Consider the following 57,671-nt stretch of genomic DNA (forward strand, 5'->3'; position numbering starts at 1 on the left):
GGGTAACTGGAAATCTCATCGTCTTCATGGTCTTAATTTCGGGGGGAAGGTCACATCACCATCGATGGTTTGTCCGCCGGCAGTAAACAGGTGCCCCATGGCCACAATGGGAATATCCACTCCGAGTTCCTCACGTTTCTGCTCAGCGAAGGCGGCGACTTCGGCGTAATGAGACCGGATCCCCGCAAGTAGTTTCCGCTCCTTGTCCTCGACACTCTCACCCGCCTCCGCCACCCGGATATCCCTGTCCCGGAGGTAGGGCACGGCGCAAACAATCAGCTCCGGAGCGTTCAGCTCACTGCGGAGCACCAGCACTTCGTCTTCCAGGGACTCAGAGCTATTGCCGACCACGTGGACATTCAGCGCTTTGAGCAGCTCCCTGGGGGCATTGAGGAAGGAAGGCGAATCGTGGTTGCCCGCGATGACGACAACATGCCGGCAGGATGAGGCAGCCACCCGGCACAGGAACCGATAATAGAGCTCCTGGGCACGATTGCTCGGAGCGCTGGTGTCAAAGACATCACCTGCCACGAGCAGTGCATCGATTTCGCTTTTCTGAATCGACTCAGCCAGCCAGGTAAGAAAATTCTCGAACTCCTCATACCGCTTTCTGCCGTAAAGGGTGCGGCCGATGTGCCAGTCGGATGTGTGGAGGATTTTCATTGAGCCTCCACCGCTGTCTGTGGTTCCTCAATAGGCTCTTCAGTCACGCCGATACTTTGAAGTAACGCGGCATACTGATCAGGGTCCTTTTCCTTAATCTTCCGCAAGATGAAATTTGCTGTGGTCTTCATCTCAGGAACATCGATAGGTAAAACACTTCGTTCAAATACACCCGCCAAATGGGAAAACTCATTATTGATACGATCCGTAAGTGATGCGGCCAAGGCATCATCTCCAAAAAACCGCGTTAACTTGTCATCTTTCTCCACGGCATTTGGATATTTGTAGTACAAGAATGCCTCAAGAAACTTACGGGCATTGTTCCCAAAGTTGTAGTAGCAATCATGATTTTCATCACTCTCGATCTGTGCGTGGGCACATTTATAAATTTGATGAAACAAGAAATTGAACTCAGTAACATAGTCCTTAAGGTATCGAGGCATCAACGTGATGTTGCTGGTCTGATTCGTTCGCGTAATGATGAGAAATTGAGATTTATTTTTGTTCATCGCACCAGGAAGCCGCTTAAGATACTTCAGAAAATCCAGGTTGTGAGTCGATATAAATAACTGCTTAAAGCGGTCGCGTTCTTTTTCCTCCTCGCCATCTTCATATTTCTCCGGGGTTACAATCTCTGCATTAATAAGGCTGTAGACAAAAAATATATGGTTTGCATCAAGACTGGATATGGGATCATCAATCCAGATGATAGGCTGATTACCTTTAGTCTCGATATCATCAAGCTTTGCCATGAAGTAACAAAAAGCTATCAGGCTACATTCACCCTCACTTAGGTGGAATGCCTGCTTGCCGTTGCGTGTTACTTCAAACCGGTATCCCGATGAAGTATCTCCGGGATTTTCTTCAATGGCTCTGAGTGAAAGGGACTGGTGGCCGAAGAAGTTATTCAAATAGTCGTTAACCCGGTCAGCACCCTTGCTTTCATCTTTCAGTTGGGCCTTCAGTTCACTGATCTTTGCTCGTTTTGTATCAAGCTTTTCCTTTGCAGAGTTCTTAGCTTCCTCCGCTTTTTCCATTGCCTTATTCAGCACGTCAATGGCTGTGCATTCTTCTTCATATTTTATGTCGTTAACGAATGTATGAACTTCATGAAGGCGGAGTGAAGCGCGCGCTTCCGATTGATCCTCGCTCAGCGAAGCAGTGAGCTCATTTGATTTTTTCCTGAGCTGTTCAAATGAATCTCTAACCGAATTCAAAGAATCCTCAACGGACTCAGGTTCATCAAATGTTAGAGGAGTGAAGATTTCATTTTTCCGTTTTTCGGCCTGTTCTTTAATAGAATCCAAGCTTTCACAATAAGCAGCGGATTTAGCTGACAACTGTTCTGAAAGCGAATCCAAATCCATGGTGAAGTTAGAATAGAAATCCGAATTCTTGATTTTCAGTAGACTGGGAAGTCGTGACCTCTCACGTTCAATCGATCCAAGCAGGTTATCCAGCGCTTGCCGAAGCTCTTCAGACTCCTGATTGAAATGCTTGTCCAGTTTTTCCCATAAATCTTTCGGTAGGTCGCTACCACAAAATGCGCACTTGTCTCTTTTCCCTTGATGATGCTCGCGACCAGTCCTCACCCATGTCGCCAATGCAGCATCGTTTAGTAATTCCTGAATCGGGTCAGATGCCTGAATCTTTTTTTCAATTAAATCTTTAGCCTTTGATACTATCGCGGAATATTGAAGGTTAAAGGATGATGATTCTGGGATTTCCGGCTTGGGTTCTTCTCTGAGAAGGTCATGAAATTGGTCTACCTGTTCATCAGTAAGCGGGGAATAAGTATCTCTGGTAACAGTAGCGATATCTGCTTTAATTTTGGGAACATTGTAGTTGGCATCGCCAAACGATTTGTTGTGCTTAATTCCCGAGCCTGCCTTATTGGCTTTATCCCGTAACTTTGTCTCCAATTCTGTCGATTTATCGCCATGGGATTTTTTGGCTTTTTTGAACTCATCCTCAGCACCAAGGAGGTCACCAAGCAGACCTGATTTATCCTCTTCGCTTCCGAGTTCAGCTTCATGCTTTTCTATCTCTTCCTCAAGCTTGGCATTATCTTCTCCCAATATGGCGAACGAGTTTATGGCCTGCTCGTCATCAACGATGAAATGCAGATTATCTCTGACAAAATCTTCATTAAAAACCCGAACCACTTGGCCATGGCTATTCAATGAGTTTTGCGTGGCATTGGTGCCGCCATTGAAAGATAGCTGAAATTCAGGCGAGCTATATTTTTCGGAGACTGAACCGGTTTCGAGAGCCCTAAAAATCCGTGATAAAGTTGTTTTTCCGGAGTAGTTTCGGCCATATAAAATGTTGATCTTTCTAAATTCAGCAACATTATTGCCTTCATCCCTTACAGATGAAGCCCATCGAAAGTCCTGAAAGACCGCCATGTCTTTGATCGATTCTATTCTCTTTACCTCGCCGCTCATCTCGTCCCCCCTAATTTTTTTGTTCTTGCCTGATAAACGTCACCTCAAAGGCCTTGCTAGACCGAAACTGCTGCAACCGGTTGGCAAACGCGAAGACTTCATTCATCTCGTAGTGCTGAAAGATGTCCAGCCCTCGATCCAGTGAAATCTTCCAGCCGTGATCTGTAACGATATGACGGGCGTGAATGGTGCCGCTTTCATCAAACTCCCAGGTGAAGTCGATGCCCACGGTGCGAGCGGATTCCTGGATCTTTTCAAAACTCTCGTCTTGTAGGTCACCCTTGAACTCGTCCCGGACGGTGACGAGGTGAACCGCCACTTCATCTTCCTCGGCCTTGTTCTTCACGATGGCTTCGAGAAACTCCATGAAATTTCGGACCTGGTAGAAAAGCCGGATGTAGGGGTCTGTGACGGTGATCTTGCTGGCGCCTTTCAGGTATGCGCCAAACAAGCCGTCGAATGAGATGCCTTTTTGGTTCTCCTGGAAGGTCAGGTGTTTTTCCTCCAGCGCAGGCTCAGGGGCGCGGGGCTCTTTGGGCTCGCCACCTTTAACGTCTACTGCTGGCTCGGGCTCTAATCCCCCGTCATCAGGAGTAGACACTGTCTGATGGTAGTAACCCGGATACTCTTCTTCCTCAAGTGTGGTGACCAACGTTTCCTGGCCCTGCTGATCCTGATAGGAAAATCGGACTTCGCCGTAAGTAGTATCAATCCGCTGTAACTGGTCCTTGACCCGCTTGCGCCCCTCGATGGCAAAACGCAGCACTTCTTCAACCTCATCCCTGGTTGCTCCGCCCTGGGGAAACAGGATCTTCATCAAGCCGGAAAAGGTCTTGTTGATACCGTCCCGGTCACGGGTCGAGATATCAGAAGAAAGGGTAAAGTGCTCCCGGTACTGATCGGAATAATCGTAGTTCCGCATCGAGCGCAGGATTTCTGCAAGGTAGTCCACCACGAAGCCATAGCCGTCGGAGAACATCTCGCCCCGGATGATATCGACCTCCCACCCGGGGATGTAGAAGTGGATTCGGTCCAGAAAGGCAGAATCGTAGAACTTGTCCGGCAGTTCATCGAACAGGTCTGAATGCTTCAGCATGTAAGGAACAGTGTGCCGGGTGTTCCCCACGAACACCATGGACGCCTCGGCGCCCAGGGTTTCCACTCCCCGGGAGAAGGACTTGTTGGCCATGTAGTTCTTCATGATGTCGACCAGTGCTTTATCGACGCGTTTCTGCTTGCCGGCGAATTCGTCGAAGGCCACGCAATCCCAGTAGCCCACCAGGCCGATTTTGCCGCTGGAGTTGTTCACAAACAGCTTGGGTACAGTGACCTCACCACCGGATACCAGGATCCCATGGGGCGAGAATTCGGAGTAAACGTGGGATTTACCCGTCCCCTTGGGGCCAAGTTCAATCAGGTTGTAGTTCCGCTCGCAGAACGGAATCAATCGGACCAGTTGCGTCAGCTTGCTGCGCCGTCCGAACATCTCCGGGTTAAAGCCGATACTCTGTATCAGCAGGTCAATCCACTCATCGGTGCTGAACTGCTGCCGCGCGGCAACGTAGGCGTCGTAGTCGAAGTGGGATAGCTGAATCGGTTTGAGGGTGGACAGAATCCAGGGGCTGACGTTCTGGTCTTCAGAAAATACGTATTCGATATCCGCAATGCACCAGACGCCGCTTACCAGCAGTTTGGGGTGGGCCTTCACGGTCCCAGAATCCACCAATACCTTCTTGATTCCCAGGTTGGAAAACTGCGCCTCGTAGGCATCCGTCTTCTCATTCAGGGCCACGCTGATCTTATCGATAACCTTGTAGCGCCCCTTTTCCTTGATATTCGAGCGCACCAGTCCGGCCTCGTTGCGGTGGACATAGTGCTTGGCCAGAATCTCCTTGACCGTCTCGATACCGGTCTGAATCGTAGGCTCGTCGTTAGTGGCGCAGTATTGGCCGAGCAGATACTCGAGCACATATGAGGGCACGATGGCGTTGCCTTTGACCGTTTTCACCAGGTCTTTGCGCACTACCAACCCGGGGAAGTGTTGGTTGATCTTTTGGTCAAGCGTGCTCATTGGCTATAACCCTTAAAAATCAAAATCGCTGGTAAAGGACCGCCGCATCAAATACCTGAGCGACTTGTATTCCTTGTAGTGGGACGTACCGGCATGCTGTTCTTCCAGGCGCAGAAAGACCTCCTCGCCGTTGGCCTCATCCGCCTTGCGGCTCAGCACGAAGCGCACCTGAAGCTCTCGCTCGCGGGGGTTCTCCGAGGTCAGGTCAAACGACAGCTCGTGACTATCCGAGATCAACTCCCCCGCTTGGGTGTAAATCCCGGCCCGCAGGTGGCGAGGTTGAACCTTCTCGGTAACCGGCCCGGACTGATACAAGGTGACCGCCAGTTGGCCGGAAGTGATCACCGAGCTGGCCCCACGCAGGATGTCCACCTCAACGGCGCTGACATCACTCTGTCGCTTCTTGTTAACCTTCAGGACCGGAATCACAACCTCCTGAAGGGATGCGCCGCCATGCACAAAGCGGCTGCCAGAGCCTTTAAGGCGCAGCCGGTTGATGGACTTGGGAATCTGCACTTCCATATCGCCATCCAGCCCAAGCTGCTCAGACGAGAAGTAGTGGAACGCCGGAGAGGCGGACAGCCCCTTACCCAGCACGAACCGACGGTCCCGGTAGCGAATATCATCGCCAGAAACGGCGTCGCCCAGGAAGTCACTCTCATCCAGCTCACGGTTCTGGTAAATAAAGCCATGGTCAGCGGTGATCAGCAGGTTATTGGCGTTGGCCGCCGTGAGCTTCTTGATCAGGCGTATGAGATCCGCCAGGGTCTGTTCCGCCGCTTCAAAGGCCTGCCCCTCTGAATGCATCTTGTCGCCAGTGTGATCGATGCGGTTGTGGTAGATGTACAGCACATCATTACCCTTGAGCAGATCACGGCTGTCGTCCCGGTTGAGCTGCATAAAATCCTCCGCCTTGACGGCCTGGCCCCGCCCATCCAGGGCGGCCTGCAGGATTTTGGTACGGTTGACCGTACCCTGTGAGCTTTGGCCATCCACCAGTACCGTACCGGTGTCGTTGTCGGCGATCGCCAAGGACTTGTTGGGCAGCAGCGCCGCCATACCGAGCTGGGTATAGCTGGGCAGGGTCGAGAGAGCCGGCTCGAGGTCCGCGCTGTAGCGATCTTCCTGCCGGATAAGGCCCAGCAGCTCGTCACCAATCTCGTAGCGCATGGCGTCGGAAATGATCACACAGATCCGTTTGTCCTTACGCAGGTACGGGCGAACCCAGTGCTCGAAAAAGGCCTTTTGCTGAACGACCGGATAGGCCTCCCAGCGCGGCGCGGCGTCCACGTGAACCTGGAAGCCATCGCCCAGCTTGAGCAGGTAGTTGTTGGAATACAGGTTCTCCACCTGCTCACTGAGCTCGCCCATCAACGATGCCTGGCCGGACATGCGCACATGGTAGGTAAACTTGCGGTAGAGCTGATCCAGCTGATACCAGGAGCGGCTGTATCGCTGAACGCCGTCGGAGAGGCTGTCCATGGTGAGACGAGCCTCACCCAGTATTTGGACAAAACGGGCCGCAAACTCAATGGCTTCATACAGGTGGCGGAACTCCCCGTACCAATGGCCCTGGCGCCGCTGCCGCACCCACAGCGCCACATCGCCGCTGGTAACTGTGCGGCTAACCACCGCCCGCACCAGGTCACTGATAATCTTCTGGTCGATTAGCCGGAAGTAGTCCAGCTCAACCAGGTCCCGGAAGTCCCGCTTACCCAGATCCTGCTCAATGCCCAGCACCTCGGCACACTCGGCAGACAGGGTTTCAAACCCCTGCTCGAACTGCCGGCTGTCTTTCCAGCGCTTGAGGAACACCAGCGCGTCGCCGGTCAGTTTGACCTCGCCATCGGTACCCATGGCGTAGCAGGACTTGAACAGCTCAATCACGAAGTCGCGAAGGCTGGGTTCACTGGCCTCGTAGCCGTAAAAACGGGTCAGTTGCTCCCACAGGAAGCTGTCCAGACCGCAACGCTCAATCAGCCGGATGCCATCATCGCGCCCTTCCGCCAGTTGCTGCAGCAGGGTTTCAACCACCGAGTCCATACGGGGCTCACTACCGGCACAGACAGCCAGCATCTTCAGGCGCAGCTGACGATCGGAATCGGGGGAGCTCGGCTCCAGCCATTTCCTCAATGCTTCCCTACGCTTGATAGCCTGAAAGAATTCAACGTGAGCCTCTACTACTTCTGCACGTTGAAAATCCAATTCGAGTTCGGACAGCCAGATAGCCACCTGGTCAGTCCGGAACTCGCCGTGGGCCAGCTGTACGTCCAGCAACCAGTTGTCCAGATCCTCTGGTTGCGGCCCCTCCTTGTACAGCAAGAATTTCTGTTCCGGTGACTCCCGCAGGATGCGATATTTCAGGCCGTACTCGTTGTTCGCGATTTCCAGTTTCTCCACGTCCGGGATGGAAACCGCCTCGAAGTCACCGCGCAGCTCGTGTTTGGTGTCGTACCAAAACACGATTCGGTGCTTATCGAACAGTCGGCTAAGAGCCTGGCTAATACGGTCACTCATTGGCTTAACCCAGTAATCTTCTTTAAAGCTTCGGCGAATTTCGGATAGTTCGCCTTCACCCCGTCATCGAGATCGATTTCCACCTGCTCGGTGGCCAGGGGGTAGAGCACATCCCGCTCGTAGTCATCTAGCTCGGCGAGGATTTTGTTGATCTTCTCGATCTCTTTCAGGGCCTTGGTCTTATCACCCTGGGAGGTCCCGGCGCTGATACTGACGGCCTCCAGATGGTTCTTCCGGGCTTGCAGCTTCTCGTCTTTGAAATCCCGCAGGTACTCCAACACCGTGCCTACGGTGTGAGGCTGGTAGCGGTGCATGTAGATCAACGCGTTGAATGAGCCCTTGGGTGAGGAGAACAACCAGTAGATGGGGCGCTTTTTGTAACGGCGCACGTGGTCGTTGTAGAAGTCCTTCAGGAAGTACTTGCGGATGTCCTGACCCAGTGCCTGCTCGACAAAGTGGAGGTTTTCGTCATAGTGCTCCTCGCCAAAGGCGATGCGCAGGAATTCACGGAAGCGCTCGGTGATGTCATCGGTGAACCAGTCGCCATCGAGCATGGGGATGACATTGTCATCGTCCGCCGGGAAGATCGGCTCAGGAACCCGCTTCAGATAATCCTCGATGGTCTCGCCCTGATTGGCTAGTATCAGCCCCGGTTTGTCCAGCGCGTAACGGCCCAACATGCAGCCCACCGCGTAGGAGACCAGCTCGCGCATGGTGTCGGCCAGAAGCAGCGCCTCCAACTCTTCCTCACTTTTGTTGCTGCCGTAGCGGTAATGGGGGTTGCAGGTCAGAGTGATCTCCTCCAGGGGTACACCTGGTGTCAACTCGTCCTGCAGGCCGTAGGCCTCGATAAAAATGCGGTTGTTATCTTCCTCCAACCGCTGCATTTCCAATGTAATCTCGTGCCAGTGGGCGCGAAGTTTTTGATACGTAGCTTTTAGCGATACATTAAAGTATGCGCGACACAATAACGGTGACTCGGTAAAATCCCAGGAAATTTCGTAAAAATTCCAATCTGAACGAGAAATATCGATCAGCCTCGAAATCGGAAAATTATCTCTGCATTTATCAATCAGCATAGCTTTGGGTATGAAAGGAATTCGACCTAAGCTAGTGATTCGAAAGTCCAAAGTTGGACTTAGGGCTTCCAACAAACGAAACACGACTTTGCTATTTAGAAGGCCAAGTATAACTAAAGCGTCATTTTCATCTGAAAAAATCGAAGGCGCCGTCGAGTCATAAGTCATGCCCTCCTCATAATATCGGAGCGCAAAACGCCCCGAGCTAACACGACTCCAGCTTAAACCTGGTTTAAAAAAGTAAGACTTCCCCCGCACGGGAGCTCCATTATAGTTCAATGGAAGGCCATGGAACTGATGAATGTCTTTTCCGTCATGTTCCCAATTAACGACGTGATCGCGATTTCCAAACCACTTTCTAAATTCTCCTCCCTTTCGATGAGCAAACCATTTGAAGCCTTGCGCGCCCCCTTGTTTCTTGGAGCGACAGAATTTTTGATCAGAAATCTCCTGCCATCTGCGAAGGAAACGTTCGTTATCTCCAGTGTTTATACCCTCCCTTATGTCGCCGTGATCGGATAACGAGTCATGAGTCTCGAAAACGCTGAGCATTGTTGGGGATAGCCAGTATGCAATCGCCCCCCCCGGAATCTTTTTAAAATCGGCCGGTGTAGCCATATAAAGACAACTACCTACACCGTGTTCAGTCTTGATTCCGCCACTATTGCTCATCGTTGTTCTCCAAACCTTGCCCTTGGACTGACGTATCAATTTGCTGCCAGTCGTCCGCAATCTTCTTCCAATCCACCTCGCGCTCGACCGTCTCGCCGTCGCTGTCCTGACCTGACCAAACGGCCCAAAAATCAGGATCATCCGATTTTGGTCGATGATGCTCAGGAAGTTGGTTCATCTGCACCAGTACAGGCAGTTCCGAGGCCCAGACTAACCTTGTGCCGTGCTTGGAGTGGCCGCTATGAAAACTCCAGATCAGGTGTTGGACAATGCTCATTCGTCTCCTCCTGCCGGAAGCACTTTTCGGCTATGCTCGATCGAGAACCCATCCGGCACTGGCTTGAAGGGCTGTGCGGGCGAGCGGTGGCTACTTTGAAATTGGCGCAAAGCTTTCACATCAATTTCACCGATGACGCAATAGTCGGTCACACCGCCCTTGACCCGCAGCAAATCGCGTTTCCAGCTGTTTTTAAAGGGCGCTCGGATTCGGCTATCCCCGTACTGTCGGTCGTTGCATTGGATGATGTAGGCATGGATGTCCAGGGCGGCGGACTCTACAAGCGCATTAAAGGTTTCGGTGTCCTGGTTCCATTCTGGTACAAATAGGGTATCTACTTTGCCCCGCAGGGCCGCGCGATAGCTGATGTTGGTCAATTCGCTGCACACCAGCAGGGCAAAGTGGAAGTCGCCGTGGCGTATAATGGGCGGAATACCCTTGCTCCAGAGTGATCCTGGCTTCATCTCCGCGCCGGCTAGCCGCTTCAGCTCCGCCTCTTCGTGCAAGGCGGGGCGCTGTTTGTCTTGCCGGTAGATCATGATAGAGGGAAAGCCCAGACCATCATGGGACAGAGCTGCCCACACCTGATTGCGCACCCGTGACTTACCTGCATGGAGGTACTCAATACCTGTAATCAGCGAAATGCCTCGACCTTGCAGCTTGCGGGCGATTCGCATAAACCAGTGCGCGGGAAGCGCCAGCTCCGGCAGGATAAGGTAACGACTATGCCGGGGTTGAGCGATTACACTGTCGAGCAAGTGGCATAGCCGGGCATAACGGCCAGCATCGGGGTCCGGCATGCGCGTGACGGCTGCCGCCCAGCTTTCGATCCGCGTCTGCCAGCTGGAGACGGCGATATTGTATTTGCAAGGCTCAGCCCCATCGGGAATCTGTAGCACACCGTTCTTGTCGAAACGGGGTGTTTTGTCGCCGAGACTGAAGCCGCGCAAGGCCAGAACCACGCTGCGCAGGGCGGCTTGCCCTTGTTCGGTGTAGGCGTCTTTGTACAGCACGAAAAGTTCCGCCAAATTGAAGGGGCGGGTGGCAAACAGCAGCCCATATGGAAGTCCCTTCATTTTTATCCACTTTGCCAGTCGCTGGCTGCCTTCCACTGCTGTACCAGGCAACAGCTCTGAGCCTTGAGCACAATTGAGCACGGTTTTCTTGGCGGGAATTCCGCGTTGCGCGATCATCTCCTTGGGTAACCCCATAAAACGGAACGGCATATGTGCCAGGTCAAAGGAGAAAAGCCGTGCATGCTGCGACTGAAAGGCTTTCGCCGACACGGGCCAGGAGAGCATGGTTTCGACATCAAGCGTAGGGTGGCAATCCGCCATCTGCGCCTCCCATGCCTGCCGGCCCGCCCTGGACAAGCGTGGAGGAAAGGCCGCCGTGATACTTTCGCGAATGGTGGAAAATTGCTTTTCCTTCCAGCAGGCGATGATCTCAGCCTCGGATGGCGCGTTGGCAGATGGGCAGGCCTTTATCTCAACATCACAATGTTCACCGACTTGCTGGCAAAGGCGTTCCAGCGCGTCGATGATTCTGCGTAGATCGCCGAAATCCTCACACGCTGTTGCTAATCGAATCACTCGCGGCAAATAAACAGCCAAATCGAAAAACTGAGGCAGCACCAAAACATGTTGAATAAAGGCACGAAAGAAAGCCCGGCGATGCGCTTGCCAGGCATCGGGATGTAAGTCCCGCTCATACGCCTCGAAGTCGCGTAGCTTGATGGCGAAGCTGGCGCGCCTCATGGTCAACGCATCGGCCTTACGTAAGTTGTCGGCGGCCTCCCCATCGCTTTGTGTGGCAGCTAGAAGGTCAGTGCTAACATGGCCGGCAGACCGAGGTAATCGGGGCATCGCCCGCCATTCGCTGGCGCGCTCGTGAATCTGGTGTGCAATGGCATCAACCAGCGTTTTGCCAGGCTCGTCAGCCAGCATGAACACCTTGTTTTTAGCATTGGCGAAATAGATCCTACTTTTGTTTTCGCCCTTTTTCAGGTAATCAGGCTGAAAGCGGATTCGGCTCTGCTCCCGGGTGTCCACCCAGCCCAGCTTTCCGCCGGAGCGTGCAAACAGCCACTCCCAAAGCTCAACCGTGGAGCGAAACCCAGCGCCGTTTTCCATGACCAAAAGAATGTCATCCACATAGCGACCGTAATACAGTGGAGCAACCTGTCGTTCGATGATACGGTCCAGTTCGATCAGTGCCACATTGGCCACTACAGCAGAGGCGGGCAACCCGACCGGCAATCCTTTTCCAAGAGGCGTTGCCTCGGCCCATGCCTGCAACGCACGGATAAACAGGCGGTGGAGCTTCGCTTGTTCTTCATTGAGTTCCAGGTTCAGAACAGTCGCCAGGAACTCTGGATCCAGCATAAAGCCAGGATTTAGCTCGTGATAGAAGGAGCTGACATCGGCCGTAAGTGCAACAATTTGTTTGCCCTCATCCAACGCAGTGCGCATGGTGGAGATGCCTTGATCACGCCAGTCGCGAAACGGTTTCAGATAGGGCGCGAACGAACCCAAAGACAATGGGTTGATGCGTTTTCCGTCCTGTGTGCGCCGCAAGCGGTTGCCATAGGCGCAACCTGTTAGCTTAGCGTCAAACAGATGACCGACCTCCATCATCCACAAAGTGGACAACACGTGGAAATCCATACTGCACTGCGCCATTACACGAAACTCGGCGACAGGTTTCTCCGGTTTCTTTTGGCCCGCCAGCAAAGTACAAGCGTGCTCCCATTCATCGGCGGGAGATGAGAAGATCAAACCGATACCATGTACTTCCCGGTATTTTTGCCAAGGTGACATATCCACTGATTTCGTGGCCAGTGTCCAACTGCCCAGGAACTCCGAAGAAGTAGCCCAGGATTCGTCGTCGCCATTATATTGCGTCTGCAGCGCAGCTAGATTCTCATAGAGGTTTTCCTCGTAGTCTGCGATAACATCAAGGGACGCATGCGAAGAGTAATACAGGTCGACTTTTGCCTTTTTATAGGAAAGTCCGAAGCTTTCTAGGCTAATCATGTCGAACGACCCTGCTCAATAGCCTGAGCCATCATGGCCATCTTCTCAGCTTCCGAATTGCCATCGACCAATCGGAGAAACGCGCCTCTATAGTTCGGCTTATGGGCGTTCTCAAGTACGAAAGCAGTCGTTGAAACTACTTCTCCACCGATGCTGTCAAAGGCTCGCGCACCCAGATGGGCCATCGACAAAATAGTGTGCTGATTGAGAATGCGGCCGCGCAAAGCTTCAAAGGAAGACAGAAACATCCAGCTCTGCATCGTGATCATGGCGACAGCGCCGCCAGTTACCGCCATATCCAGATTACGTTCTATGAACATGGCAAACAGGTCGGACTTGCTCTTTGGGTAGTTCTCCTTGGCCCAGGCGCCAAGCCGCCCATTCATACCCTTGCCGCCCATATAGGGGGGGTTGGCGACGACCACCGCGTAGCGCGGGCTCAAGGCTTCGGCCATACGCAGTACTTCCAGTACTTTGCTGTGCGTGTCGGCCAGGAACAGGTTGCCCCCCAGGTTCTTTGTCTCCAGCTCGGCCAGCACGTCAGCCACGTTGGTAAGCTTGGGCAAGATCAGGGAGCCGAAGTTGTCAGCCTCCTCGAACTGTTGCAAGGTTTCACGTAAGCCCTGGGTGAACAGGTCGCGGCCCACGGTGCTCATGTACTCTTCCAGTTCATCCGGAGTGAAGCTAACTTTTTTCAACATGCAGATGTTGGGCTTGATGCCTTTGTTGAAAAAACGCCGCTGACGCGCCCGGGCTTTCATGGTCAGAGCGAAGGCGGCCAGTTCGCCGGCGCGTTCATCCAGCTCAATACCGTAAAGGTTGTGTGTCAGGATCTTTTCCGGGATTTCGGACGGCTCGTAGCCTTCTTCTTCGTAAATGGCATAGAGGAGATCGAAAGCATAGGTCAGCATATGGCCGGATCCGCAGGCTGGGTCGCAAACCTTGAGCTTTTCCGGGCCTTCGATTTTCAGAAAATCGGCCTCAGCCTCGCCCGGAGGAATGTAATATTCCATCTGATCCACCAAAGCTGAATTCGGTCTGTTAAGCATCCACAAGCGGCCGAGCGAGTTATCCACCAGGTATCGCACAATCCAGTGGGGCGTGAAAAGCTGGGTGGCGGCGGGGATATTGGCCGGTTTGATTTTCTGATTCTTCTTCAGCGCCTCGAATACTTGATCCTTTTTCTCGGATATATAGAACTGGTACAACCAGCCAATTACCTCGACATCCTCACAGGCAACCGGCGTCATGGCCTCGCGAGTGTAGGCCAGAATTGAGTTGCCGGAGAGCAGGTCATCCGGCATTAGCAGCTCGGTGTAGTCGTCGATACGCTCGAACAGGAACGGCATGGCGCTGTACCAATAGTTACAGGCGGCTACGACCAGTAAGCGATAGGCTTCCCCTTGGGGATCCTGGCTGGGCATTTTGCCATCGAGCAGGGCGAAGACCCGTTTTCGGGTATTTTCCACGACCATCTCTTCATCGATATGGCCCATCTTGGCATCCGCCAGGATCTCGGGCTGAAACTGCCCCTCGGCGGGCGAGACCACGCCGATGCGGTTATATCGGTTCACGTCCATAAACCGCAGGGCTACGAGCCGGTTAAACCAGATATAGGCCACCCGCTCGACAACCTGCTCTTTACCCTGCTCGGCTATCGCCTCTTCAAGCTTTTTGATGGCCGATGGGCTTTCCCGCCGGGCGGGGCTTTCTTCGGCCAATACCAGCTTTAGCTTGGCGCCGACCTGTTCAATCAGGCTGCGGCGGGCGAACTGGGCGAATTTTCTGAGTTTTGCGGTTTCCATCGATTCATGCCTTGCTTTTGATCGTGACCGAGCGATATACGCTGACGCATAAATGAGCGTATATATTTACGCCGAGCGCATAAATTAACGCGCGCGCTTGTAAATAGCTCCTTTACGCTCGCCTATTTGCTCGATTTCTCCCCTTTTCTTCAATCTGGCCAACAACTTGTAGGCTTGGTCCGGGCTGATATGGCACAGCTCAACCACGTCAGCACGCTTGATGCTGCCGTGCGTATCAATAAAGCTCATGACCATCTGCTGTTGCTGGATAGGATCAAACCCCGCCTGGCGTACATAAGCGGCTTTTTGCCCCGCCCCCCGGTATACCTTGGCGCTCAGGGTGTAGGTGCGGCCCTTGCCGGTGCCGTGGGCTTCCACCATGCCGGCTTCCACCAGTTTTTCCAGGGTACCCCGGACCACGGTTTCGGGCTTCTGCACGGATTTGGCCAGGTCCGCCGTTCTTAAACGCCGCTCATTGCGCAGCCGGGACAGGATAATCAGGCTGTCGATGGGCATGGCGGCGCCGGTCTGTTCCTCACGCTCGACGATCATGCGCAGGAATTCGGCGTCCGCGTCCGCTGCGCTCATGCGCACGGAGACGGTGTGAGCGGACGACATGGAGTAGTCGGGGGCGGTGCGCCCGTAGCGGAGCATACCCTCGAAGATCCGGTCGATGCCTCGGCCCGTGCGTTCGGCCAGGCCGATGCGCTTGATAATGTCAGCCAGCAAGGGGTTACGGGAGCGAGGGTCAGCCACCAGCAGGTTGTCCAGATTAACGCCCTCCACAAAACCACCGGGATTGCTGATGCTCAGGCCGTCGTCGTCCAGTTTGACGTGTACGGCGCCCAGGGCGCTGTAGTCGCGGTGAACCAGGGCGTTCACAAAGGCTTCCCGGAAGGCCCGGCGGTCGAAGTTGGGGATCGGCACGCGAAACAGCCCGACCTGAATCTCCTCTTCCTCCACCCGGGCCCGGAACAGCACTTCGACCTCTTCAAAGGTTTCCAGCAGCGGTTTGCGGTAGAACTCATTGACTAGGACATCGGTACCGCGCAGCACCTGGAAGGCTACCTCGTGGGAGGGCAGGTGTTGCCGGAGCTGCATTTCGTTCCCCAGCAGCAGCAAACCAGCCACGGTGGGATGGCGCCGACCTCCCACGCTCACGGTCAGTCCCAGGGCGCCGTCCAGCTCATCGTCCGCCAGGGGCATCAGGCTCTGGTCACCGCCGTACTTCTTGATGGCGTTGCGGATGCGGATGCGCTGAATCGGATCCAGGTCCTCTACAGCGAGGTTTTCCACCGGCAAGGCTGAGGGGTCCGTTACTCCCAGGCTGGACTGGCGCTGAACAAACTCATGGGGGTAGAAGGGCACGGCCTCCGGAGTGCCATCCATTCTCAGGCGCCGACGTTGCAGCAGACCATCCGAAGTGGACACCAGCTGCCGGGACTTGGGCACCTGTATTCTGCCAATAGGTTGCCCTTCCAGCTCCAGGGCCTCAACACGCACAGCCAGCGAGGGGATGGTCTTGTTGGCTATCAGGGCGGGCAGGCCGGCGAGGTTGCGGTGATTGGCATGCAGCCCGGTTGGGGTGCCATCATCTTCAACGCCCAGGAACAGGTCGCCGCCCTCGGTGTTGGCCAGGGCCACCACCGCAGCTACCAGATCTCGGTCCGGCAGGCCTTTAACGTCGCTCTTGAATTCAACGGCAAGGCTTTCGCCCCCCTGAATAATTGTCTGGATTTCCTGTTCGGCTTCGTGCATGGCTATCCCCAACATCGACCGATTAGACGGTTCGGCACGCTTAGATCTGGACCTTGCGGCCTTGCTGGACTTCAGCCAGCAGGGCCTCGCGCAGGGCACTCAGATACCGATCCACATCACCCTCGTCGGCCAACCAAGCCTTATCGAACGTGACACGTAGGTTGCGAGTGTGAACGTAGTCGGCTGCCGATTCCTTGACCTGGTGAGACCGGCCCCCATTTTCCCCATCACCCTGCCTGCCCGGAGGCTGCTGGGAATCGTCTGACGGTGCTGACCTCTGATTGGCCAGCGCCACCATTTTGCCCAGCAGCTTCTGGTAACCCTCTTCTTCAAAGTACCGTGTCCGGTCCTTGATCACGGCAATCAGGTGCTCCTGCCCGATGTAATCGAACAAATCCCGGAACGGTTTGTTGAGCTCATCCTGACGCGGCTCCGGCAGGGTCTGATACTCGTCCATACTTTGCATGCGCTTCTGCATGGTCTTTAGCGACGCTTCTGCCTGAGCTCGAGTTTGCTGCACTTTCTCATCGATGCGCTCCTGCAGGCTATCCAGTTGGCCCTTGAGCTGCTGAATGCGATTCCCTTTGTAGCAGTTGGGGTCGTTCAGGATGGTGCGGATCTGATCGATCTCGTCCCCGGACACGTAGATGAAGTTGGGCTCCTGACTCTGCAGGAAGGACCGAGCCTGGTTGTAGATGTCTTTCTGTGAGCCGCCCATAAACCTGCGGATGGGATCGATGACATCCTCTTTCAGGCCCAGCAGCTGGTCTTCCTGCTTGCCCAATTCCGTCAGGTGCCAGGTGTAGGGCTTCCCGGCAACCTCTTTCAGCGTCTCCAGGGCAGGTTTCAAGGCATTGAGGAACGGGTACTGGTCGACCTGTGCTACCCGCCGATCCAGGTCGTGGTACATGTCCTGAAAGGCTTCGCCGGCCTCTTTACCCAGAGCCTTGGCTTCGCTGCTGCGGGGCGGACTGTCGAAGAAGTCTTCGTAGAATGACTTGAGGGCTCGGACCTGAGAGGCGGTGAACTCAATCTGTGGTTCCAGCACCACGTTGCCGTGGCCGTGGGTGTTACGCAGGGCGCGCTCCAGCTCGCTGTCCTCTAGGATATTCGCGTCGAGACGAACTTCCACCTTGCCACGGGCACACAGGTTGGCCAGGGTGCAGAGAATAGCGGCGTAATACCAGCCGTAGGGTTTGCGTTCGAACTTCTCCAGCAGGCTCTTGAGGGTGGTGCGGACACCGCCCCGGTTGTTGCTCTGAATGAACGCCAGCACTTCCTGCTCGGATTCAGCCAGGGTCGTGGCGTCGTTACCGAAAAGACCATCGTCTGTACGGTTGAGGCAATTGCTAACGTCATTTTCCGTGTAGGAGACGCCACGCAACATGCGGAGGTTCGGGTAAGCCCGTGAAATCAGCTCATGGAAGCCCCGAATAATACGGGTCTGGGGGTCCTCATTCGCGACCTCCACATCGGCCCCGCCAATGAGTAACTTGGACTTGCCGATGAGGGTCTGAACCTGCTGCCGGAGCCTGGCTTCACGCTCACGATTCTGGAAGCCCTTGTCATTCAGGATCCGCTTTACGGCTTCCTGCTGGGTAACGGAAATATTCTGCTTGATGTACTTCTCGGTGCGCTTGAACATGAGCAGATCGCGCACCAGGCGCTCGTCCGACGGCATGAGCACAAACAGCTCGTCCGCCTTGTAGGTTGAGGCAGTACGGAGCATTTGCTCGTTGTCGGTGTGCTCATGGAACGGGCTGATGACATTGATGGAAAGCTCGTATTCACGCCCATGCAGTCGATCATCCAGTTTGCGCGAATAGGAGTAGTCCTGCCCCTGGTTTTGGGAGGAACCGGCGTCATAGCGGATCTTGCGCTGCTTGATGACAAAGTCGAAAACGATCTTTTCCAACTCGTCCGCAACGTCCGATGATTCAACCTCTGTGTTCTTGATCTCCTGTTCGACGTCCTTTTCCTCGTCCGTCAGGTACTCGTACTGGTCGCCGTTGCGCTGTATGTAGGTCTGTTGCTCCAGAAGACTCAGGGCTTCCTCGACCTTAGTACGAAGTGCCGGCAGATCCTGATCGAAGGCATCCAGCATCAGCACGCAGAGGTTGCGCACCGTGGGCTTGAATTCCTTGACATATTTGACCAGAAACAGGGCCTTCAGCAGCCGGATGGCGAAGGCATTATCGAGGTGGTTCTCGGCCTGAATAATCGCCCGCTGTATTTGTGATTTCAGTGCGGAGCGGATGCCTTCAAACATCAGGTCAAAGGTGGCCAGCTGGCCCACCTCATGGTTGCCGATGTGGATAGCCACCTGCTGAAAAACCCCCAGCATGGAGCGCTCGCCGACGGAACTGTGTTTACCCTCGAAGGCGTTGTGCTGCGACAGGTTTTGGATCGCTGATTGAAATAGCGCGAACTGGTAGGGGACGAAGGGGTAGCTGTGGATGAAGTGGTCCCTGTCCCGGAAGTTCCGGTAGGTGGCCGATCCATCCGCGAAGTCAAAGAGGGTTTTGAAGTTATTCGCCTGTGCGTGATAAACGTCCGACAGCTGATTGACACCTTCTTCGGTCTTGGTCAGCAGGCGCTTCTGGATAACTTCCGCCACATCAGCGCTGGACAGCTTCATACGGTTATTGAAGCGCGCCTGAATTTTCGAGAAATCATTACCTTTCTTTTTACCCATTTCGCCCACAACGTCTTTCATCTCTTCCTGCGCGGTGACGATAATCCAGGCCCTGCCCCGACACTTGGTAGCGAGGCTCTCGGCAATGGTTTGCAGGTTGGTCATCAGCTTGGTGTTGTCGGCAATGTACTGGCCGACCTCGTCCACAAAGAAGTTCAGGCGGAACTCTTTGTGGCCACCCTCTTTTGCCTGCTTCTCGATATAGGCATTCACATTGTCCGCGAAGTCTTCAATCGAGACTCGGTATTCGCTGCGGTACTTGTCCAGAATGCCCGCTGCCGACTGCGGGTCGCCACCGGTCACAGCGGCGTAGGCTTGGGCAATATTCGGGCCTTCCAGAAGGGCTTGCTCCCGGCCTTTCTGCCAGGGGCGGCCGGCGATGGTCTCGTACTCGGCTTTGAATTGTTCGTACAGGCCACGGCCGTCCAGATCGCGCTCAAACTGGGCAATGTGCCCTTGTTTGCCGTAGTAGCCGCACATTTCGTCGAAGACTTTAACGAACACGGCCAGAAGCGCATCAATCTGGGTTTTGCTGATGACATCGGCTTTCTGGTCGATGTTGAACAGAATGCTCTTCGCCGGTATCGAGACAGCTCGCTTCAGGTCGCCCCGGAGAATTTCATTCTCGCTGCACTTGGGAAGGAACAGATCCAGGGTTGTAGCACCGTCCATCTCACGGTCTTCAAGCAGAAGGGCCAGCATCTTAAGCAGGTGTGACTTACCCGAGCCGAAGAAGCCGGATACCCATACCCCGTTCGCCCCTTCGTAGTTGTTATAGGCGTCCAGGAACTCTTCGAGGCGCTTCTCGACTTCGTTGGTCAGTACGTATTCTTCAATTTCGAGGCGAAGACTGGCTTCATCGTCGGCTTTGATAACGCCTTCGATGGGGCGGTCAACAGGCTTTAGAAAAATATTCTTCAATGTCATTGTACTTTCCCTTAATGATTACGCCTCGAATCGTATCGTCCGCTCAGGCTTCGTAATGAAAGATGTTGAACGCACGGTAGTACTTGTCGTCATGCAGCCTGCCGAAAAGATCCAGCGATGCGCCGGTTTCCAGCGAGTGGGTATAGGAGCCCGGGAAGAACATCACCGTTGGCTGGTCTTTGGCGGTGCTCTGTAAGTTGTTGAGCACGTTGTGGGAGCGTATGTAGGGGAAGACCTCGCCCACCCCTGAGAGAAACAGCACATCAAACTCAACGGACTGCAGTTTTGCCGCAATAGCGGGCACCAAATGGGCTTCCGGGTCCAGCACTCCCTGTAGCAGTTCCTTCAGCTGATCCTTTGAGACCGTGGGCTCGAGCTCCAACACCTGCTCCCAGATGTCTCTTTCTTTCAAAATATCGACGGCCAGGTCGTACAGATTGATACTCAGGATCCGGATGCCCGCCTGCTCCAGTCGGTTAACCAACTGCCGCTGAAGACGCTCCATTTCGAGCGCTTCTTTAGGCCGGTAGGGACAGATGAAGAAAGGCACTTCATTACCCAGTCCCTGTTTGTTCAGAAATCGCTGGCCGGAAACCACGCTGAACAGGTGCTGTAGTCGCTCCTGCATCGGCATTTTGGCAATGTCCTTTCTCAAGCTGACATCCCCCTGATATCGGATTCATAGACTGGGAAGTAGAAAAACTCGTCAGGATTGTTCTGACACAGCAACTCAACCAGCCTGGGGCTTAGCAGTATTGCGTTTATGGTTTTGTCCTTAGCTAACAACCCTGCCTCCCGCAGCATTCTGAACAGGACCTGCCGCAATTTATCGCGCGTTGAGGCGCTGGCATTATCCAGTTCGTCATGCCATTCCGATTTACGGTTATAGAAGGCATCGAAATCCTCAAAACTGAGATCCAGCTTCATCGCGACAAACCGTTCGTGTAGTACTTCCACCGCAAAGTCCGCGATAAAGCGGTAAAGGCGACACACGGAAACCCACAGGAGGTGTGCCTGGTCCTGGTGGTTTGCCTCGGCCAGGAAAGTGAGTTCGCTTTCGGTCAACGTTTTCAGGCGTGCAATCGCCTCTCTACAGGTGCGCTTTGCCGTGCTTTCCGTTCTGGCCTGTAGCAGGTTGTCATGCAGCGCTTGAGCACGCACCTCATCCCAGTCACGGAGCGACAGGTACAGCTCGGCCAGCTTCACCGATTCGCGGTGATACAGGCTGCCGGACGTGAAGGAGATGCGATACCGGCCTTGGGTCATTCGGAACGCTCACCCTTGCTCGTCTCGGCGGCGCCACCGCCCTTGACCCACTCGTCTACTTCGACTTTTTTGAACTTCCAAAACCGCCCCATGCGGTGGGCGGGCATTGCGTGCTTGTCGATCCAGCGGTACACGGTGTCATTGCTGACACCGAGGTGCTTGCCTATTTCGTCTACGGATAACCAGCGATCTTCCATCTCGGCCATGTTTTCGCTTCCTATGGGCGATGGTGTTGCCACCTTATCTGAGGCGGCACGGTCTCATGGGCGGAACAGCCCTACACTACATTGACTGATCAATATATAGAGGTACCACGCTGCATTCAACCGATTTGACCCGGATAGACCAGCAAAGAACGGCATATATAGCCACCTGAAATCTGGGCGATCCCATCAATAGCCCCACGCAATCAACACCTGCGGTGTGAGCGGCATGCCTTTTACCGCCAACAGCCCTCCTCGCTTGAGGGGCTTGCACTCCCGCTGGCAGCCTCCTTCAGTCCACCGAGGTGCTCCTCCAGATCTTTCAGGAGGCGTTCGCTTTTCCGCACGATTCGACAAAGCTCCGCCTGGTTGGCATTGAGCCTTCGCAACATCTCAAAACCGGTCTCAGTCTCCATGATGAGCGGTTGCTCCCAATCCTGGGCCCGCGTGAAGGCCGGTTTGTGATAGCGGAACCGACCTTCTTTGCGGATGTACTCACTGAACACTGATCGTCCCTCGCCGCTCTTCTGCTGGACGAAGCGATTGTAGTACCAGGACAACTCCAGCTTTCTTTTCCGGAGTCGGACGCGGCAGCCGAAGTGCCCGGGATAGCCGGGTGTCTGGTCGGTACGATGCGCGACGTTGTGGGACCAGAAGTGATCACAGAGCCGCTGCGCCAGATAGCGGTACCTCGCTTGCTCCACGTCCGCTTGCTGGTGAATCGCCGTCAGAAACTGACGGCATTGCGTTATGGCGGCTTTGATACCACGTTGGTGGTTCACATTTTGGGCTCGGCTGACCGCCTCCCACTCTTCGCAGATTTCCTGGTGGGTCATTCGTTTGCTCATGGCTGGCTCCTCGCTATGGATTTGCCAACAATCGTAAGCAACTGAGTGCTTGAAGCTGCCATGCGCTTTTGCCTTTTTCGGACGAAAAGACAGAGTTGGAGGCAGACTCCTTCCTTCAAGCCATGGGACCTTTCCAATTCCTGTCCACGTAACTACCTGATTTGGGACTTTGCCGCTGCGCTCCCACACTCCATGAAATAGCTCGCATGGGCTGAAGGGTCCGCGTTCCATTATTTATTTGGGACCCTGGCTTACCACCTCAGTGACAACACCGGTATACAGTGGCGTTACTTCCTCGGGGTACTTACAAGGGGCTTGGAAGAGACCTTTTGGAGCACCGGTGTGATGCAGGCACGTCCCGTGAAATAACAGGGTCTCGAAATGAGCCTTTAGGAGGCTGTCTTGATCACGCACATTGCTGACTTTCACATGTGAAAGTCAGCCCGCATTACCGCTCCATGAAATGATGCTGTGACGATGACAGGTACCGGCGGCTGTTCATATTTCAACCAGAATTTCTTAAAAAACCGTCGATATTTATGATGACGAGCCCCAGGCATATGAAAATTTTCCTTATATTCAAAGGCTTATGAATTTTTCCCTCTTGCGCCCAAAATGGCCAATTACAGAGTTCTGCCCCAGGTCCTCGATTACTCACAATTACTCCTGACATGACACAACGCATCAGGAGTACCGAATGAAACGCCAGTATTACAGCGAGACCAACGAGCGCTTGCTCACCTACGAAGAAGTTTGCGCCGTCACTCAGCTTTCCCAAGCCACACTGCGACGTTATGTCCAGTCGGGGCGCTTTCCTGCTCCCATAAAGCCCAACCCCAGTGGCCGAGCCGTCAGGTTCCGGATCCAGGATGTTAGAAACTGGCTGGATCGGTTGTGACGGAGGGGCAAATGAAATTTCAATTGAGAGACTCTGGCCTGTACTGCTTCAGCTCTGATGAATGGCAAAGAGTTGGTGGATGGATTGAGGTTATTGCCAGAACCCGACTCTCCAACAAGAAGCACGGTCACGGTGCGCTGCTGCAGTGGAAAAATATGGACAACGTCCTGCTCCGCGAGGTGGTTTACGCGCGTAACCTGAACGGTGATAACGCCCGGCAGATAAGAGAGCTGTTGGTGGACACCGGCTATCCGCTCGAACCCGGCAATGTCAGTTGGGCACGATTACAACGGTACTTGCTTGAGGAGATGGCAAAGGCGCCGCCGGCCACAACCGTCGACCGTACCGGTTGGCATGGCCCGGTGTTCGCGACGAGCAGCTGGACGGCAGGTCAGGCGGATGAGCAGCACCACTTTGTCGGGCAGCTATCGACCTCACCGTTGCTCCAGGAAAGCGGGTCTCTTCAAGATTGGCAGAATCAAGTGGGGAAGCTCTGTGACGGCAACCCGCTGGCGATCCTCAGCGTCGGGGTAGCGCTCGCGGCACCCCTGCTAAAGCATGCGGAGCTTGAAAATGGGGCCTTTCACTTGGTTGGTAATAGCTCCACGGGGAAAACGACGTTGCTGCAGGTGGCCGCGAGTGTTTGTGGAGCTCCAACGTTCGTGAGGAACTGGGTAGCGACAGCCAATGGCTTGGCAGCCGTCGCTGCTGAGCACAACGACATGTTGTTAGCGTTGGACGAAATTGGCCTGGCTCGTCCGGAAGATGTGGATGTGGCGACGTATCATATAATGACTGGCGCCAGTAAGCTGCGTGCGAATATATCAGGGGACCTTGCTGCACAAACGCACTGGCGAATGCTAGCGTTAAGTACCGGTGAGGTATGGCTGTCGGAAGTGTTTCAGGAAATAGGGAAGTCGGTTAAAGCCGGCCAGGAGAACCGACTTGTCGAGATCCCGATTTTTGGAAAATTTGGAGCCTTTGATGATTTGCACGGATCCAAAAGTGCCCAAGAGTTCGTGGACGCGTTGAAAAGCCGCACCAGGCACTACCACGGCACACTGTTCCGGCATTGGCTCGAGCGTCTTACAGAAGATGTGGATGACTTGCCCGACTACATCCAGAGTGAGGTTGCCCGGTTGACGGAGCAGTGGAAGACCCCTCATATGGCCTCGCAAGTTGTCCGGGTGATCAGACGGTTCGCACTTATCACCGCTGCACTGTGCCTGGCCTGTCGGAACTATCTCCTTCCTTGGACGGAAGCGGAGTCGGTTCGAGCAGTACACCAAGTAGTTGGAGCTTGGCTTCGGAGCCGGGGTCACATCTTCAATTCGGAGGAGCACCGCATTTTGGCTCGCCTTCGCGATGCCATTTACAAATGGAATCACCGTCTCGTTGACATAGAACGGGGCGATTACGGAAGAGCAATTGGTCTGCGACGTAAAGTGGCCGGTGAGACGCAGTGGCTGATACCCAAAAATACTCTTATCAAGGAGCTTGGCCTTCGTAGTCGATACACTCGGGAAATTGAGCCGCTTATCCAGAGAGATTTCATGGAAACCAATGAGCAGAGCCGTGGCACCATGAAAATCAAGCTGCGGGATCGATCGGAGCGCTTTTTCGCCCTGTGGCCTGATCGGATCAGGGCCTATTGGGATTCGTTACCGGACGGAGATGGGTTGTCCCAGTTTCCCACTTTTCCCAGTGAAGTTTCGGAGGTGGTGGAGAATGAGCGATAAAACCTTCAGTCCACCTTCGGAAGAGATGCGTACCAAACTACTCGCTCGTTCGGGACAGTGTGAGCGGCTGGTCCGGGAGTCGGACCGTCGAGCGATTACGGGTGTCAGTCGGACGCAGTGGTGGACTTTGGAAAGAAAGCGAGTGGCTCCGGCACGGCTCAAGTTGGGCTGCAACTCGGTGGCGTGGCGGCTATCGGATCTGTTGGCCTGGATCGAGCAACAAGGGGCCTGATCTGGCCCCTTTACTCTCCAGAGCTGACTTCACCTCTCACGATGGGCGCCAGCCACTCGCAGAGCGCCTCGTGAGCCTCTTTTCGTTCTTCAAAATACGCATGCTTGTTATAGACCCGGTCCGTCCGGTTGCCGGGTAGCTGATTCAGACAGCGCTGAGCCAGATTGTCATCAAAGCCGAGTTTCCCCAGCTTGGTTCTGGCCGTACCCCGTAGATCGTGGACGCGGCGCTTGTCGAATGAGAAGAGTTTTTTCTCAAAGAGCTTCTTGAGCGCATGGTTCAGCGTGTTTTCACACACATGCGGAGTCCGTGCCTTTTTACTGATCCTGCGAGCTGGAAACACCCAATCACTACCGCAGGAACGTACCTTCAGCTCATTCAGCCATTCCACGGCGGGCTCTGCCAGAGGGATATCGATGGCCCTTCTCTTTTTGGTCCTTTCCTCGGGCAGGTACCAGATACGGCTCTCCAGATCGAATTCCGACCAAGGCGCTGCCAGAAGCTCCATTTTTCTCGTACAGGTCGCAATCAACAAAGCACAGGCCAGGTAGTTTTCACGGCTGAACTGCGCCGGAATCACCCGGAGTTTGCTGAAGAACTCGGTGACTTCATCTTCATTCATTGGGTAGTTGGCGGCCTTCTCCTCCCCGCCGGCGTCCCTGGGACGGAATGGCGAGGCCGGATTGAACCTGGTGACGTCCAGTTTGATGCCATGATCAAACAGATTCCTCAACAGACGCATCAAGTCATTTGAGAGGGTCGGGCGGGGCTTATTGTCGTCATAGCCATTGGCCACGTCGCGCAGGATTTCACTGATATCCACTGGCCGGATCTTTTCCAGCTCCACCTTCCCGATGCGCCAGGCGACCTCACGCTCGTACAGGCTCTTCTCTTTATGGTGAGACGCGATTTCTCGTTTGCGAAGCTCGTAGTAGTCCGCGTACAGGTCATTGAGCGTTTTGAAGGGGTTTTGGTTGACCTTCTGCCGCTCCTGAACCGGGTCAGCCCCCTCACGTTTGATCGCCAACCTCAGCTTCGCCGCCTCATCACGGGCGTCGGCCAATGACCAGTCGTCCACCTTGCCGATGGTGTATTCGCGCCGGAGCTTGGTAGCTGGGGTGGTATAGCGCAGCATCCAGTAGGCATCTCCGCGCTTCGGGGTCATGAGGTAGAGACCATTGCCATCGGCATGCCGCACGGATGGCTTCTCTTTGATCAGTTTCTTGACGGTCTTGTCGTATAGCTTGCCCACTTTCCTGCCTTAAAAAATTGGGGAGTACAATCTCGCCGACATAATATAGCGAGAAAATACTCCCCAATCTACTACCCATCACTACCCAAACTTGGCAGAACTTACACGAACACTATGAGCGTCGAAATTACATAACTATTTGATTTATAATGCAATCAAGAACAACGTCGAACACCCAAGAACATCATTCAATGTTCTGCACCTGCTCGCGCATCTGCTCGATCAGCACCTTCAGTTCCACCGCGGCGGCGGTGGTTTCCGCGTCCACGGATTTGGAGGCCAGGGTGTTGGCTTCCCGGTTCAGTTCCTGCATCAGGAAGTCCAGGCGCCGGCCCACCGGGCCGCCCTTGGTGACCACCCGGCGCACCTCGGCCACGTGGGTCACCAGGCGGTCCAGTTCCTCGTCCACATCCATCTTCTGGGCGGCCAGCACCAGTTCCTGTTCCAGGCGGTCCGGGTCGGGGCTGTCCACCGCGTCCTGGACGCGCTGTTTGAGGCGCTCGCGCAGGGCGTCACGGATCGCCGGCAGCGCCTGACGGACCCGCTCCACTTCCTGTTCCACCCGGTCCAGGCGGTCGAGGATCATCTTGCCCAGTTGTTCGCCTTCCCGTTCGCGGGTTTCCAGCAGGGCGTCCAGGGCCTGGTCGAGCAGTTCCAGGGCGGCGGCCTCCAGGGCGTCGCCGTCGATCTGGCGGGCGCTGAGCACGCCGGGGAACTGCAGCACTTCCAGGGGGTTCACCTGACCGGCGTGCAGCACCAGGTCGCCGACCCGGCGGGCGGCCTCGGAGAGGCGCTTGACCAGGGGCTCGTTGAGTTCCAGCTCGGCGTCGGTGGCGTCGGGCTGGTAGCGCAGGGTGATATCGACCTTGCCGCGGCCGAGGCGCTGGCGGCAGCGTTCCCGGGTGGCGTTCTCCAGGCCGCGCAGGGCGTCGGGCAGCCGTGGCATCAGTTCCAGGTAGCGGTGGTTCACCGAGCGGAGTTCCCAGGCCAGTTCGGCGCCCTGGAGGTGGCGGTCGGCGCGGGCAAAGGCGGTCATGCTACGGATCATGGGGTTCCCCGTGGTCTGGTTGCGGATGGGTGGGTCGGGTGCAATGGAGGTCGGCTGAGCCCGACAGTGTACCGGTTCACACCGTCGCTGACATGGCCCGTCACGGTGGCCCGGCCGGCGCGCCGGCGGTGGCGCCTCGCACAGGGTGGCGGGGGTTCGCTACAATGGTGGTCTTTTCATCCATCAAGGAGTTTTCATGCGCCCTTCCGGCCGACAGCCTGACCAGATGCGCGAAGTGTCCTTCGTGCGCGATTTCACCATGCACGCCGAAGGTTCGGTGCTGGTGACCTTCGGTAACACCAAGGTGCTGTGCACCGCGTCCGTGGAGGACGGTGTGCCGCGCTTCCTGAAAGGCAAGGGTCAGGGCTGGATCACCGCCGAGTACGGCATGTTGCCCCGGGCCACCCACACCCGGTCCGGCCGGGAGGCGGCGCGCGGCAAGCAGGGCGGGCGCACCCTGGAGATTCAGCGCCTGATCGGCCGTTCGCTGCGCGCGGCGGTGGATCTCAAGAAGCTGGGCGAGAACACCATTTTCCTGGATTGCGACGTGCTGCAGGCCGACGGCGGCACCCGCACGGCGGCCATTTCCGGGGCCTGCGTGGCGCTGGTGGATGCCTTCACCACGCTGCTGGAGCGCAAACGCATCAAGGAAGACCCGCTCAACGGGCTGATCGCCTCCGTGTCGGTGGGCCTGTACAAGGGCGAGCCGGTGCTGGATCTGGATTATGATGAAGATTCCAACGCCGACACGGACATGAACGTGGTGATGACCCAGCATGGCGGTTTCGTGGAAATCCAGGGCACCGCCGAGGGCGATGAGCCGTTCACCCGGCAGCAGTCCGATACCCTGCTGGGGCTGGCCGAGAAGGGCATCGCCGAGATCGTTCAGAAGCAACAGGCCGTGCTCGGCTGGTGAGCCGGGGGGAGACACCCATGAAGAACTACAAGAAGCACTTTCTGCGCTTCGCCGAGGAGCGTCAGGCACTGAAGTTCGGTGAGTTCACGCTCAAGTCGGGGCGCATCAGCCCCTACTTCTTCAATGCCGGCACTTTCTACACCGGCGAGGCGCTGGCGCGCCTGGGCCGCTACTACGCCGACGCCATCGTCGAGTCCGGCATCGAATTCGACATGCTGTTCGGCCCCGCCTACAAGGGCATCCCGCTGGTGGCGGCGGTGTCCGTGGCGCTGGCGGAACACCATGGCCGGGACCTGCCCTGGGCCTTTAACCGCAAGGAGGCCAAGGACCATGGCGAGGGCGGCTGGCTGGTGGGCGCGCCCCTGCGGGGCCGGGCCCTGGTGATCGACGACGTGATCACCGCCGGCACCGCCATCCGCGAGGTGGCGGGCCTGTTCGAGAAGACCGAGGCCAGCATCGCCGGGGTGTTCGTGGCGGTGGACCGCCAGGAGCGCGGGCGCGGCGAGCTGTCCGCCATCCAGGAGGTGCAGGACACCCTGGGCGTGCCGGTGCGCAGCATCGTCAGCATGACCGACATCATCGGCTGGCTGGAGGAGCAGGCCGACCGCGAGGCGGACCGGGCGGCCATGCAGGCCTACCGGGACGAATACGGAGTGGCCGGCGCGTGAAACGGGCGGCGGTGCTGTGGCTGCTGCCGGTGCTGTGGTGGCCGGCCCTGTCGCCGGCGGCGCCGGCCCGTCCGGACCCGGAGGCCGGCACGGTGATGTACCGCCACACCACCCCGGACGGCAACATCGCCATCAGCGCCACCCTCAGCCAGCAGGCGATCTTCGCCGGTTACCAGGTGCTCGACCACAACGGTCGGGTGCTCAAGGAGGTGGCGCCGGCGCCGCCGGAGGCACAGGCGCGCCGGCGTCAGGAGTTGGCGCAGCGGCAACAGGCGGAGCGCCAGGCCCGGCAGGACGAGGAATTGCGGCGTCTGTACGCCGGCCCGGAGGACGCGGTGCGCGCCCGCGAGCGGCAGGTGGATGCCCTGGAGCTGAAAATCGGCTACGCCCGCAACACCCTGGTGCAGCTGGAAAACAAGCGCGACGAGGAAATCCGTAACGCGGCGCGGGCGGAACGGGCCGGCCGCGATGTGCCGGACGGCACCCGCGAGGCCATCGAGCGCTACAATCGCCAGATCGCCGACACCCGCGAGGAGATGGCCGCCCACCACCAGGACATCGAGGCGGTGCGCGCCCAGTACGAGCCGATCATCGAGCGGCTGCGCCAGTTGGAAGCCGGCGGCCGCTCATCCCCCACTCCGTAGGAACGCCGTTCGGCCGCTCCCGCGGAAAAACGGGGTTATTCCCGGAACACGGTGGGCGCCAGCAGCGCCCATTGCTCCGGCCAGTCCTGGCCCGGGCGAATGCGAAAGCCGGACCGCACGAACTGGGCGATGCGCCCTTCCACCACCGCCATCAGCAGGTTGGCGGTCACCGTGGGCGTGGCCCGGGTGCGTTTGTCTTCCTTGAACTCGGCGTCGCGCACCACCTGTTTGATCTGGCTCTCCACCCGGTCGTAGAACTGCTGGATGCGGCGGTGCAGCCGCTCGTTCTCGCCGGTCAGGGCGTCGCCGGTGAGCAGCCGGGTGATGCCCGGATTGCGCTCGGTGAAGCCCAGGATCAGGGTCAGGATCTGCTCCACCTGCATCAGCGCGTGGCCTTCGCCGGTGATGCGGTTGATGCGCGAGAAGATCGCGTCCTCGATGAAGTCGATCAATCCCTCGAACATCTTCGCCTTGCTGGGAAAATGCCGATACAGGGCGGCTTCCGATACCCCCACTTCCCGCGCCAGCCCGGCGGTGGTGATGCGCCCGCCGGGCTCGGCCTCCAGCATGTGTGCCAGGGCCTGCAGGATTTGCTCCTTTCTGGATGGTTTGTTCTCGGTCATGCGGTGCTTCCCTTTTCCCCCCGGGTGGCAATCGCGGCTGAAGCCGCTCCTACAAAACGGTTCGCGCCCTCGTAGGAGCGGCTTCAGCCGCGATTCCGTCGTGTCCCGATTCAATGTTTGCTGATCAGCGTCCCCACGCCTTTGTCGGTCAGGATCTCCAGCAGCACCGCGTGGGCCACGCGGCCGTCGATAATGTGCGAGGTGCGCACGCCGTTCTCCACCGCCTCCAGGGCACAGCGGATCTTCGGCAGCATGCCGCCGTGGATGGTGCCGTCCTTGATCAGGGCATTGACCCGCTCGGCGGTGAGGCCGGTGAGTACCTGCCCTTCCTTGTCCTTGAGCCCGGCCACGTTGGTGAGCAGGATCAGTTTTTCGGCGCGCAGGACCTCGGCCACCTTGCCGGCCACCAGGTCGGCGTTGATGTTGTAGCTGACGCCCTGGTCGTCCACGCCGATGGGCGCGATCACCGGGATGAAGTCACTACCGCCGAGGAGGTCCAGCACCTTGGTGTCGATGCCGCGTACTTCGCCCACATGGCCGATGTCGATGATCTCGGAGGTGTTCAGTTCCGGGTTGTCGGCGTCCAGGTTCTTGAGCAGCATCTTGCTGGCCCGGATCAGCCGGCCGTCCTTGCCGGTCAGGCCCACCGCCTGCCCGCCGTTGTGCTGGATCAGGTTGACGATGTCCTTGTTGACCAGGCCGCCCAGCACCATCTGCACCACGTCCATGGTTTCCTGGTCGGTGACGCGCATGCCCTGCACGAACTTGCTTTCCTTGCCGAGCCGGGCCAGCAGATCGCCGATCTGCGGGCCGCCGCCGTGCACGATCACCGGATTGATGCCCACCTGCTTCATCATCACCACGTCGCGGGCGAAGCTGTTTTTCAGCTCGTCGTTTTCCATGGCGTTGCCGCCGTACTTGATCACTACGGTGGTGCCGGAGAAGCGCTGAATATAGGGCAGCGCTTCAATCAGAACGCGGGCGGTTTCCTGGGCGCTCTTGGTGTCCATGTGGTTACTCCAACCATCCAATCAAAAAGGCAGTTCCAGGGCGGCGAAGGCCCGGGCACTGTCGCCGCTCTGCAACGACAGAATCTCCAGCAGCCGGGCGGCGGCATAGAACCCGTCGTCGAACCCGAACCAGCGATCGGCGAAGCATATATGCCCGTCGCCGTCGCCGGCCAGCGGTGCCCCGCTTTCCCGCAGCCGCGCCTTCAGTGCCGTGATGCCGGCCTCCGGCGCGATCACCGGCCGGCCGCCCAATTGGCGTACCGGCGTCGAGAGGGCACCGCCGCATTCTACGTCGAACAGCACGTCGCTGCCCGGATTCCGGCTCAGCACATCCCGGGCCAGCAGCAATAGTACCCGGCGCGGGTCCACGGTGGTGCCGTCCGCGGCCACCACCGTCAGGCGGGTGCCGTCGGCGTTCCAGGCCAGCCCCAGGTCCGCGCCGGCCGCGGGCACCGCCGCCGCCAGCCCGGCGTCGTCCGCCCGCTGTACCGTGCAGCCCAGTTCCTGGAACAGCGCCTCGGCGCCCGGGTCCGGCGCTTCGATCACCACCTTCATGGGGCGCGCCAGCACGATGTCGTCGCCCAGGTCGCGCCAATAGCGCGGCGCCGGGTCGCGGGTTTCCCGTTCGCCGTGGCCCTGGTCCAGGCGGCCTTCGCGCAGGCGCTGGCCGAGGGCGGAGAGGGCGTCGCCGGTCAGGGTGGCGCCTTCCAGCCGCACTTCCAGGGTGGGGCCGTCGGTGTTGCCGCCCAGGTACAGGCCGCTCTGCGACTCCAGCACCTCGGTGGCGTAGTACAGCACGGGGCGGGGGGCGACGCCCAGGTCCAGAATCGGCCGGCCGCTGGCCAGCAGGCCCGCCGCCAGGGCCTCGTACAGAGCCTCGTACAGGAGGGCATCGCCGGGCCCATCCGGGTGGTACGGTGCCCGGGCCAGAAACAGCGCGGGCTGGCCCACGGCCCCGGCCTCGGTGCCGATGGCCCGGCCCAGGTGGCGCAGGGCCTCGGCGTCCAGTCCCGGGCCGCCCAGATGGTCGGCGCGGAACAGGTCTTCGTCGAGCTCAGGGCCCGGCGGGGGAGCCGGCCGGGCCGGCACGCTGGCCGGGGGCGGGTCGGGCCGTTTCGCCCTGGTCGGTGTGGTCGGCGTGGCGCTGGGTTTGCCGGCGGGCGCCGCCGGCGGTGGCGCGCGGCGGCGTCGCAGCACCAGCGCCAGGGCCGTGCCCAACAGAATCAATGCGGCGACGCCGCCCGCCGGCAGCAGCAGGGCGGCCCAGGCCGGCATCGCGGGGGGCACCGCCACGGTCAGGCGGAACGGGCCGCTTTGCGCGCGCGAGCGGGGGGCCGATTCGCCGGCATCGGCGCCGTGCCGGAGCACGGTCAGGCCATCCTGTTCCAGGGTCAGGGTGGCGCCGGCGGGGAGTTGGCGGGCGCTGTCGGCGAGCCAGCGGTCCAGGGCGTGTTCCAGAATCAGTGCGCCACCGGGCCCGGCGCGGGCCAGCAGCAGGGCCGGTTGGGTGCCGCCCCGGGATGACAGGGTGGTGTCGCCCTGCTCCGCCAACTGACGCAGCAGGTCCTGCAACACATAGGAAAGACCCGGGTCCAGGGCGGCGGCGGTGGGCACCAGCAGCAGGCGGCGGCCCTGGTCGTCCGGGCCGTCCTCGACCAGGCGGTCGCCGGCGAGGGCATCACGGGCCCGGGGGGTGCGCGCCTGCTCGTCCAGGTGACGCCGGTCCCGTGCGATCAGGCCGCCCAGCGACGCCGCCCGCTCCTTTACCTGGACGCTGGCGGCGTCGGCCGCCTGCTGCTGGGCCCGCAGCTGAAGATAATGGTCCAGCCCCCCGGCGGCGGCACCGACCAACAGCGCCGCGACCAACAGCAGCGGCGCCGGCCCGCTGAACGGGTTCTTGCTGTGCGCCATGCTCCCCCCTTTTATTTGTTTCTTCGCGGCCGGGCGGCGTTCCGCTGAAGCCGCGATGGGCGCTCCCCAGCGCCCGGTACTCGCTTATTGCCGGCCGCTGTGGCCGAAGCCGCCCTCGCCCCGTTCGGTGTCGGTAAAAGCGTCCACCCGACGCAGGGCCACCTGCATCACCGGCACCACCACCAGCTGGGCGATGCGCTCGCCGGGCTCCACGGTGAAGGTGTCCCGTCCCCGATTCCAGCAGGACACCATCAGCTGACCCTGGTAGTCGGAGTCGATCAGGCCGACCAGGTTGCCCAGCACGATGCCGTGCTTATGGCCCAGCCCGGAGCGCGGCAGAATCAGCCCGGCGTAAGCCGGGTCGGCGATGTGAATCGCCAGGCCGGTGGGCAGCAGGGTGGTGTCGCCGGGCGCCAGGGTCAGCGGAGCGTCCACCATGGCGCGCAGGTCGAGACCGGCGGAACCGGTGGTGGCGTATTCGGGCAGCGGAAAATCCCGGCCCAGGCGCGGGTCGAGCAGGCGGTATTGCAGTTCCACGGTGTCGGGGCACTCCGGTTCAAAGGGCGGGGCCGGCGGCGCCGGCGCATTAAACCGCTACTTTACCACCGGGTGCCCGGGTTTGCAGAGGTCGACCAAGGGAGTGGTGGCGGGGCCTCAGCTGTGGCGGATGGCGATCAGCTCGATCAGCTGCTTGGCGATCTGCGCCTTGGACGCCAGCGGCAGCACCTTGTGGCCATTGGGCCAGATCACGGTGAGGGCGTTGTTGTCGCTGTTGAAGCCCACGTCGCTGCCGGACACGTCGTTGGTGGCGATCATGTCCAGGTTCTTGTTCTTCAGCTTGCCCTGGGCGTACTCGATCACGTCCTGGGTCTCGGCGGCGAAGCCCACGGTGAAGGGGCGGTTGGCGTGGTCGGCCACGGCGGCGATGATGTCCGGGTTCTTCACCAGGGTCAGGTGAATCTCCTCGGTGGATTTCTTGATCTTGTGATCCGCGGTGACGGTGGGGCGGTAGTCGGCCACGGCGGCGGTGGCGATGAAGATGTCGCAGCCTTTTTCCACCGCGTCCAGGCTGGCCTGGTACATCTCCTCGGCGCGCACCACGTCAATGCGCTCCACCCGGTTGGGGGTGTCCAGCACCACCGGTCCGGCGATCAGGGTCACCCGGGCGCCGGCCTCGGCGGCGGCGGCGGCCAGGGCGAAGCCCATCTTCCCGGAGCTCTTGTTGGTCAGGTAGCGCACCGGGTCGATGGGCTCCCGGGTGGGCCCGGCGGTGATCACCACGTGGCGGCCGGTGAGCAGTTCATAATCGAACACATCCGCCGCCTGGCGGATGATCTCCTCCGGCTCCTGCATGCGACCCGGGCCCACTTCGCCACAGGCCTGGCCGCCGCTGCCGGGGCCGAAAATGTGCACGCCTTTTTCCTGCAGGATCAGCTGGTTTTTCTGGGTGGCCGGGTCCGCCCACATTTGCTGGTTCATGGCCGGCGCCACCGCCACCGGGGCGCCGGTGGCCAGACACAGGGTGCTGAGCAGGTCATTGCCGTGGCCGTAGGCCAGCCGCGCCAGGAAGTTGGCGGAGGCCGGGGCGATCAGTACCAGATCCGCCCAGCGGGCCAGCTCGATATGGCCCATGGCCGCCTCGGCGCGGGGGTCCAGCAGATCGGTGTGCACCGGATGCCCGGACAGGGCTTGCATGGTGAGCGGCGTGATGAACTCGCAGGCGCCCTGGGTCATGACCACGCGCACTTCGGCGCCGGCGTCCTGCAGGCGGCGCACCAGGTCGGCGCTCTTGTAGGCGGCGATGCCGCCGGTCACGCCGAGGAGGATTCGCTTGTTGACCAGTCGCTGCATGCTGTCATTCCGTACAGTATTTTAAGATTTGGCTTACACGGTGGGTAGCCGATGTCGTCTGCCGTGGCGGTGGCGGCTTTGGTGTAATGGGTGCCGCGGCGGTCGGAAACGGGCCGCGGCGTTCGGCAACCAGGGCCGCGGCGTTCAGAAACAGGACCGCGGCGTTCAGAAACAGGGCAATAGAGTAGCACCAGCGTTGGCGGGCCGCATCAGGGTAGCGGCGGGCGTGCCGCGAAAGGGAGGTAATATGGCGATCTGTGATTGGCCCAAGGAAGAGCGGCCGAGGGAAAAGCTGCTGGAGCGGGGGGCGGCGTCGCTGAGCGACGCTGAACTGCTGGCGATCTTTCTGCGCAGCGGCTCCCGGGGCCGTACCGCGGTGGACGTGGGCCGCGACCTGTTGAAGCGTACCGGCAGCCTGCGCGGCCTGCTGGATCTGCCGCCGGCGCGACTGGCGCAACTGCCGGGGATGCGTTCGGTGAACCGGCGGGCGCTGGTGCTGGGTGCGTTGGAACTGGGCAAGCGCTATCTGGCCACGGAGCTGAAGCGGGGCTTCAGCCTGGACAATCCGGAGCCGGCGGCGCGGCTGCTCACCGCGGAATTGCGCGGCGAGCCCCGGGAGGTGTTCGCGGTGTTGTTCCTGGACAACAAACATCGGGTGATCGGCTTCGAGAAGATGTTCTACGGCACCGTTGATGGCGCCGCGGTCTATCCCCGGGAGGTGGTGCGGCGGGCTCTGGAATACAACGCGGCCAGCGTGATCGTGGCGCACAACCACCCGTCCGGGGTGGCCGAGCCCAGCCAGGCGGACCGCGACGTCACCGACCGGCTGCGCAAGGCGCTGGATCTGGTGGACGTGCGGGTGCTGGATCATCTGGTGATCGGCGACGGCCATTGGGAGTCCTTCAGCCGGCGCGGTTGGGTCTGAACGCCACTCTTTGCTTGAACAACGGCCAATGGGATGGTATAAAACGCGCCTTTTCCGGGGCTGCCCCGCCCCAAAGTATGTTTCACGGGAGCAAGAATCATGTCCAAGGTTTGCCAGGTGACCGGCAAGCGGCCGGTGACGGGCCACAATGTGTCCCACTCCAACATCAAGACCAAGCGCCGCTTCGAGCCGAATCTCCACTACCACCGGTTCTGGGTGGAAAGCGAAAAGCGCTTCGTGCGCCTGCGGGTGTCCTCCAAGGGCATGCGCATCATCGACAAGAAGGGTATCGATACCGTACTGGCCGATATCCGCGCCCGTGGCGCACTGTAAGGAGAGCTGACAGATGGCATCCGGTCCGATTCGCGAAAAGATCCGTCTGGTGTCCTCCGAGGGCACTGGTCACTTTTACACCACCACCAAGAACAAGCGTCTGCATCCCGAGAAGATGGAGACCAAGAAGTTCGATCCGGTGGCACGTAAGCACGTGATCTACAAGGAAGCGAAGATCAAGTAACGCTTCCTGCTTCCCGCTGCCAGCCTGGCAAGGGGCATCTGAAAAACCCGCCGTGGGAGACCCGCGGCGGGTTTTTTCGTGTGTCTTGCGTTCAGCGGGGCCCCTGCCTTTTGTGGCCCGCATCCCGAAAGAAACAATAAATTTCATAACGTCACAAAGTGACGCTTCCCGTTTTCCCCCAAGTTGACCATATTTAAAGTGCGACGTGAGTTCCCGTTGAGGGAGCCATTAGCGCCTTTTGTCCGGCGATTTCGGACAGGGCCGACAACCGGTTGTCGCTCTGGAGGTACCGGTCATCGTTCGGTTATAACAGGTAACTCGTTGATTTATTGGGGGAGTGAAACATCTATGCAAATTCATCCTGTTGTGATCAGCATCACAAAATGCCTAGTATCCCTAAGGGAAGCGTCATTGATCGCACAAGAACGTGCCAAGGAGAGCTCACTATGAAATCGATCACTCATCTTCACTTCGGTCTCCAGAAGCTGGCGGTACGACTGTTTGGCGGTGTCTCCACCCGCGCCGACAAGCAGCGTGGGGTCAGCGCGCTGGAGTATATTGTTCTGGCGGCGGCGATCATCTTTATCGTCGGCATTTTGAGTACCAACACGACTGTTCAGACTACTGTGAAAGACGCGTTCGACAACCTGTTCAAAGACGCTGCGGGTACCGACGGTGGCGGCGGTGGTGGTACGACCTAAGACGTGGGCCGGGAGAGCCGCGGCTTCATCAATGTTGCCCGGACATAGGAGCCAGCGAGGGGCGGTGGCATTGGAATTCCTGATGCTCTTCCCCTTCGTGGTGGCCATGCTCTACGCCGCCGCCGTCTACGGCATCGTGTTCTTCAGCCAGTACCGGCTGCAGAACGTGGTGGACCGGTCGGTGGCCACGGCCCTGTACGTGGACCGTTCGGCCTATAGCGCCGATGAATTGGAAACCGAGGTTGAAGGCCGTGCCCGGAACGCGCTGACCGCCCTGCTGCAGCAGCAGCCGGAGCCGCTGGCGAGTATGGATCTGGACGGTGCTTCCTGTGGGGTGGAGGACGTTGGCGGCGTGACCATGTTGCATTGCCAGCTGACCTATAACTATGCGGAAAATCCCATCGTGCCGGTAATGAGTTTTGGCATGCTGGGCACGTTTCCCCCGGTACCGGCCACCCTGAACGCGGAGGCGCGCGCGGCCTTCTGACCTCCCCGATACGCTGTCGATGGACAGGGACGTTTTCGGAGGGGACATGGGATCGAAACTGCTGTACACCCTGCCGGCCCTGGGGTTGGCGCTGCTGGCCCTGGTGCTGGCCCTGTTCGGCCTGAGCCGCGAGCCGGACGCCGACGCCGTGCGCGAAGTGGCGGAGAGGCCGCCCGCCAGCGAGCAGGCGCCGACCTATCAATACTGGGTGGTCCGCCAGCCGGTGCCGGTGGGCGAGACGCTGACCGAGGACAAGCTTGGCGTGGTGTCTTCGTCCACGCCGATCCCGGAAGCGCTGGCCGCCGATCAGCCCGTGGCCGGCAAGGAAGTGAAGCGCTTCGCCCGCGCCGGCGAACTGCTGGGGCCCCAGCATCTGGCCGCCGGCGGCAACCTGCCCGCCAGCCTGCCCGAAGGGCACCGCGCCATCGCCATCGCCGTGGACAATGTGGTCAGCGCCGGTGGCCTGCTGCAGCCCGGCGACCGGGTGGACGTGGTCACCGCCTTCCGCCGTTCCGACAAGGACAACCCGGTGGCGCTGGTGATGCTGCGCGGAATCACCGTGCTGGCGGTGAAAGGCGCGCTCTCCGGCGCCGAGCAGAGCGACGACAACCGCCGTAACGAGACCGTGGTGCTGTCGGTTCCGGAAGAAAAAGTGTCCGCGCTGATGCTGGCCTCCTCCCAGGGTCAGGTTCGTCTGGCGGTGGTGGCCGGCGACGAACAGCCCGGGACCCCGGAGGCGGAGGAACAACAGCGCACCGCCGATATGACCCCGCCACCGTCGGACACCGCGCCCGCGATGCCCCGGGTGGCGGCCAGTGACGAGCCGGCTCCGGCGCAACCCTTCTACTTCGACGACTTCTTCCCCGAAACGCCCAAGGCGGCGGCACCGGCGGCGCGCCGTGCCTCGCCGGGCCGTCGGGTCCAGGTGTTCGAGGGCGCGGAAACAAGGAGCACCTATGTTCGCTAGCCGCGTACTGATCACCGCCGTGGCGCTGCTCTGCAGCCTGGCGGCGCAGGCCGAGCCCCTCACCGGCTCCACCCGCCTGGCGCCGGGCGACCAGAAGGTGCTGACCTTCCCGGCCCCGGTGACCAAGATCGCCACCTCCAACCCGGAGGTCGCCCGGCTGACGGTGAGTGGCGACCAGGAGGTGCTGCTCACCGCCCTGGCGGAAGGCACCTCGGAACTCACCGTCTGGCTGCGCAACCGGGAGGCCCCCCTGCGCAGCAGCGTGGCGGTGGCCACCACCCTCGGCGGCAGCCTGCCGTTCGGCACCCAGGTGCAGACCGACATCCGGGTGCTGGAGGTGAGCCGTTCCGAGCTCAACAGCCTGGGTGTCTACTACGCCAACCTGTTCAACGGCGGCGAGTCCGCGGTGGGCATCGCGCCGCCGGGTACCGGCTTCCGCGGCTTCTCCGGCGCCAGCGGCGCCCAGGCGCCGATCAGCAGCGACGGTTTCAACCTGTTCGGCATCGGCGGCAACTCCCTGACCATCATCAACGCTCTGGAAAGCGGCGGCTTCGCCTACACCCTGGCGGAACCTTCGCTGACCAGCCTGAGCGGCCAGAGCGCCTCCTTCCTGTCCGGGGGCGAATTTCCGGTGCCCACCCGCAGCGACAACGACGGCGTGCAGGTGGAATTCAAGGAGTTCGGCGTGGGCCTGAGCCTGACGCCCACCGTGATCAGTGGCGAACAGATCATTCTCAAGGTGGCGCCGGAGGTCAGCGAACTGGACTTCTCCGCCGGCGTGGAGACCGGTGGCGTGGCGGTGCCCGGGCTGCGCGTGCGCCGCGCCGAGACCACCGTGTCCCTGGCGCCGGGGGAGACCTTCATCATCAGCGGGCTGGTCAGCCGCAGCACCATCAACAGCAGCGACCGGGTCCCCGGGCTGGGCAACCTGCCGGTGCTGGGGGCGTTTTTTCGCTCCAGCCGGATCTCCCGGGACGACAAGGAACTGGTGATGGTGGTTACCCCCCACCTGGTGACGCCGCGCAAAGCCGGCCGGCCGCCGGTCACTCTGCCCGGCGGCGCCTACCACGAGAGCAGCACCGGCTGGCTGGACATGGCCACGGAACCGCGACGCGGCTCGCAACCCATTCGCCACGGAGTGAGCTGGTAGCCATGAGCGATAACGATATTGTTCTCTCCGTGATCGACGATCCGGGCATCAAGAGCTGGCTGGAGCGGGCGGTGGACGACCCCTTCCGCGTGGAGTTTGTAAGCCGCTCCGACGTGACCCGGGTATTGCGCCTGCTGGAAGCCACCACCGCCCACCTGGTGCTGGTGGAGGTGAGCGAAAGCGATCTGGATCAGTCCCTGGCGATCATCACCGCGCTGACCAGCGCCCGCCCCTGGGTCACCGTGATCACCGTGTGCGGCTACGCCAATCAGGAGCTGCTGCTGCAAAGCATGCGCGCCGGCGCCCGGGACTGTTTTCTGGCGGGCAACGACGCCGCCGAGATCCGTGATCGTCTGCGCCGGCATCAGCTGGTACGCACCGGCCACTACGGCGACGAGGCCCGTTCCTCGGTGAACAACCTGACCCTGGTGGCCGGCGCCGACGCCACCGTGGACACCCGCTTCCTGACCCAGAACCTGGCCATCGGCATGAACCGCCGGCATCCGCAGTGGCGCTGCCTGGCCATCGATACCCAGCCCCGGGAGCGGGGTGTGTTCTACCTGGAGGCCGGCAACGAGTTCACCCTGGAAAATCTGCTGGCCAGCCCGGAAACCCTGGACGAGACCCTGATCGAAACCGCCCTGGAGGAATACCGGCCGGGTCTGCGGCTGCTGTCCGGTGGCGGCGCGGTCGGCGAGCCCGTCGGTGACCGCAGCGCCGATCTGTTTATCGCTCTGAATCGCCTGATGCAGATGTTCGACCATGTGGTGGTCAATGTGGGCGTCATGCAAAGCCGTTACTGGGTTCGCGCCCTGGGCGTGCATGCCAGGCACCTGCTGGTGGGCATGCAGCCGCTGGTGGACCACGTGCACGCCGCCCGCACCCTGGTTCACGACTGGCGCTCCCATCTCGGCAAGGGCAGCGAATTGGGCCTGGTGGTGGACGGCTACGACAGCGCCGTACCGCCGGGCAAGGACGAGATCAGCGAGACCGTGCGCGCGCCGGTGTTCGCCACCCTGCCGATGGACTGGCGCCACCGCCTGATGGCGGTGAACTCCGGCCGGCCGATACTCGAACAGGCGCCGCGCTGCGCCTACAGCCGCCATCTTGGCGGGCTGCTCAACATCATGGACGGTGACGCGGACACGTCGCGAGGGCAGGGCCTGCTCACTCGCGTCCTGGGGAGATAAGCCGTGCCGGGCCGTATCGACCAGGAATATCAGCAGTTGAAGGAGCGCGCGCACCGCTGGGTGGTGGAGCGCCTCGACGAGGAAGGCATCGAGGTGGGCCGCGCCGAACGGGATGTGCTGGCGGAGTTCGTCAACCACCAGGTCGGCCAGTACATAACACAAAACCGGGTGCCCCTGTCGACACAGGACCTGAAGCAGCTGTCGCGGGACACTCTCTTTGAAGTGGTGGGTTTCGGCCCGCTGGAGCCGCTGCTGATGGACGAGCGCGTCAACGACATTCTGGTCAACGGCCCCGAGCATGTGTTCGTGGAGGTGGCCGGTATTCTTCAAAGAGCGCATACGCGTTTTATCAACGACGAACACGTGATCCGCGTGATCCGCCGCATGCTGGCGCCGCTCGGCCGTCGCCTGGACGAAGCGAGCCCCATGGTGGATGCCCGGCTGCCGGACGGCTCCCGGGTCAACGCCATCATTCCGCCGTTGGCGCTGGACGGGCCGTCCATCAGTATTCGTAAGTTCACCGGCAACCATCTGACCGCCCGACAATTGATCGAGGGCGGTTCCATGACCCAGGCCTGCCTGGACGTGCTGATCCGCGCCGTGGAGTCCCGCCGCAACATCATTATCAGTGGCGGTACCGGCACGGGTAAGACCACCATGCTCAACCTGATCAGCCAATACATTCCCCGCACCGAGCGCATCCTGACCATCGAGGACTCCGCCGAACTGGTGCTGCACCATCCCCATGTGGTGCGCCTGGAAACCCGCCCTGCCAACACCGAGGGCAAGGGGCGCATCTCGCCCCGGGAGCTGGTGGTCAATGCACTGCGGATGCGCCCGGACCGGATCATTCTCGGCGAAGTGCGCTCCGCGGAAATCATCGAACTGCTGCAGGCCATGAACACCGGCCACGAAGGTTCGATGAGCACCATCCACGCCAACAACACCCGCGATGCCCTGGTGCGCATCGAGACATTGCTGGCGGTGAGCGGCTACGACGCCAGCGAAAAAGCCATTGGCCGGCTGATCGGTTCCGCCCTCGACATCATCATCCAGTTGGTACGCCGCCCGGACGGCAAACGCATGGTAAGCGAGGTGGTGTCGCTGAGCCCCACCGACGCCGAGCCATACCACATGGATTACCTCTACCGGAGCCAGGATCATGAGTAGCCTCGCTCTGCTCGGCGCCGCGCAAACCCTGGCGGTACTGGCACTGCTGGTGCTGGCGGTGCAGGGGCTTTGGTTCCGTTATCGCACCCGGCGCCTGCTCAAGGAGAACGTGCGCCGCCGAATGGTCGACGCCGGCCCTATAAGCGATGACGCTATTGCCCGGGTGAAGCTCACTGCCCTGGAGCAGGTGCTTTTGCGTGCCGATATTCGAATACCACGCCAGCAATTGGTTCTAGTTGGTATTCTGATACTGATCTTTCTGTCCGTCGTTGTTGCACTTAAAGGTTTCCTGGTTGCTCTTATTACGGCAGGGCTTCTGGTTGTGACTCTTTGGATGTATTGGCGTTTCCGGTTCCAACAACAGAGGCGTCGTATCTATGAAGAGCTGCCATCAATCATTGATTCGGTGCTGCGATATATGAGCGCAGGGCGTTCCCTGGAAAACGCTTTGGTAGAAGCCTTTCGTGATGCACCACCGGTTTTCGAGCCCCTGAATTTCCGATTGCGCAGCGCGGTGGAAGCCGGTCGTGATTACACCGGTCTTTTCGAAGACTTCGCGCTTTTATACCGTGTTCCATCATTGGTTCTCATTTCAATTGCCTTGCGTACGGCGGCGCGCTTTGGCTCCTCCATCCAGCCGGTCTTCAGGCAAGTTTCGGAGTCCCTGCGTTCTCAGCAGGAGATACGCCGTGAATTCATGGCCGCGACCGCCGAGATACGCTTTACCGCCGCCGCCTTCGCGCTACTCCCCATGGGGTTGGCCGCCTATATGATCTTGATGAACGATAATTACGCCGAAGTCTTGCTGGATACCTCTACCGGTAATTGGATGCTGGCTATCGCGGGTGGCCTTCAGACTTTGGGGGTGGTATTGATCTGGCGAATGATTCAGGGGGTGGGCCGTGACTAGCCTATGGTTTTTGGCCGCAGGACTGCTCGCAATTCTGGCCATTTGGGTTGCTTTGTTTATGTCCCCCCGTTGGGCGCGGAAGGCTAGAATTCATACGCGGCTGCAACATCCCGGAGAAAGCGAGGAGGAGAGGTCTTCCTTCTGGCTGACGCGCATGGCTGACCGACTAACCGAATCGGGGCTTGCCAAAGAAGATTTCAGAGAAATCCGTGAAGCGTTCGCTGCTACCGGCCGGTCACGGGAGCAAGCCCAGATTCTTTATCTTATATTCTGCTGGATGCTCCCGGTCTTCGTTATATTGCTTGGGTTCTTGGCCTTCGGGCCTTTGGGGGGAATGTTGATGGCGGCGGCGGGTTTTGTGTTGCCCCGTCGGACGATTCGCTCAATGGGTAGGAATGCCGAAAAGCGCCAGAATCATGAAGCCGTTGAGCTCTGTCATATGACGAGAATGCTGATGGAAGCGGGGCTCTCTCTTGAGCGGGTTCTTCGTCTTATCGCCACGCAGGCGAGGCCGATGCTGCCGATGCTGTCCGCCAGATTGGATCGATTCAATCGAATGATGGAATCAGGAGCGGAGCGTACCAAAGCCTTGGAGGAACTTGGAGAGAATCGAAGGATACCAGTCCTGAGAAGCTATGTTGTGCTTATGAAGCAGAGCAGCCAGCTTGGTTCCGGCGTATCCGAAAGTCTCGATCAGATTATCACTGAGGCTCAAACCACTGAAAGAAACCGTATCCGGGAAGAGACAAACAGCATTGGGGCCAAGATGACCGTCATAATGATGACGTTTATGTTGCCGGCGTTGTTTATATTGATCGGCGGCCCGGCGGTCATCTCTATTGCCGACGCGTTGGCGAAATAAACGATAGAAGGGAGTGAAGGGATGCGAGCTATCATTTTTGGAATAACGGCGGCGTTGCTCGCGACCGGTTGCGCTTATCATCCGCCGGCCTCCGGGGAACGGGTGAACGGTGCGCCGGCGGAACTCACCTGCAATGGGAAAATACAGCCCGAGGAGCAGGTTCAGTTGGATCGCGTTGACACACTCATGGCGCGAGAACACAACCATGCGGCGCTTGCACAACTTGAAGCGCGCAAAATGTCGACCGTGGATCATTGGGTGCGCTACGGTCAGCTTCAGGCATCCACCGGTCGTCTTGATGAGGCGGAACGTATTTTTCGAGGCCTTGTAGCTCAATGCGAAAGCGGCCAAGGCCATCATGGTCTTGGGATGGTGCTGCTAAAAAAAGACGACGTGATGGAGGCGCTGAAACACCTTGAAAAAGCACGAGAATTAACACCTGCCTCAGCGCAGGTTCGAAATGACTATGGATACGTTCTCTTGATGGTAGGTCGCTACCAGGATGCTTCGTATGAGTTACGAACGTCTATGGAACTGGGCGATGGGCAGGGGCCGGTTCGGCAGAACCTTGCGGTGGCTTATCTGTTGACTGAAAACTGGGCGGGTCTTCAATGGATGACCCAGGAGTACGATTTCAATGGTGAGGAGCGGGCCTACGCCGAGCGCCTTGCCGCGACGTTCAGGAGCGTGCAATGAAAATATTAATCTGCATGATTTTGATGATCCCGATTGCGGCGCTGGCAAATGGTCCCTCTTCGCCAGAGTATGGGATAGCGGGTGTGGTGGTGGCCGAAACTCCCCGAACTGATACTGAAAAGGCGCTTGACCAACAGCGATCATCAATTTCCTCTGAAAGCAGTGAGATCGCTGCGCCGTTATATGTGGATAGTCAGAAGCGTCTGGCGGAAAGCTTTCGGACCCCGATTCCGGAAAGTTTTGGTATACAGACCCGCGACGAGGAATAGTATGCGCCGACAGCGAGGAGTTCTGGCTTTCGCGACCCCTCTGCTCATCGTCCTGATTGTTATCCTGGCGACGATGGCTATGGACGGAGCGCGCCTTTATTCCTTGCGCCAGGAAATGCAAAGCCAGGTCAACGCGGCGGCGCTTGCAGCCGCGGATTCGGCGAAAAGTTGTGGTGGCAGTTCCATCACTGCCGCAGGAATCCGTCAGCGTGCGCTGATCGCCGCCAGGGCTCAGGGCTACGACGGCGCCGACGACGACCTTTTGATTACCGCGGGCTTGATCAAGGATGGCGAAGACAGTGGAACACTGGCATTCCATGAGACGGCCTTGATCGAGCAAACGAACGCGGTAATGGTGAGATATCAAAGAGAAGAGCCCATATCGGCATTGCTGCCCAGGGAGCTGTTGGGCGCGGTGACAATTGATGTGAACGCTGCCGCCAGAAAGGAAGTGATTGCCACGATCAGTGCGTCTGGAGGCACGGCGGGGATTGACGGGGGCTTGTTGGGTGGGTTGCTGGGCGCTGTGTTGGGGCAGCCGGGTTATACCCTTGATCCCACCAGCTTAAGTAGTCTTCGAAGTACGACGGTTAAACTTGGCAACCTGCTTCAGGTCCTGCAGGTTGATAAGGTGACCGACATTCTTCCGCTTGGTGGCGAAGATCTGGCTAATGCTTTGCGGGAGGTAGGTGGTATAACAGCACCGGTGGCCAATGTCCTGGATGACCTCGCTAGTGCTAGCGGTATTGAGGCAATTCAGGTTTCCGACATCATCAGCGTGGTGGGAGGTTCCTCCGTCCCGGAGAGCAGTGAGTTTCCACTTTATGATGTAGTCATCAGCTTGGTTCTGAATTTGGCGGAACAGCAACAGGCCGGGCCCGATGGCATTCTGGCTTTGCCTGTGAATGTGGATCTTAGTTTGCCCGCCGTGGCGGACATCAGCGCGGTGGTGGGTTTGCATGTTGGAGAGCCCTCAACCGTGGCCATAGGGCCGGCACGACGGGGATTGGATGGTGACTGGCGTACGCGTTTCTACGCGCCTGACATTACTCTTCTTGTGGATGCCACGGTCAATGTACTTTCACTCCCTGGTGTCTCCGTGGGCGTTGCGGACATCAGTTTACCTCTGGCGGTAAATGCCGGTGGCGGTAACGGCGCCTTTACCTCCGCCCTGTGCGCACGGGGAACCGATAACGATGTTTTTATGGGGATACAACTCAACCGATCAGTCGCACGTATCGCTTCTGGCCGGATTGATCCGGCCACCGGGGCGGCGGTCACGGAGCCGGTGGAGATTGAGCTGCTGAACTTGTTGCCGTTGCTGTCCGTTCTTTCCGTGGAAGCGGAGATTGAAGGGGAAGTGCCGGGGGTCAGCGAGAATGTAATCCTGGATCCGGAATATCCTTTGTATTGTGATGATAAGGGTTGCGCCGAGGTAGCATTCGAGGATTACGGGCAGGGCCTCTCCGGCCTGGATTTGGATATCGATGTCAGCGATACCAAACTTCTTGAGTTGCCGTTGGGTTGGCTTCTCAATCCTCTTCTTAACGGTCTCACGGGTCTTTTGGATGGTGTGGTTTCTCTGCTCGCCACGGCTTTGATCAACCCGCTCCTGGAAACTCTTGGCCTGGGTTTGGGCAGTATGTCCGTAATGGTTTCGAACGCGAATCAGCAGAATATTCAACTGATCGAGAATGTCGCCATTGTGGAGCTGAGGGCTGAACTCTAGTCGTGTGGTCGTCGGGTAACAACAAGCTTCATTTATTCAAGAGAGAAGTTATGCGCAGGCAGAAGGGCGCCTTGATGGTGGTCACGCCGCTTTTGATGGTGTTGATCGTAATGCTGGGGGTGATGGCGCTGGATGGCGCCCGATTGATGTCGCTACAGAAGGAACTGCAGAGTCAGGCGAATGCCGCCGCCACGGCGGCGGCCGGTGGTGTGCAAGCTTGTGGTGGAGCGGGGCAGGCGGCGATGGTCAATGCGGCAACCGTTGCGGCCAAAGCGCAGGGCTTCGATGAAGCGGCCTCCAGCATGGCGGTGCGGACCGGGGTCGTGGAAGCAGATGGGGCGAAAGTCCTCTCCTTCAAGCCGGAAGATAATTATCTGCTTACGAACGGCGTGTCGGTGCATATCGAGAGGCAAGAGCCGATCAGCCGGCTTTTGCCCGAAAGCGTCTTCGGCACCGTCAACTTGACCGCGGATGCCGCGGCGCGCAAGGAGGTCTACGCGACCTTCTATACGGAATCTTTTACGGCTCAGTTATCCACCGCGGGTTCGCCGCTGCTAGAGCCCATCTTCCAGTATGTTCTTGGTGATAATCAGCTGAACTTGCGTGCGCTGTCTCTCGAACAGTTGGCGGCAACGGTGGGGGATCTCGAGGATATCGTTGGCTATATTGCGGAAGAGACCCATTTGGGGCTGGATGAGGTGCTCGGGTCGGAGGTGCCTGCCTATGTCGTCGTCGGTGCGCTCAAGGCGGTGGATGGGCTGGCCTACGATGCGGCGGGGTTACTGGATGACATTATCGCCACGCCCGGTATCGATACCAATGTGAAATTGCAGGATGTGGTGGGTGTGCTCGGTGAGAGTGCCGTGGACTCCGGTGCAAGGGTGCCGTTGCTGGAGGTGGTGTCGTCGCTGATCTTCAATCTTGCCCAACAGCCGCCTTTAAATGGCGTGATTGAGTTGAATCTTGATGGACTCACCGGTGCGCTGGGGTTGGATGAGAACATCAAGCTGGAACTGGCCCTGGAGATCGACAACACCCCGAAGCCGGTGGTGGCGCCGGCCCGTATGATGGAGGGTGAGGACGGTCTTGAGTGGATGGGTACGGTCACGGGGGCCGATATCCGGTTGCGATTGGATATCCTGTTGGATTTGGGAGGCGCGGCATTTACGCCATTGCGGCTACGCGTACCCATTGAGCTTTCCACGGGAGCCACTCGCGCCAAGCTGGTCGGCGCCCGTTGTGCGGCGGGAACTCAAAACGAGGTGGGCTTCGATTTTGAGGTGGAACGCAGTGCGCTGACCCTGAGTACCATGAAGGGCGACGGTTACAATGGTATTGAAGTATTGCTGCTCGGTGCCGAGGAACCACCGGATGATATTTGCTTTCCCGCGATTGCTGACTGGGCCTGCCCGGTGGAGAGGGAAGGAGTGAATTGGAATTATAAGTACAGCGGGTTGTTGGGGGAGGATTACGGGGACTGTTGTTACCCGCCGATTGAGGCCTGTGGTCGCGGTCTGCTGGATGTGCAGATCGATTCCTCGCCGGTTACCGGTCGGTCAGTGGTGAGCACGCCTTTGTATTTCGACGACTTGCCTCTGAATCAGTTTGACGCGCAGACCAAGGAAGTGCGTGGCGACACCGGTGACGTGCTGGCCAGCAGCGTTAATGGGCTACTGGAAGGCATCGAGGTTACTCACGCCAGCCTGGCTTGCTTGCCTTTGGGGGATGCCCTGAATTTCACGCTGGATGTTCTGCGTCCGGCCATCAACGGCGTGCTGGAACCCCTCTCGCAATACCTGATCGGGCCTTTGCTGCAAACGCTGGGCGTCGATCTGGCTACGGCTCAAGTGCATGTTATCGCCGCGGATCAGCCGGCCGTGGAGCTACTCGAATACTGCGGCCCGGACGGCTGTTGAGCCGACCGGGCCGCTTTCGGATCAGGCGCGGGCCGGGGTGACCCGGTAGCCTTTCAGCGTGCGCACGAAATCCTGCAGGGCGTGGATGCCGGAGGCTTCCGCGTCGCGGCACCATTGCGCCAGGGAGTCGAGCATTTCCGCCGAGCTGTGGCTGGTCTGGCTCCAGATTTCCTGCAGGCGCAGGCGATAATCGTAGATGGTGGCCAGGGTGGCGTTGTGTTCGGTGAGCGTGCTCAGCCGCTTGGTGTGGCGCACCTTGAAGAAGCGCTGGTCGCGGTGCAGCAGGGCGGCGGCGCGGTTGTAGAGGCCACGGGTGGCGTCGCAGGCGCGGGCCTTTTCCTGCTCGAACACGGGTTTGATCACTTCGCGGCGGTAGTGAGCCATCACCTGGAAGCGGTGCTGCACCAGGGCGCGCAGGGTGTCCAGGTCCACGGTGTGCTTGTCGCGGGCGACCACCGGCTTGGGCGCCACCTTTTTCACCTTGGCCAGCCGCAGCACCTCGAAGGTGCGGATCCAGGCCCAGCCCAGGTCGAACTCGAAGCGCCGCACGGAGAGCTTGGCGGAGTTCGGGTAGGTGTGGTGGTTGTTGTGCAGCTCCTCGCCGCCGATCAGGATGCCCCAGGGCAGCACGTTGCGGGAGGCGTCGCTGCATTCGAAGTTGCGGTAGCCCCAGTAGTGGCCGATGCCGTTGATGATGCCGGCGGCGGTGATCGGAATCCACATCATCTGCACGGCCCAGACGGTGATGCCGGCTACGCCGAACAGGGCCACATTGATCAGCCCCATGAGGGTGATGCCGAGCACGCTGTACTTCTGGTAGAGGTTGCGTTCGAGCCAGTCGTCCGGACAGCCGCCGCCGTATTTGTCCAGGGTTTCCTGGTTGACGGCTTCCGCCTGGTAGAGCTCGGCGCCTTCCCGCAGCACCTTGCGCAGGCCCAGGACCTGCGGGCTGTGCGGGTCTTCCTCGCCGTCGCAGCGAGCGTGGTGCTTGCGGTGGATAGCGGTCCAGGCGCGGGTGCCCATGCCGGTGGTCATCCACAGCCAGAACCGGAAGAAGTGCTTCAGGGCCGGATGCAGGTCCAGAGCGCGGTGGGCGGAATAGCGGTGCAGGTACACGGTCACGCTGACGATGGTTACGTGGGTCAGCGCCAGGGTGATCAGCACCAGGGTCCAGGGGCCGGGCGAGAGCAGGCCGCCGGAAAGGAAGTTAAGTACGTCGTTCATGGGGATGCGTATCGTTGTGGTGACTAGCGGGTCATCAGCAGATGACCCAGGGAGTGTACCCGAGCCTGCCAGCCCGGTGCCAGATAAACCGTACCGACCGGCTCGAAGATCAGGGCCGGGCCGTCGAGCTGCTGATCCGGCGCCAGATCCTCTCTACGGTAGACCGGCACCGGTGCCGACAGTTCCGGCAGGCGGGCGTGCCAGGCCGGCGCGCCGGCGCCGCCGGCCAGGGCCGCCGGGGCCGGGGAGCGGGCGGTCGCCTGGCAGCGCACGCGCACGTTGACGCGCCGCACCGGCAGGACGAGCCGGTGGCCATAGCGCTGCTCGTGGAGGGCATGGAAAGCAACCTCGCAGGCCGCCGGGTCGCCTTCCCAGGCCAGCGCCAGGGTGGAGGACTGGCCCTGGTAGCACAGATCCAGGCTCACGGTGGTCTCGATGTCCGTTTCGGCCACGCCTTCGGCGGCCAGTTCGGCGCGGCCGCGCCGGTCCAGGGCCCGGGCCAGGGCGTCCACGGTGTCCGCGCCGGCCTCCGCCGGCAGGGCCTGGATCAGCTCCCGTTTACGCGGCGCGTACACCAGCCCCTCGGCGGACAGCACCCCGGCGCGCACCGGCACCACTGCCCGCGCCATGCCCAGGTTCTCCGCCAGGGCGCAGACGTGCAGCCCGCCGGCGCCGCCGAAGCTGACCAGGGTGAAATCCGCCGGATCGAAGCCCTTCTGGATGGAAATCACCCGCAGGGCCTGGCTCATGTGCTCGTTGGCCAGGTCGATAATGCCCCGGGCCGCCGCGTCCGGGTCCAGCCCCAACGGCGCCGCCAGCCGCGCCACCGCCGCGCGGGCGGCGTTCACGTCCAGTTGCAGGCTGCCGCCCAGGGCGAATTCCGGTTGCAGCCGTCCCAGCACCAGATTGGCGTCGGTGACGGTGGGCGCCTGGCCGCCGCGCCCGTAGCAGGCCGGGCCCGGGTCGGCGCCGGCGGATTGCGGCCCCACGTGCAACAGGCCGGCGTCGTCCACCCGCGCCAGGGAGCCGCCGCCGGCGCCGATGGTGTGCATGTCCACCATCGGCACCGCCACCGGGTAGGGGCCGATGCGCCCGTCCCGGGTCAGGCGCACGTCGCCGTCCAGCAGCGCCACGTCGGTGGAGGTGCCGCCCATGTCGAAGGTCATCAGATGGTCCCGGCCCAGGTCCCGGGCCAGCCGCCGCGCGGCGTTGAGGCCGCCGGCGGGGCCGGAGAGCAGCAGATTCACGGCGCGGTCGGCGGCCTGGTCGGCGGCCACGGTGCCGCCGTGGGACTGCATGATGGCCAGGGGCGCCGGTCGGGTGTGCTCGGACAGCCGGTTCAGATAATGCCGCAGGCGGGGCGCCAGCCAGGCGTTCAGCCAGGTGGCCAGGCCGCGCTCGTACTCGCCCCGGGTGGGCAGCACCTGGCTGGACAAGCTGACGGGAAAGCCGGCGGCCTCCAGGGCCCGGCCCAGGCGGGTTTCGTGCTCGTCGTTGAGGTAGGAGAACAGCAGGCTGACCGCCACGGATTCGGGTTTGTGGGCGCTCACTCGCGCCACAAGGTCCTGAATATGGGCTTCCTCCAGCGGCGTCACGGTCTCGCCGCCGGCGCCCAGGCGGGCGTCCACGCCCTCCGTCGGGGTGTCGTGGAGGGCGGTGCGGGGTGCCGCCGGCGTCAGGTTGTACAGCTCCGGGCGGTTCTGACGGCCGATCAGGGGCACGTCCTCCAGGCCCCGGTTGGTGACCAGCACGGTGCGCGCGCCCTTGCCTTCCAGGGCCGCGTTGGTGGCCACGGTGGTGCCGTGCACGATGATCAGCTCGCCGGTGGCCAGGGCGGCCTCCAGGCCCAGCTCCCGGATGCCCCGCAGGATCGCGTCCTCCGGCGCGGACGGCGTGGACAGCACCTTGTGAATGCGTGGCTCGCCCTCCCCCAGCAGCACGAAATCCGTGAAGGTGCCGCCGGTGTCCACGCCCAACCAGTACGCCATGGTGTCTCCGTGTTCCGTGTCCACTACAATGCGCACTCATACTAATGTGCCCGGCGGGTGCATGCACTCGCCCGCGACCCCGGATGCCTTGCCCGACCATGCCTGAACTGCCCGAAGTGGAAACCACCCGGCGCGGCATCGAGCCCTATGTGGCCGGCCGCGTGCTGACCGCCGTCACCGTTCGTGAACCGCGCCTGCGCTGGCCGGTGGACGCCCGGGTGGGCGACCTGCGTGACCGCCCGATCCGTGCCCTGCGACGCCGCGCCAAGTACCTTTTGATGGATCTGGGCGATCTGGAACTGGGCATCCATCTGGGCATGTCCGGCACCCTGCGGGTGGTCGAAGGGGACACGCCCCTGCGCAAACACGACCATGTGGATCTGCACCTGGATTCCGGCCGGCTGCTGCGGTTCAACGACCCGCGCCGGTTCGGCGCGGTGCTCTATCTGGGCGAAGGGCTGAGTCACCCGCTGCTGGCCAATCTGGGCCCGGAACCCCTGGAGGACGCCTTCGACGGCGACTGGCTGTACGCCCGCAGCCGGGGCCGCAAGGTGTCGGTGAAGAGCTTTATCATGGACAACGCCACGGTGGTCGGGGTGGGCAACATCTACGCCCAGGAAAGCCTGTTCCTGGCCGGTATCCATCCGTCCCGCCCGGCCGGTCGCATCAGCCTGGCCCGCTACCAGCGCCTGGCCCTGTCGATTCGCGCGGTGCTGGCCAAGGCCATCGAGGCCGGCGGCACCACCCTGCGGGACTTCACCCGCGCCGACGGTCAGCCGGGCTACTTCGCCCAGCAACTGCGGGTTTACGGCCGGGCCGGGCAGCCCTGCCCGCAGTGCGGCGCCCCGTTGCGCGGCGGCCGCCACGGCCAGCGCAGCACCGTGTTCTGCGCCGCCTGCCAGCGCTAGGGCGTCGTATTGCCGCTCTCATGACAAAGCTGTAGATTGTGAAGTGCATGTCGGAAGAAAAATGTCTTAGAAACGACAATAGGTTGGGAACGAAAACAACCGTATTACATTAACAAGCCTCCGGTGGACGCCATTGGCGTGCCGGGGCCCATCGGCGATGCCCATCGACGATGCAGAGCAAGAGGGGAACCACCATGAAGCGAGCTTTGCGCCTGGTCGCCGCCACCGCCCTCGCCTCGACGTTGTCGCTCGGCGGGCCGGCTCAGGCCCGTGAGATGGAGATGGACGGCGCCCGCCCGTCGGCGCTGGCCATGTTCGGCGATGCCTTGATCGTACGCCCGGTGATGACCGTGGCCACCGTGGGCGCCGCCGCCGTCTGGCTGGTGACGCTGCCGTTCAGCGCGATCGGCGGTAATACCGGCGAGGCCGCCGAGACCCTGGTGAAGGACCCCGCCGCCACCGCCTTCGTGCGCTGCCTGGGCTGTACCCCACGGCAACACGAACGTCTGCGCGCCGAGAAACGGGTGGCGCAAGCCAACGACGAGTAATCCGACCGCGCCTTCAGCCGCGATCCACCCGGATCAAAAAAGCCCCGCCTTGCTTCCGCAAGGCGGGGCTTTTTCATGGTGGTGGAACCAGGGCGGGCCGGGCCCGCCGTTCCGGTCAGTGGGTCACCGCCCCGTGTTCGCCGTCGTCGTGGCCTTCGTCGCGGCCCAGCAGCATGTACATGGCCGGCACCACGAACAGGGTGAACAGGGTACCGATGGTCATGCCGGCGGCCACCACCAGGCCGATGGCGAAGCGGGCGCCGCCGCCGGGGCCACTGGCGATCAGCAGCGGTACCATGGCCAGCACCAGCGCCGCGGTGGTCATCAGCACCGGCCGCAGCCGCACGGCGGCGGCGTGTTCGATGGCGCGGCGCTTGCTCATGCCCTCGTCCTGCATCTTGTTGGCGAACTCCACGATCAGGATCCCGTGTTTCGATATCACGCCGATCAGGGTCACCAGGCCCACCTGGGTGTAGATGTTCAGGGTGGTCAGGCCCAGGCTCACGAAGATCATGGCCCCGCACACCGACATGGGCACGGTGATCAGCATGATGATCGGGTCACGCCAGGACTCGAACTGGGCGGCCAGCACCAGATAGATCACGATCAGCGCGAAGAAGAAGGTAATGATCAGGTCGCTGCCTTCTTTCTTGAACTGACGGGACTGGCCGGAATAATCCACCGAGTAGCCCGGCGGCAGGGTTTCCGCCGCGGCCCGTTCCAGCGTGCCGAGCGCCTCGCCCAGGGTGACGCCGGGCCGTTGTACCCCGGAGATGGTCACCGCGTTCAGCTGTTGGAAGCGCTTCAGCTGCTGGGGCTGCACGGTTTCCTCCAGGCTGATCACCGTGGCCAGCGGCACCAGGTCACCGGCGCCGGTGCGCACGTAATACTGCTTGAGCTGCTCCGGCGTCAGCCGGCCGCTGCGCTCCACCTGGGGAATCACCTTGTAGGAGCGGTTCTCCAGGGAGAAGCGGTTGGCGTAGCCGCCGGCCAGCATGGCGCCCATTTCCTGGGCCAGCTGCTGCATGGTGATGCCCAGGCTGGCGGCCTTCTCCCGGTCGATGACGATGTTGTAGCGCGGCTTGTCGATCTTCAGGTCCGAGTCCATGAAGATGAACTTGTTGCTGGCCCGGGCCTTGGCCAGCACCTCGTTGGCGAACTCCTGCAGGTTCTCGGTGGGCTCGGTGGTGCCGATCACGAACTCCACCGGCAGCATGCCGCCGGCGGTGGGCAGGGAGGGCGGCACGAACGAGGCCACCTGCAGGCCGGCGATGCTGTTGATCTTCTCGGACAGCTCGGTGTTGGCTTCCGCGGTGGTCTGGTCGCGCTCGTTCCAGCTTTTCAGCACGAAGCCGGCCAGCGCCGTGTTGGACGCGGCGGTGCCGGCACCGCCGCCGATGCCGTTGAGCAGAAACACATTGCCCACCGAGGGCATGCTGTCGGCAATCTGATTGAACTCCCGGGTAAAGGGCTCCAGATAATCCAGCGTCACGTAGGGGTCGGCGGTGGACGAGGTCAGCACGAAGCCCTGGTCCTCCGCCGGCTCCAGCTCACTGGGCGAAGTGACGAACAGGAAGTAGCAGGACACCAGGATCACCAGGCCGAACACATAGATCACCGGCCGGTCGTTGAGGGCGCCGTGCAGGCGCCGCTCGTAGCCTCTCTCCAGCTTCTCGAAGTTGCGGTTCAGCCACCGTTCGAAGCGGTGGCCTTCCCGGTTCGGGTCGTGGGGCTTGAGGATCTTGGCGGCCATCATCGGCGACAGGGTCAGCGCCACGATGCCGGAGAGCAGCACGGCGCCGGCCAGGGAGAAGGCGAACTCCACGAACAGGGTACCGGTGAGCCCGCCCATGAAACCGATGGGCAGGTACACCGCCACCAGCGTGGTGGTCATCGCCACCACCGGCCAGGCCAGTTCCCGGGCCCCCTTGATGGCGGCGTCGAACGGTGACAGGCCCTCCTCCACGTGCCGGTGCACGTTCTCCAGCACGATGATGGCGTCGTCCACCACGATGCCGATGGCGAGCACCATGGCCAGCAGAGTCAGCAGGTTGATGGAAAAGCCCATCAACAGCATCAGGAACAGGGCGCCCACCATGGACAGTGGCACCGCGATGGCCGGGATCAACACCGAGCGCAGAGAGCCCAGGAACAGGTAGATCACCAGGATCACGATCAGCACCGCTTCCACCAGGGTCTTCACCACCTCGTCGATGGAGTCCTGGATGTACTCGGTGCCGTCGTAGGGAATGTCGCCGCTCATGCCTTCCGGCAGCTGCGGGAAGATCTGGTTCTCCAGGACCTTGCGCACTTCCGCGATCACGTCCAGGGCGTTGGCGTCGGTGGCCACTTCCACGCCGATAAAGGTGGCCTGCTTGCCGTTGAAGGTCACCGACGACTGATAGGACTCCGAGCCCAGCTCCACGTCCGCCACGTCGCCGAGGCGGACGATGGCGTTGCCTTCGGAACGGATGATCAGACGCTCGAACTGCTCCGCGGAGTTCAGATCGGTGCCGGCCTTCAGGTCCAGGGCCACGTTGGTGCCCTTGGTGCTGCCCACCGCGGCCAGCACGTTCTGCTGTTGCAGGGCGCCGTACACGTCCGAGGGCGTCACGCCCAGGGCGGCCATGCGCTCCGCCTTGAGCCAGGCGCGCATGGCGAAGGTGCGGTCGCCGAGCACGCGGGCGCGCTGCACGCCGGGAATGGTGGCCAGCTTGGGCTGCACCTCGCGGACGATGTAATCGGTGATCTGGTTGTTGTCGAGAATCTCCGAGGAGAACGACAGGTACATGGAGGCGATGTCCTCGCCCACCGCCAGTTCGATGGTCGGGTCCTCGGACTCCTGCGGCAGCTCGCTGCGCATCTTGTTGACCTTGGCCACGATCTGCGTGAGCGCCTCGTTGGGGTCGGCGCCCAGGCGGATGTAGGCCTGGATCGAGGACGCGCCCTGCAGCGAGGTGGAGACCAGATAATCGATGCCCTCGGCGGAGGCGATTTCCTGTTCCAGGGGCGTGGTGATAAAGCCCTGGATCAGGTCCGCGTCGGCGCCGGTGTAGACCGTGGTCACGGTGACCACGGCGTTTTCCATTTCCGGATACTGGCGCACGTTCAGCTCCGTGGCGGCGCGCAGGCCGAGCAGGAAGATGAACAGGCTGACCACGCTGGCCAGCACCGGTTTATTGATGAAAATATCCGTGAATTTCATGGGTGGCCTCAGCTGTTACCCGGCGTCGGCGTCGGGTCCGCGGACGGCTGCACATCGTTTTCGATGGTCACCTTGGCGTCGTTGCGCAGTTTCAGCAGCCCGCTGGTGGCCACCACCTCGCCGGGCTTGAGCCCGTCCACCACGGCCACCAGGTCGCCGCGCTGGCGGCCCAGTTTCACGAAGCGTTTCTTGACGATCTTCTGCGGTTCGCCGTCGCTCTCGCCGGTGGCTTGCTCGCCGTTGTTGCCGGTGTCGGCGTCCTGCAGCACGAACACGGCGTTGCCGTAGGGCGCGTAGCTGATCGCGGTGCGCGGCACCACCACCACCTCTTCCGCCTGGGGCAGCTGAATGTCCACTTTGGCGAACATGCCCGGGCGCAGCTTGCGGTCCGCGTTCTCGAAACGGGCCTGAATGTTCACGTTGCGGGTGGCCGCGTCCACGCCCGGCTCGATGGCGCTGATTTCGCCCTCGAAGGTCTGGTCCGGGAAGGCATCCAGCCGTACCCGCACCTTGAGCCCCTGCTCCACCTTGCTGAGCTCCTGCTCCGGCAGGGAGAAGTCCACGAAGATCGGCTCAAGCTGGGTCAGGCTCACCACCGGGGTGCCGGGCTGCAGATACTGGCCCAGGTCCACCTGGCGAATGCCCAGACGGCCGTCGAAGGGCGCGCGCACGGTTTTGTAGTTGAGCTGTTCCTGCTGGGCCTGGGCCTGGGCCATGGACTGGTCGCGCTGGGCGCGGCGGTTGTCCAGCTCGGACTTGGAAATGCTGCCCTGTTTGAACAGACGCTCGTAGCGGTCGAATTCCTGTCGGGACAGCCGGGCGGTGGCCTGCAGCGCATTCAGCTGGGCACGGTCGGCGGCGGATTCCAGGGTCACCAGCACATCGCCTTTCTTGACCGTGTCACCGGACTCGAACTCGATCTTCTGCACCTCGCCGGCCACCTGGCTGGTCACGTCCACGCCGTTCACCGCGTTGACCGTGCCCACCGCTTCCAGCATCAGCGCCCAACTGTCCGGGCGTGCTTCATAGGTGGAGACGGCGGCGGCGGGCTGCGGCATGTTGTCGAAGAACTCGTTCATCTTCATGCCGACGAAAGCCTTGAAGCCGAAGATCAACCCGAACACGACGGCCAGGATGATCAGCATGATCACCATGCGCTTGCTGATAATGCGCTTACTCATTGGTCTGGACCCCTGATGAAAGGCGGTGTTTTTAATGGTTGTGCCTGTAAGGGTGCTGCTTGCGGGCCTGCCG

General features: G+C 60.1%; 48 protein-coding genes. 23 read left to right on the forward strand and 25 right to left on the reverse strand.

The genetic code is table 11. The annotated features are described in order from the left end of the window. Window positions 1-24: 24 nt before the first annotated feature. The 14 genes from sbcD to mobI all read right to left on the reverse strand — a co-directional run bounded on the left by sbcD (window position 25) and on the right by mobI (window position 22,263). The gene (gene sbcD / locus IM760_RS12870; protein ID WP_204429917.1) at window positions 25-663 is read right to left on the reverse strand and encodes an exonuclease subunit SbcD; all 639 of its coding nucleotides are present in this window, start codon (window positions 661-663) and stop codon (window positions 25-27) included. After that, window positions 660-3,110 carry an AAA family ATPase gene (locus IM760_RS12875; RefSeq protein WP_204429925.1) on the reverse strand — a complete coding sequence of 817 codons (2,451 nt, stop codon included), beginning with the start codon at window positions 3,108-3,110 and terminating at the stop codon, window positions 660-662. The genes sbcD and IM760_RS12875 overlap by 4 nt, the downstream gene beginning before the upstream one ends. A gap of 10 nt (window positions 3,111-3,120) precedes the next feature. Then, window positions 3,121-5,181 carry a BREX system Lon protease-like protein BrxL gene (gene brxL, locus IM760_RS12880; protein ID WP_204429937.1) on the reverse strand — a complete coding sequence of 687 codons (2,061 nt, stop codon included), beginning with the start codon at window positions 5,179-5,181 and terminating at the stop codon, window positions 3,121-3,123. Window positions 5,182-5,193: 12 nt separating this feature from the next. Then, window positions 5,194-7,698, reverse strand: coding sequence for a BREX-1 system phosphatase PglZ type A (pglZ, locus tag IM760_RS12885; protein ID WP_204429946.1), 2,505 nt, complete (start codon window positions 7,696-7,698; stop codon window positions 5,194-5,196). Beyond that, window positions 7,695-9,449, reverse strand: a complete 1,755-nt coding sequence (pglX, locus tag IM760_RS12890; RefSeq protein WP_239549815.1) for a BREX-1 system adenine-specific DNA-methyltransferase PglX — start codon at window positions 9,447-9,449, stop codon at window positions 7,695-7,697. Before pglX (IM760_RS12890) ends, pglZ begins: the two co-directional genes overlap by 4 nt. Next, window positions 9,439-9,726, reverse strand: a complete 288-nt coding sequence (locus tag IM760_RS18910; protein WP_239549816.1) for a hypothetical protein — start codon at window positions 9,724-9,726, stop codon at window positions 9,439-9,441. The genes pglX (IM760_RS12890) and IM760_RS18910 overlap by 11 nt, the downstream gene beginning before the upstream one ends. Next, entirely contained in the window at window positions 9,723-12,761 is a 3,039-nt protein-coding gene (locus IM760_RS12895) for an RNA-directed DNA polymerase (protein WP_204429956.1), read from the reverse strand. Before IM760_RS12895 ends, IM760_RS18910 begins: the two co-directional genes overlap by 4 nt. Further along, complete coding sequence (gene pglX, locus IM760_RS12900; RefSeq protein WP_204429958.1) at window positions 12,758-14,566, reverse strand: BREX-1 system adenine-specific DNA-methyltransferase PglX; 1,809 nt, start codon at window positions 14,564-14,566, stop codon at window positions 12,758-12,760. Before pglX (IM760_RS12900) ends, IM760_RS12895 begins: the two co-directional genes overlap by 4 nt. Before the next feature lie 84 nt (window positions 14,567-14,650). Further along, window positions 14,651-16,324, reverse strand: coding sequence for an ATP-binding protein (locus tag IM760_RS12905; protein ID WP_204429960.1), 1,674 nt, complete (start codon window positions 16,322-16,324; stop codon window positions 14,651-14,653). Between the two features lie 40 nt (window positions 16,325-16,364). Then, window positions 16,365-19,946 carry a BREX system P-loop protein BrxC gene (gene brxC / locus IM760_RS12910; protein WP_204429962.1) on the reverse strand — a complete coding sequence of 1,194 codons (3,582 nt, stop codon included), beginning with the start codon at window positions 19,944-19,946 and terminating at the stop codon, window positions 16,365-16,367. A 43-nt stretch (window positions 19,947-19,989) separates the two neighbouring features. Next, complete coding sequence (locus tag IM760_RS12915; protein WP_239549817.1) at window positions 19,990-20,601, reverse strand: DUF1788 domain-containing protein; 612 nt, start codon at window positions 20,599-20,601, stop codon at window positions 19,990-19,992. Continuing rightward, window positions 20,598-21,212, reverse strand: a complete 615-nt coding sequence (locus tag IM760_RS12920; protein ID WP_204429964.1) for a DUF1819 family protein — start codon at window positions 21,210-21,212, stop codon at window positions 20,598-20,600. The genes IM760_RS12915 and IM760_RS12920 overlap by 4 nt, the downstream gene beginning before the upstream one ends. Further along, on the reverse strand, window positions 21,209-21,418 hold the full coding sequence (locus tag IM760_RS12925; RefSeq protein ID WP_008174223.1) for a helix-turn-helix domain-containing protein: 210 nt from the start codon (window positions 21,416-21,418) through the stop codon (window positions 21,209-21,211). Before IM760_RS12925 ends, IM760_RS12920 begins: the two co-directional genes overlap by 4 nt. A 233-nt stretch (window positions 21,419-21,651) precedes the next feature. Further along, the gene (gene mobI, locus IM760_RS12930; protein ID WP_239549818.1) at window positions 21,652-22,263 is read right to left on the reverse strand and encodes a conjugative transfer protein MobI(A/C); all 612 of its coding nucleotides are present in this window, start codon (window positions 22,261-22,263) and stop codon (window positions 21,652-21,654) included. 697 nt (window positions 22,264-22,960) lie between these two features. Here mobI and IM760_RS12935 point away from each other — a divergent pair. Genes IM760_RS12935 through IM760_RS12945 form a run of 3 tightly spaced genes read left to right on the forward strand, consistent with a single transcriptional unit; the run spans window position 22,961 to window position 25,132 of the window. Beyond that, the gene (locus IM760_RS12935; protein ID WP_204429968.1) at window positions 22,961-23,161 is read left to right on the forward strand and encodes a helix-turn-helix transcriptional regulator; all 201 of its coding nucleotides are present in this window, start codon (window positions 22,961-22,963) and stop codon (window positions 23,159-23,161) included. An 11-nt stretch (window positions 23,162-23,172) separates the two neighbouring features. Beyond that, window positions 23,173-24,900, forward strand: a complete 1,728-nt coding sequence (locus tag IM760_RS12940; RefSeq protein WP_204429970.1) for a DUF927 domain-containing protein — start codon at window positions 23,173-23,175, stop codon at window positions 24,898-24,900. A 25-nt stretch (window positions 24,901-24,925) separates the two neighbouring features. Beyond that, window positions 24,926-25,132, forward strand: coding sequence for a helix-turn-helix transcriptional regulator (locus IM760_RS12945; protein WP_239549824.1), 207 nt, complete (start codon window positions 24,926-24,928; stop codon window positions 25,130-25,132). A gap of 10 nt (window positions 25,133-25,142) precedes the next feature. On the opposite strand, the gene IM760_RS19095 is transcribed toward IM760_RS12945, so the two are convergent. Together IM760_RS19095 and IM760_RS12955 are read right to left on the reverse strand one after the other, a co-directional pair. Beyond that, window positions 25,143-26,384, reverse strand: a complete 1,242-nt coding sequence (locus IM760_RS19095; protein ID WP_204429973.1) for an integrase arm-type DNA-binding domain-containing protein — start codon at window positions 26,382-26,384, stop codon at window positions 25,143-25,145. 184 nt (window positions 26,385-26,568) lie between these two features. Further along, window positions 26,569-27,432 (reverse strand): YicC/YloC family endoribonuclease, encoded by an 864-nt coding sequence (locus tag IM760_RS12955; RefSeq protein WP_204429974.1) that lies wholly within the window; start codon window positions 27,430-27,432, stop codon window positions 26,569-26,571. 196 nt (window positions 27,433-27,628) lie between these two features. Here IM760_RS12955 and rph point away from each other — a divergent pair, with 196 nt between their 5' ends. From rph to IM760_RS12970, 3 genes are read left to right on the forward strand one after another with little or no spacing between them, the layout of a single operon-like run. Then, entirely contained in the window at window positions 27,629-28,348 is a 720-nt protein-coding gene (gene rph / locus IM760_RS12960; RefSeq protein ID WP_204429975.1) for a ribonuclease PH, read from the forward strand. Between the two features lie 17 nt (window positions 28,349-28,365). Beyond that, window positions 28,366-29,016 (forward strand): orotate phosphoribosyltransferase, encoded by a 651-nt coding sequence (gene pyrE / locus IM760_RS12965; RefSeq protein WP_204429976.1) that lies wholly within the window; start codon window positions 28,366-28,368, stop codon window positions 29,014-29,016. Next, on the forward strand, window positions 29,013-29,660 hold the full coding sequence (locus tag IM760_RS12970) for a hypothetical protein (protein WP_204429977.1): 648 nt from the start codon (window positions 29,013-29,015) through the stop codon (window positions 29,658-29,660). Before pyrE ends, IM760_RS12970 begins: the two co-directional genes overlap by 4 nt. Before the next feature lie 35 nt (window positions 29,661-29,695). On the opposite strand, the gene slmA is transcribed toward IM760_RS12970, so the two are convergent. The 5 genes from slmA to coaBC all read right to left on the reverse strand — a co-directional run bounded on the left by slmA (window position 29,696) and on the right by coaBC (window position 35,055). After that, window positions 29,696-30,283 (reverse strand): nucleoid occlusion factor SlmA, encoded by a 588-nt coding sequence (slmA, locus tag IM760_RS12975; protein ID WP_204429979.1) that lies wholly within the window; start codon window positions 30,281-30,283, stop codon window positions 29,696-29,698. Between the two features lie 110 nt (window positions 30,284-30,393). Further along, entirely contained in the window at window positions 30,394-31,293 is a 900-nt protein-coding gene (gene argB / locus IM760_RS12980) for an acetylglutamate kinase (RefSeq protein WP_204429980.1), read from the reverse strand. A 21-nt stretch (window positions 31,294-31,314) separates the two neighbouring features. Then, window positions 31,315-33,204 carry a phosphohexomutase domain-containing protein gene (locus IM760_RS12985; RefSeq protein ID WP_204429981.1) on the reverse strand — a complete coding sequence of 630 codons (1,890 nt, stop codon included), beginning with the start codon at window positions 33,202-33,204 and terminating at the stop codon, window positions 31,315-31,317. A gap of 84 nt (window positions 33,205-33,288) precedes the next feature. Beyond that, window positions 33,289-33,741 (reverse strand): dUTP diphosphatase, encoded by a 453-nt coding sequence (gene dut, locus IM760_RS12990; protein WP_204429983.1) that lies wholly within the window; start codon window positions 33,739-33,741, stop codon window positions 33,289-33,291. Window positions 33,742-33,858: 117 nt separating this feature from the next. Then, window positions 33,859-35,055: a bifunctional phosphopantothenoylcysteine decarboxylase/phosphopantothenate--cysteine ligase CoaBC gene (gene coaBC / locus IM760_RS12995; RefSeq protein ID WP_204429984.1), complete on the reverse strand. Its 1,197-nt coding sequence runs from the start codon at window positions 35,053-35,055 to the stop codon at window positions 33,859-33,861. A 247-nt stretch (window positions 35,056-35,302) separates the two neighbouring features. Here coaBC and radC point away from each other — a divergent pair, with 247 nt between their 5' ends. The 15 genes from radC (at window position 35,303) to IM760_RS13070 (ending at window position 48,544) form a co-directional block, all read left to right on the forward strand. Then, entirely contained in the window at window positions 35,303-35,980 is a 678-nt protein-coding gene (radC, locus tag IM760_RS13000) for a RadC family protein (RefSeq protein ID WP_204429986.1), read from the forward strand. Between the two features lie 99 nt (window positions 35,981-36,079). Continuing rightward, complete coding sequence (rpmB, locus tag IM760_RS13005; protein ID WP_138773779.1) at window positions 36,080-36,313, forward strand: 50S ribosomal protein L28; 234 nt, start codon at window positions 36,080-36,082, stop codon at window positions 36,311-36,313. A gap of 13 nt (window positions 36,314-36,326) precedes the next feature. Further along, window positions 36,327-36,497 (forward strand): 50S ribosomal protein L33, encoded by a 171-nt coding sequence (gene rpmG / locus IM760_RS13010; RefSeq protein WP_204429988.1) that lies wholly within the window; start codon window positions 36,327-36,329, stop codon window positions 36,495-36,497. A 446-nt stretch (window positions 36,498-36,943) separates the two neighbouring features. Then, a complete protein-coding gene (locus tag IM760_RS13015; protein WP_204429990.1) occupies window positions 36,944-37,198 on the forward strand; it encodes a hypothetical protein in 255 nt (84 codons plus the stop codon). A gap of 31 nt (window positions 37,199-37,229) precedes the next feature. Then, a complete protein-coding gene (locus tag IM760_RS13020; protein ID WP_275579296.1) occupies window positions 37,230-37,685 on the forward strand; it encodes a TadE/TadG family type IV pilus assembly protein in 456 nt (151 codons plus the stop codon). A 46-nt stretch (window positions 37,686-37,731) separates the two neighbouring features. Then, entirely contained in the window at window positions 37,732-38,652 is a 921-nt protein-coding gene (gene cpaB, locus IM760_RS13025; RefSeq protein WP_204429994.1) for a Flp pilus assembly protein CpaB, read from the forward strand. Further along, the gene (locus IM760_RS13030) at window positions 38,642-39,802 is read left to right on the forward strand and encodes a type II and III secretion system protein family protein (protein ID WP_204429996.1); all 1,161 of its coding nucleotides are present in this window, start codon (window positions 38,642-38,644) and stop codon (window positions 39,800-39,802) included. The genes cpaB and IM760_RS13030 overlap by 11 nt, the downstream gene beginning before the upstream one ends. A 2-nt stretch (window positions 39,803-39,804) precedes the next feature. Next, a complete protein-coding gene (locus tag IM760_RS13035; RefSeq protein WP_204429998.1) occupies window positions 39,805-40,992 on the forward strand; it encodes a CpaE/TadZ family protein in 1,188 nt (395 codons plus the stop codon). Window positions 40,993-40,995: 3 nt separating this feature from the next. After that, window positions 40,996-42,162 (forward strand): ATPase, T2SS/T4P/T4SS family, encoded by a 1,167-nt coding sequence (locus IM760_RS13040; protein WP_204430000.1) that lies wholly within the window; start codon window positions 40,996-40,998, stop codon window positions 42,160-42,162. Beyond that, window positions 42,155-43,072, forward strand: coding sequence for a type II secretion system F family protein (locus IM760_RS13045; protein ID WP_204430007.1), 918 nt, complete (start codon window positions 42,155-42,157; stop codon window positions 43,070-43,072). The genes IM760_RS13040 and IM760_RS13045 overlap by 8 nt, the downstream gene beginning before the upstream one ends. A 154-nt stretch (window positions 43,073-43,226) precedes the next feature. Continuing rightward, entirely contained in the window at window positions 43,227-43,934 is a 708-nt protein-coding gene (locus IM760_RS13050) for a type II secretion system F family protein (protein WP_239549820.1), read from the forward strand. Window positions 43,935-43,955: 21 nt separating this feature from the next. After that, entirely contained in the window at window positions 43,956-44,630 is a 675-nt protein-coding gene (locus IM760_RS13055) for a tetratricopeptide repeat protein (RefSeq protein ID WP_204430011.1), read from the forward strand. Next, the gene (locus IM760_RS13060; protein ID WP_204430013.1) at window positions 44,627-44,899 is read left to right on the forward strand and encodes a hypothetical protein; all 273 of its coding nucleotides are present in this window, start codon (window positions 44,627-44,629) and stop codon (window positions 44,897-44,899) included. Before IM760_RS13055 ends, IM760_RS13060 begins: the two co-directional genes overlap by 4 nt. Window position 44,900: 1 nt before the next feature. Beyond that, window positions 44,901-46,628: a pilus assembly protein TadG-related protein gene (locus tag IM760_RS13065; RefSeq protein ID WP_204430015.1), complete on the forward strand. Its 1,728-nt coding sequence runs from the start codon at window positions 44,901-44,903 to the stop codon at window positions 46,626-46,628. A 50-nt stretch (window positions 46,629-46,678) separates the two neighbouring features. Continuing rightward, on the forward strand, window positions 46,679-48,544 hold the full coding sequence (locus IM760_RS13070; protein ID WP_204430017.1) for a Tad domain-containing protein: 1,866 nt from the start codon (window positions 46,679-46,681) through the stop codon (window positions 48,542-48,544). A 21-nt stretch (window positions 48,545-48,565) separates the two neighbouring features. On the opposite strand, the gene IM760_RS13075 is transcribed toward IM760_RS13070, so the two are convergent. Further along, on the reverse strand, window positions 48,566-49,768 hold the full coding sequence (locus IM760_RS13075) for a DesA family fatty acid desaturase (RefSeq protein WP_204430019.1): 1,203 nt from the start codon (window positions 49,766-49,768) through the stop codon (window positions 48,566-48,568). A gap of 23 nt (window positions 49,769-49,791) precedes the next feature. Continuing rightward, window positions 49,792-51,756 carry a hydantoinase/oxoprolinase family protein gene (locus IM760_RS13080; protein WP_204430021.1) on the reverse strand — a complete coding sequence of 655 codons (1,965 nt, stop codon included), beginning with the start codon at window positions 51,754-51,756 and terminating at the stop codon, window positions 49,792-49,794. Window positions 51,757-51,854: 98 nt separating this feature from the next. Here IM760_RS13080 and mutM point away from each other — a divergent pair, with 98 nt between their 5' ends. Next, a complete protein-coding gene (mutM, locus tag IM760_RS13085) occupies window positions 51,855-52,664 on the forward strand; it encodes a bifunctional DNA-formamidopyrimidine glycosylase/DNA-(apurinic or apyrimidinic site) lyase (protein WP_204430023.1) in 810 nt (269 codons plus the stop codon). A gap of 194 nt (window positions 52,665-52,858) precedes the next feature. Continuing rightward, window positions 52,859-53,212 carry a hypothetical protein gene (locus tag IM760_RS13090; protein WP_204430025.1) on the forward strand — a complete coding sequence of 118 codons (354 nt, stop codon included), beginning with the start codon at window positions 52,859-52,861 and terminating at the stop codon, window positions 53,210-53,212. A 115-nt stretch (window positions 53,213-53,327) separates the two neighbouring features. On the opposite strand, the gene IM760_RS13095 is transcribed toward IM760_RS13090, so the two are convergent. Both IM760_RS13095 and IM760_RS13100 read right to left on the reverse strand, forming a co-directional pair. Next, window positions 53,328-56,417: an efflux RND transporter permease subunit gene (locus IM760_RS13095; RefSeq protein WP_204430027.1), complete on the reverse strand. Its 3,090-nt coding sequence runs from the start codon at window positions 56,415-56,417 to the stop codon at window positions 53,328-53,330. Between the two features lie 8 nt (window positions 56,418-56,425). Further along, window positions 56,426-57,598 carry an efflux RND transporter periplasmic adaptor subunit gene (locus IM760_RS13100; RefSeq protein WP_239549821.1) on the reverse strand — a complete coding sequence of 391 codons (1,173 nt, stop codon included), beginning with the start codon at window positions 57,596-57,598 and terminating at the stop codon, window positions 56,426-56,428. Window positions 57,599-57,671: the final 73 nt, after the last annotated feature.

Source organism: Alloalcanivorax marinus (genome assembly GCF_016906305.1).
GTDB classification, from domain to species: Bacteria; Pseudomonadota; Gammaproteobacteria; order Pseudomonadales; family Alcanivoracaceae; genus Alloalcanivorax; species Alloalcanivorax marinus.

Coding starts and splice junctions, on each gene's coding strand:
- IM760_RS13020 (WP_275579296.1), top strand. CDS start 37,230: ATGTTGCCCGGACATAGGAGCCAGCGAGGGGCGGTGGCATTGGAATTC.
- IM760_RS13055 (WP_204430011.1), top strand. CDS start 43,956: ATGCGAGCTATCATTTTTGGAATAACGGCGGCGTTGCTCGCGACCGGT.
- IM760_RS13050 (WP_239549820.1), top strand. CDS start 43,227: ATGGCTGACCGACTAACCGAATCGGGGCTTGCCAAAGAAGATTTCAGA.
- IM760_RS12955 (WP_204429974.1), bottom strand. CDS start 27,432: ATGATCCGTAGCATGACCGCCTTTGCCCGCGCCGACCGCCACCTCCAG.
- IM760_RS12945 (WP_239549824.1), top strand. CDS start 24,926: ATGCGTACCAAACTACTCGCTCGTTCGGGACAGTGTGAGCGGCTGGTC.
- IM760_RS13015 (WP_204429990.1), top strand. CDS start 36,944: ATGAAATCGATCACTCATCTTCACTTCGGTCTCCAGAAGCTGGCGGTA.
- mutM (WP_204430023.1), top strand. CDS start 51,855: ATGCCTGAACTGCCCGAAGTGGAAACCACCCGGCGCGGCATCGAGCCC.
- IM760_RS18910 (WP_239549816.1), bottom strand. CDS start 9,726: ATGAGCATTGTCCAACACCTGATCTGGAGTTTTCATAGCGGCCACTCC.
- coaBC (WP_204429984.1), bottom strand. CDS start 35,055: ATGCAGCGACTGGTCAACAAGCGAATCCTCCTCGGCGTGACCGGCGGC.
- pglX (WP_204429958.1), bottom strand. CDS start 14,566: ATGGAAACCGCAAAACTCAGAAAATTCGCCCAGTTCGCCCGCCGCAGC.
- IM760_RS13100 (WP_239549821.1), bottom strand. CDS start 57,598: ATGAGTAAGCGCATTATCAGCAAGCGCATGGTGATCATGCTGATCATC.
- brxC (WP_204429962.1), bottom strand. CDS start 19,946: ATGACATTGAAGAATATTTTTCTAAAGCCTGTTGACCGCCCCATCGAA.
- IM760_RS13045 (WP_204430007.1), top strand. CDS start 42,155: ATGAGTAGCCTCGCTCTGCTCGGCGCCGCGCAAACCCTGGCGGTACTG.
- IM760_RS13090 (WP_204430025.1), top strand. CDS start 52,859: ATGAAGCGAGCTTTGCGCCTGGTCGCCGCCACCGCCCTCGCCTCGACG.
- argB (WP_204429980.1), bottom strand. CDS start 31,293: ATGGACACCAAGAGCGCCCAGGAAACCGCCCGCGTTCTGATTGAAGCG.
- IM760_RS12925 (WP_008174223.1), bottom strand. CDS start 21,418: ATGGCCGAGATGGAAGATCGCTGGTTATCCGTAGACGAAATAGGCAAG.
- IM760_RS12920 (WP_204429964.1), bottom strand. CDS start 21,212: ATGACCCAAGGCCGGTATCGCATCTCCTTCACGTCCGGCAGCCTGTAT.
- IM760_RS13035 (WP_204429998.1), top strand. CDS start 39,805: ATGAGCGATAACGATATTGTTCTCTCCGTGATCGACGATCCGGGCATC.
- rpmG (WP_204429988.1), top strand. CDS start 36,327: ATGGCATCCGGTCCGATTCGCGAAAAGATCCGTCTGGTGTCCTCCGAG.
- cpaB (WP_204429994.1), top strand. CDS start 37,732: ATGGGATCGAAACTGCTGTACACCCTGCCGGCCCTGGGGTTGGCGCTG.
- rpmB (WP_138773779.1), top strand. CDS start 36,080: ATGTCCAAGGTTTGCCAGGTGACCGGCAAGCGGCCGGTGACGGGCCAC.
- IM760_RS13095 (WP_204430027.1), bottom strand. CDS start 56,417: ATGAAATTCACGGATATTTTCATCAATAAACCGGTGCTGGCCAGCGTG.
- brxL (WP_204429937.1), bottom strand. CDS start 5,181: ATGAGCACGCTTGACCAAAAGATCAACCAACACTTCCCCGGGTTGGTA.
- rph (WP_204429975.1), top strand. CDS start 27,629: ATGCGCCCTTCCGGCCGACAGCCTGACCAGATGCGCGAAGTGTCCTTC.
- IM760_RS12875 (WP_204429925.1), bottom strand. CDS start 3,110: ATGAGCGGCGAGGTAAAGAGAATAGAATCGATCAAAGACATGGCGGTC.
- IM760_RS13030 (WP_204429996.1), top strand. CDS start 38,642: ATGTTCGCTAGCCGCGTACTGATCACCGCCGTGGCGCTGCTCTGCAGC.
- IM760_RS13070 (WP_204430017.1), top strand. CDS start 46,679: ATGCGCAGGCAGAAGGGCGCCTTGATGGTGGTCACGCCGCTTTTGATG.
- sbcD (WP_204429917.1), bottom strand. CDS start 663: ATGAAAATCCTCCACACATCCGACTGGCACATCGGCCGCACCCTTTAC.
- IM760_RS13075 (WP_204430019.1), bottom strand. CDS start 49,768: ATGAACGACGTACTTAACTTCCTTTCCGGCGGCCTGCTCTCGCCCGGC.
- pglZ (WP_204429946.1), bottom strand. CDS start 7,698: ATGAGTGACCGTATTAGCCAGGCTCTTAGCCGACTGTTCGATAAGCAC.
- IM760_RS13080 (WP_204430021.1), bottom strand. CDS start 51,756: ATGGCGTACTGGTTGGGCGTGGACACCGGCGGCACCTTCACGGATTTC.
- IM760_RS12905 (WP_204429960.1), bottom strand. CDS start 16,324: ATGCACGAAGCCGAACAGGAAATCCAGACAATTATTCAGGGGGGCGAA.
- IM760_RS12935 (WP_204429968.1), top strand. CDS start 22,961: ATGAAACGCCAGTATTACAGCGAGACCAACGAGCGCTTGCTCACCTAC.
- IM760_RS13060 (WP_204430013.1), top strand. CDS start 44,627: ATGAAAATATTAATCTGCATGATTTTGATGATCCCGATTGCGGCGCTG.
- IM760_RS12895 (WP_204429956.1), bottom strand. CDS start 12,761: ATGATTAGCCTAGAAAGCTTCGGACTTTCCTATAAAAAGGCAAAAGTC.
- IM760_RS13065 (WP_204430015.1), top strand. CDS start 44,901: ATGCGCCGACAGCGAGGAGTTCTGGCTTTCGCGACCCCTCTGCTCATC.
- radC (WP_204429986.1), top strand. CDS start 35,303: ATGGCGATCTGTGATTGGCCCAAGGAAGAGCGGCCGAGGGAAAAGCTG.
- IM760_RS12985 (WP_204429981.1), bottom strand. CDS start 33,204: ATGGCGCACAGCAAGAACCCGTTCAGCGGGCCGGCGCCGCTGCTGTTG.
- mobI (WP_239549818.1), bottom strand. CDS start 22,263: ATGAGCAAACGAATGACCCACCAGGAAATCTGCGAAGAGTGGGAGGCG.
- IM760_RS12940 (WP_204429970.1), top strand. CDS start 23,173: ATGAAATTTCAATTGAGAGACTCTGGCCTGTACTGCTTCAGCTCTGAT.
- pglX (WP_239549815.1), bottom strand. CDS start 9,449: ATGAGCAATAGTGGCGGAATCAAGACTGAACACGGTGTAGGTAGTTGT.
- slmA (WP_204429979.1), bottom strand. CDS start 30,283: ATGACCGAGAACAAACCATCCAGAAAGGAGCAAATCCTGCAGGCCCTG.
- pyrE (WP_204429976.1), top strand. CDS start 28,366: ATGAAGAACTACAAGAAGCACTTTCTGCGCTTCGCCGAGGAGCGTCAG.